The sequence below is a fragment of the Burkholderia sp. Ax-1720 genome (assembly GCF_011753035.1).
GTDB lineage: Bacteria > Pseudomonadota > Gammaproteobacteria > Burkholderiales > Burkholderiaceae > Burkholderia > Burkholderia gladioli.
Genome location: NZ_VWWK01000009.1, coordinates 1 through 56,090 on the forward strand (window position 1 = coordinate 1; position 56,090 = coordinate 56,090).

The 56,090-nt window shown below is 69.7% G+C and carries 50 protein-coding genes and 1 pseudogene; 36 read left to right on the forward strand and 15 right to left on the reverse strand.

Features of this window, described 5'->3' with window-relative positions:
* Positions 1-18: 18 nt before the first annotated feature.
* Positions 19-3,399, forward strand: a pseudogene (locus F3J18_RS04825) (AAA family ATPase); the annotation flags it as partial.
* Positions 3,400-3,648: 249 nt separating this feature from the next.
* Positions 3,649-4,191 (forward strand): ATP-binding protein, encoded by a 543-nt coding sequence (locus tag F3J18_RS38525; protein ID WP_275691829.1) that lies wholly within the window; start codon positions 3,649-3,651, stop codon positions 4,189-4,191.
* A 125-nt stretch (positions 4,192-4,316) separates the two neighbouring features.
* Here the strand turns inward: F3J18_RS38525 and F3J18_RS04830 are convergent, their stop codons facing one another.
* Positions 4,317-4,946, reverse strand: coding sequence for a response regulator (locus tag F3J18_RS04830; protein ID WP_025097171.1), 630 nt, complete (start codon positions 4,944-4,946; stop codon positions 4,317-4,319).
* Between the two features lie 383 nt (positions 4,947-5,329).
* On the opposite strand from F3J18_RS04830, the gene F3J18_RS04835 reads away from it, so the two are divergent.
* The gene (locus tag F3J18_RS04835; RefSeq protein ID WP_025097170.1) at positions 5,330-5,728 is read left to right on the forward strand and encodes a response regulator; all 399 of its coding nucleotides are present in this window, start codon (positions 5,330-5,332) and stop codon (positions 5,726-5,728) included.
* A gap of 491 nt (positions 5,729-6,219) precedes the next feature.
* On the forward strand, positions 6,220-6,483 hold the full coding sequence (locus tag F3J18_RS04840) for a DUF4148 domain-containing protein (protein WP_025097169.1): 264 nt from the start codon (positions 6,220-6,222) through the stop codon (positions 6,481-6,483).
* Positions 6,484-6,550: 67 nt separating this feature from the next.
* On the opposite strand, the gene F3J18_RS04845 is transcribed toward F3J18_RS04840, so the two are convergent.
* Positions 6,551-7,456, reverse strand: coding sequence for a LysR substrate-binding domain-containing protein (locus F3J18_RS04845; protein ID WP_025097168.1), 906 nt, complete (start codon positions 7,454-7,456; stop codon positions 6,551-6,553).
* Between the two features lie 138 nt (positions 7,457-7,594).
* Here F3J18_RS04845 and F3J18_RS04850 point away from each other — a divergent pair, with 138 nt between their 5' ends.
* Positions 7,595-7,978, forward strand: coding sequence for a hypothetical protein (locus tag F3J18_RS04850; protein ID WP_166911689.1), 384 nt, complete (start codon positions 7,595-7,597; stop codon positions 7,976-7,978).
* On the opposite strand, the gene F3J18_RS04855 is transcribed toward F3J18_RS04850, so the two are convergent.
* The 4 genes from F3J18_RS04855 to F3J18_RS04870 form a co-directional block, all read right to left on the reverse strand.
* Positions 7,962-9,482 carry a GMC family oxidoreductase N-terminal domain-containing protein gene (locus tag F3J18_RS04855; protein ID WP_166911691.1) on the reverse strand — a complete coding sequence of 507 codons (1,521 nt, stop codon included), beginning with the start codon at positions 9,480-9,482 and terminating at the stop codon, positions 7,962-7,964. The two genes, F3J18_RS04850 and F3J18_RS04855, sit on opposite strands and share 17 nt — an antisense overlap.
* Positions 9,483-9,528: 46 nt before the next feature.
* Positions 9,529-10,476, reverse strand: a complete 948-nt coding sequence (locus F3J18_RS04860) for an alpha/beta hydrolase (protein ID WP_166911693.1) — start codon at positions 10,474-10,476, stop codon at positions 9,529-9,531.
* A gap of 119 nt (positions 10,477-10,595) precedes the next feature.
* Positions 10,596-11,492 (reverse strand): pirin-like C-terminal cupin domain-containing protein, encoded by an 897-nt coding sequence (locus F3J18_RS04865; RefSeq protein ID WP_166911695.1) that lies wholly within the window; start codon positions 11,490-11,492, stop codon positions 10,596-10,598.
* Positions 11,493-11,635: 143 nt separating this feature from the next.
* Positions 11,636-12,547, reverse strand: a complete 912-nt coding sequence (locus tag F3J18_RS04870) for a LysR substrate-binding domain-containing protein (RefSeq protein ID WP_025097164.1) — start codon at positions 12,545-12,547, stop codon at positions 11,636-11,638.
* Between the two features lie 327 nt (positions 12,548-12,874).
* On the opposite strand from F3J18_RS04870, the gene F3J18_RS04875 reads away from it, so the two are divergent.
* A complete protein-coding gene (locus F3J18_RS04875) occupies positions 12,875-13,495 on the forward strand; it encodes an isochorismatase family protein (protein ID WP_025097163.1) in 621 nt (206 codons plus the stop codon).
* Between the two features lie 82 nt (positions 13,496-13,577).
* On the opposite strand, the gene F3J18_RS04880 is transcribed toward F3J18_RS04875, so the two are convergent.
* Positions 13,578-14,282: a GntR family transcriptional regulator gene (locus F3J18_RS04880; protein WP_046578234.1), complete on the reverse strand. Its 705-nt coding sequence runs from the start codon at positions 14,280-14,282 to the stop codon at positions 13,578-13,580.
* A 201-nt stretch (positions 14,283-14,483) separates the two neighbouring features.
* On the opposite strand from F3J18_RS04880, the gene F3J18_RS04885 reads away from it, so the two are divergent.
* On the forward strand, positions 14,484-15,896 hold the full coding sequence (locus F3J18_RS04885) for an MFS transporter (protein WP_166911697.1): 1,413 nt from the start codon (positions 14,484-14,486) through the stop codon (positions 15,894-15,896).
* A gap of 95 nt (positions 15,897-15,991) precedes the next feature.
* Here F3J18_RS04885 and F3J18_RS04890 read toward each other — a convergent pair whose 3' ends face one another.
* Complete coding sequence (locus tag F3J18_RS04890) at positions 15,992-16,342, reverse strand: DUF4148 domain-containing protein (RefSeq protein ID WP_025097160.1); 351 nt, start codon at positions 16,340-16,342, stop codon at positions 15,992-15,994.
* Between the two features lie 295 nt (positions 16,343-16,637).
* Here F3J18_RS04890 and F3J18_RS04895 point away from each other — a divergent pair, with 295 nt between their 5' ends.
* The 13 genes from F3J18_RS04895 (at position 16,638) to F3J18_RS04955 (ending at position 29,608) form a co-directional block, all read left to right on the forward strand.
* Positions 16,638-17,261 carry a (2Fe-2S)-binding protein gene (locus F3J18_RS04895; protein ID WP_025097159.1) on the forward strand — a complete coding sequence of 208 codons (624 nt, stop codon included), beginning with the start codon at positions 16,638-16,640 and terminating at the stop codon, positions 17,259-17,261.
* Positions 17,261-18,253 (forward strand): xanthine dehydrogenase family protein subunit M, encoded by a 993-nt coding sequence (locus F3J18_RS04900; protein ID WP_166911699.1) that lies wholly within the window; start codon positions 17,261-17,263, stop codon positions 18,251-18,253. The genes F3J18_RS04895 and F3J18_RS04900 overlap by 1 nt, the downstream gene beginning before the upstream one ends.
* Positions 18,250-20,427: a xanthine dehydrogenase family protein molybdopterin-binding subunit gene (locus tag F3J18_RS04905; RefSeq protein WP_166911701.1), complete on the forward strand. Its 2,178-nt coding sequence runs from the start codon at positions 18,250-18,252 to the stop codon at positions 20,425-20,427. Before F3J18_RS04900 ends, F3J18_RS04905 begins: the two co-directional genes overlap by 4 nt.
* Before the next feature lie 157 nt (positions 20,428-20,584).
* The gene (locus F3J18_RS04910; RefSeq protein WP_166911703.1) at positions 20,585-21,493 is read left to right on the forward strand and encodes a LysR family transcriptional regulator; all 909 of its coding nucleotides are present in this window, start codon (positions 20,585-20,587) and stop codon (positions 21,491-21,493) included.
* A 135-nt stretch (positions 21,494-21,628) separates the two neighbouring features.
* Positions 21,629-21,838 carry a tautomerase family protein gene (locus F3J18_RS04915; RefSeq protein WP_166911705.1) on the forward strand — a complete coding sequence of 70 codons (210 nt, stop codon included), beginning with the start codon at positions 21,629-21,631 and terminating at the stop codon, positions 21,836-21,838.
* Complete coding sequence (locus tag F3J18_RS04920; RefSeq protein WP_166911707.1) at positions 21,835-22,641, forward strand: fumarylacetoacetate hydrolase family protein; 807 nt, start codon at positions 21,835-21,837, stop codon at positions 22,639-22,641. Before F3J18_RS04915 ends, F3J18_RS04920 begins: the two co-directional genes overlap by 4 nt.
* Positions 22,638-23,402, forward strand: coding sequence for a fumarylacetoacetate hydrolase family protein (locus F3J18_RS04925; RefSeq protein ID WP_166911709.1), 765 nt, complete (start codon positions 22,638-22,640; stop codon positions 23,400-23,402). Before F3J18_RS04920 ends, F3J18_RS04925 begins: the two co-directional genes overlap by 4 nt.
* A gap of 41 nt (positions 23,403-23,443) precedes the next feature.
* Positions 23,444-24,403, forward strand: a complete 960-nt coding sequence (locus F3J18_RS04930) for an acetaldehyde dehydrogenase (acetylating) (RefSeq protein ID WP_166911711.1) — start codon at positions 23,444-23,446, stop codon at positions 24,401-24,403.
* A complete protein-coding gene (gene dmpG, locus F3J18_RS04935; RefSeq protein ID WP_166911713.1) occupies positions 24,403-25,443 on the forward strand; it encodes a 4-hydroxy-2-oxovalerate aldolase in 1,041 nt (346 codons plus the stop codon). The genes F3J18_RS04930 and dmpG overlap by 1 nt, the downstream gene beginning before the upstream one ends.
* Positions 25,444-25,598: 155 nt before the next feature.
* Entirely contained in the window at positions 25,599-26,861 is a 1,263-nt protein-coding gene (locus F3J18_RS04940; RefSeq protein WP_166911715.1) for an MFS transporter, read from the forward strand.
* Between the two features lie 97 nt (positions 26,862-26,958).
* Positions 26,959-27,405, forward strand: a complete 447-nt coding sequence (locus tag F3J18_RS04945) for a carboxymuconolactone decarboxylase family protein (protein ID WP_166911717.1) — start codon at positions 26,959-26,961, stop codon at positions 27,403-27,405.
* A complete protein-coding gene (locus tag F3J18_RS04950) occupies positions 27,402-28,298 on the forward strand; it encodes an amidohydrolase family protein (RefSeq protein ID WP_166911719.1) in 897 nt (298 codons plus the stop codon). Before F3J18_RS04945 ends, F3J18_RS04950 begins: the two co-directional genes overlap by 4 nt.
* 77 nt (positions 28,299-28,375) lie before the next feature.
* Entirely contained in the window at positions 28,376-29,608 is a 1,233-nt protein-coding gene (locus tag F3J18_RS04955; protein WP_166911721.1) for a porin, read from the forward strand.
* Between the two features lie 67 nt (positions 29,609-29,675).
* Here F3J18_RS04955 and F3J18_RS04960 read toward each other — a convergent pair whose 3' ends face one another.
* Positions 29,676-30,563, reverse strand: coding sequence for a LysR family transcriptional regulator (locus tag F3J18_RS04960; protein WP_166911723.1), 888 nt, complete (start codon positions 30,561-30,563; stop codon positions 29,676-29,678).
* A 289-nt stretch (positions 30,564-30,852) separates the two neighbouring features.
* Between F3J18_RS04960 and F3J18_RS04965 the strand changes: the two genes are divergently transcribed.
* The 4 genes from F3J18_RS04965 (at position 30,853) to F3J18_RS04980 (ending at position 34,282) form a co-directional block, all read left to right on the forward strand.
* On the forward strand, positions 30,853-31,161 hold the full coding sequence (locus tag F3J18_RS04965; protein WP_025097155.1) for a non-heme iron oxygenase ferredoxin subunit: 309 nt from the start codon (positions 30,853-30,855) through the stop codon (positions 31,159-31,161).
* A 48-nt stretch (positions 31,162-31,209) separates the two neighbouring features.
* Positions 31,210-32,427 (forward strand): FAD-dependent oxidoreductase, encoded by a 1,218-nt coding sequence (locus F3J18_RS04970; RefSeq protein WP_166911725.1) that lies wholly within the window; start codon positions 31,210-31,212, stop codon positions 32,425-32,427.
* A 71-nt stretch (positions 32,428-32,498) separates the two neighbouring features.
* Positions 32,499-33,785 (forward strand): aromatic ring-hydroxylating dioxygenase subunit alpha, encoded by a 1,287-nt coding sequence (locus F3J18_RS04975; RefSeq protein WP_166911727.1) that lies wholly within the window; start codon positions 32,499-32,501, stop codon positions 33,783-33,785.
* On the forward strand, positions 33,782-34,282 hold the full coding sequence (locus F3J18_RS04980; protein ID WP_166911729.1) for a nuclear transport factor 2 family protein: 501 nt from the start codon (positions 33,782-33,784) through the stop codon (positions 34,280-34,282). Before F3J18_RS04975 ends, F3J18_RS04980 begins: the two co-directional genes overlap by 4 nt.
* Before the next feature lie 80 nt (positions 34,283-34,362).
* Here the strand turns inward: F3J18_RS04980 and F3J18_RS04985 are convergent, their stop codons facing one another.
* The 5 genes from F3J18_RS04985 to F3J18_RS05005 form a co-directional block, all read right to left on the reverse strand.
* A complete protein-coding gene (locus tag F3J18_RS04985; protein ID WP_025097151.1) occupies positions 34,363-35,451 on the reverse strand; it encodes a porin in 1,089 nt (362 codons plus the stop codon).
* A 111-nt stretch (positions 35,452-35,562) separates the two neighbouring features.
* Positions 35,563-36,606, reverse strand: a complete 1,044-nt coding sequence (locus F3J18_RS04990) for a porin (protein WP_166911731.1) — start codon at positions 36,604-36,606, stop codon at positions 35,563-35,565.
* Positions 36,607-36,822: 216 nt separating this feature from the next.
* The gene (locus F3J18_RS04995) at positions 36,823-38,229 is read right to left on the reverse strand and encodes a solute carrier family 23 protein (RefSeq protein WP_166911733.1); all 1,407 of its coding nucleotides are present in this window, start codon (positions 38,227-38,229) and stop codon (positions 36,823-36,825) included.
* A 40-nt stretch (positions 38,230-38,269) separates the two neighbouring features.
* The gene (locus F3J18_RS05000; RefSeq protein ID WP_166911735.1) at positions 38,270-39,571 is read right to left on the reverse strand and encodes an MFS transporter; all 1,302 of its coding nucleotides are present in this window, start codon (positions 39,569-39,571) and stop codon (positions 38,270-38,272) included.
* A gap of 362 nt (positions 39,572-39,933) precedes the next feature.
* Entirely contained in the window at positions 39,934-40,617 is a 684-nt protein-coding gene (locus tag F3J18_RS05005; RefSeq protein ID WP_025097147.1) for a GntR family transcriptional regulator, read from the reverse strand.
* Between the two features lie 142 nt (positions 40,618-40,759).
* On the opposite strand from F3J18_RS05005, the gene F3J18_RS05010 reads away from it, so the two are divergent.
* The 12 genes from F3J18_RS05010 (at position 40,760) to F3J18_RS05065 (ending at position 54,358) form a co-directional block, all read left to right on the forward strand.
* Positions 40,760-41,164 carry a carboxymuconolactone decarboxylase family protein gene (locus F3J18_RS05010; protein ID WP_025097146.1) on the forward strand — a complete coding sequence of 135 codons (405 nt, stop codon included), beginning with the start codon at positions 40,760-40,762 and terminating at the stop codon, positions 41,162-41,164.
* A 140-nt stretch (positions 41,165-41,304) separates the two neighbouring features.
* Complete coding sequence (locus tag F3J18_RS05015; protein ID WP_166911737.1) at positions 41,305-42,099, forward strand: alpha/beta fold hydrolase; 795 nt, start codon at positions 41,305-41,307, stop codon at positions 42,097-42,099.
* A 108-nt stretch (positions 42,100-42,207) separates the two neighbouring features.
* A complete protein-coding gene (locus tag F3J18_RS05020) occupies positions 42,208-42,885 on the forward strand; it encodes an SRPBCC family protein (protein WP_166911739.1) in 678 nt (225 codons plus the stop codon).
* 64 nt (positions 42,886-42,949) lie between these two features.
* Positions 42,950-43,831, forward strand: a complete 882-nt coding sequence (locus F3J18_RS05025) for an FAD binding domain-containing protein (RefSeq protein ID WP_166911741.1) — start codon at positions 42,950-42,952, stop codon at positions 43,829-43,831.
* A 22-nt stretch (positions 43,832-43,853) separates the two neighbouring features.
* Positions 43,854-44,363, forward strand: coding sequence for a (2Fe-2S)-binding protein (locus F3J18_RS05030; RefSeq protein ID WP_025097142.1), 510 nt, complete (start codon positions 43,854-43,856; stop codon positions 44,361-44,363).
* Between the two features lie 4 nt (positions 44,364-44,367).
* Entirely contained in the window at positions 44,368-46,734 is a 2,367-nt protein-coding gene (locus F3J18_RS05035) for a xanthine dehydrogenase family protein molybdopterin-binding subunit (protein WP_166911743.1), read from the forward strand.
* 73 nt (positions 46,735-46,807) lie between these two features.
* Positions 46,808-47,536, forward strand: coding sequence for an enoyl-CoA hydratase/isomerase family protein (locus F3J18_RS05040; RefSeq protein WP_166911745.1), 729 nt, complete (start codon positions 46,808-46,810; stop codon positions 47,534-47,536).
* Between the two features lie 146 nt (positions 47,537-47,682).
* Complete coding sequence (locus tag F3J18_RS05045) at positions 47,683-49,347, forward strand: UbiD family decarboxylase (RefSeq protein ID WP_166911747.1); 1,665 nt, start codon at positions 47,683-47,685, stop codon at positions 49,345-49,347.
* The gene (locus F3J18_RS05050; protein WP_025097138.1) at positions 49,334-49,936 is read left to right on the forward strand and encodes a UbiX family flavin prenyltransferase; all 603 of its coding nucleotides are present in this window, start codon (positions 49,334-49,336) and stop codon (positions 49,934-49,936) included. The genes F3J18_RS05045 and F3J18_RS05050 overlap by 14 nt, the downstream gene beginning before the upstream one ends.
* A 183-nt stretch (positions 49,937-50,119) precedes the next feature.
* Positions 50,120-51,448, forward strand: coding sequence for a solute carrier family 23 protein (locus F3J18_RS05055; protein ID WP_025097137.1), 1,329 nt, complete (start codon positions 50,120-50,122; stop codon positions 51,446-51,448).
* Between the two features lie 100 nt (positions 51,449-51,548).
* On the forward strand, positions 51,549-53,207 hold the full coding sequence (locus F3J18_RS05060; protein WP_166911749.1) for a UbiD family decarboxylase: 1,659 nt from the start codon (positions 51,549-51,551) through the stop codon (positions 53,205-53,207).
* A gap of 101 nt (positions 53,208-53,308) precedes the next feature.
* Positions 53,309-54,358: an XdhC family protein gene (locus F3J18_RS05065; protein WP_166911751.1), complete on the forward strand. Its 1,050-nt coding sequence runs from the start codon at positions 53,309-53,311 to the stop codon at positions 54,356-54,358.
* 30 nt (positions 54,359-54,388) lie between these two features.
* Here the strand turns inward: F3J18_RS05065 and F3J18_RS05070 are convergent, their stop codons facing one another.
* Positions 54,389-56,023 carry a tannase/feruloyl esterase family alpha/beta hydrolase gene (locus tag F3J18_RS05070; protein WP_166911753.1) on the reverse strand — a complete coding sequence of 545 codons (1,635 nt, stop codon included), beginning with the start codon at positions 56,021-56,023 and terminating at the stop codon, positions 54,389-54,391.
* Positions 56,024-56,090: the final 67 nt, after the last annotated feature.

Sequence of the window (56,090 nt, forward strand, 5' to 3'; positions counted from 1 at the left end):
TGAGGCCGGCCGGGCTGCGCGGTATTCATCGCGGGCGAGGCCGGCGGCGGCAAGACCGCGCTGGTCCAGCACTTCCTCGACCGGCACGCGCATGCCGGCACGCTGCGCGCCGCGAGCAAGGCCTCGGCGACCGAGCCGGGGGTGCCCTTCGGCATGGTGAGCGAGGTGCTCGCGCAACTGCTGACCGCGATCATGGCCGCCCCCGAGGCGGACTTCGCCGAGTGGCGGGCCTTGATCGGCGAGCGGCTGGCCGAGCACCTGCCCTCGTTGTGCCGGATCGTGCCGGAATTCGGCGCCTTCCTCGATCGCGAGCGCGGCGGCGCCCCGCCGGCCCGCGAGCGCGAGCACCAGGCGCTGCTGGCCGCGATCGTCGGCTTCGTGGCGGTGGTGGCCGCGAAGGCGCGGCCGCTGGTGCTGTTCTTCGACGACCTGCAATGGGCCGACGCGCACTCGCAGGAAGTGGTGAGGCTGATGTGCGAGGCGCCGGAAGTGCGCGGCGTGCTGACGATCGGCAGCTTCCGCCAGGCGGCGGCGGACGGCGAGCCGCTGCCGGTGCCGCCGGCCGCCGCCGGCGACGACGACGAACGACGCACCCGCCTCGACCTGCGCCCGCTCGGCCTGGAGGACCTGCGCGCGCTGCTGGCGGCGCGCTACGGACACGCCGGCGTCGAGATCGACAGGATGGCCGGGCTGCTGCATCGCAAGAGCGGCGGCAATCCCTTCTTCGTGCGGCAGTTGCTGCTCGACCTGGAGCGCGATGCGATCATCGCGCCCGCCTCGGCCGACCGGGCCTTCCATTGCGATTTCGAGCGGCTGGTGCAGCGCACCTTCATCGGCGACGTGCTCACGCATCTGCGGCAGCGCATGACGCGCCTGCCGGACCAGACGCGACAGCTGATGCGCGCGATGGCCTGCCTGGGCGACCGGATCGCGCTGGAGGAACTCGGCGCGATCGTCGGGAGCGAGCCGCACGAGGTCCGGGCGCGGCTGCGCCCGGCAATCGATGAGGACTGCGTGAGGATCGACGCGGCCGGCACCTGCGCATTCGTGCACGACCGCTTCCACGAAGCCGTGTATGGCGGGATCGAGGACGGCGAGCGCATCCGGCTGCACCACCGGATCGGGCAGCGCCTGCTCGCGCTGCTCGGCCCGGACAGCCCGGCCGACAAGCTGTTCCAGGCCGCACGCCAGTTGAACGAGGCGGCCGGGCTGGTCGACGACGCGCGCCGGCCGGCCCTGGTGCGGCTCAACCTCGATGCGGCCGAACAGGCGCGGGCCATGACGGCCTACGGCACGGCGCTCGACTACCTGGCGTTCGCGCGCACGCTGAGCCGCGCCGCCGAGCACGAGGAACTGCCGGCGCGCATCGCCCTGCTGACGGCCGAGTGCCGGTTCCTCGACAACGCGGCGCCGGCCGCGCGGGCCGGGCTCGAGGCGCTGCTGGCGCTGGACATCGCGCTGCCCCTGCGCGGCCAGGCCACGCGCCTGCTCACCGCGGTCTACACCTCGCTGAACCTGTCGGCCGACGCCGTGGCCTGCGGGCTGGCCTTCCTCGACTACGCGGGCATCCGAATCCCGGCCCGGCCTCGCGACGCCGACGTCGACGGCGCCTGGCTGGCCCTGCGCGAGGAACTGGCCGGCCGGCACCCGGCCGAGCTCGCCGGGCTGCCCTTCACCGGCGATCCGGCCGCGATCGCCGTGATCGACGTGATGGCCGACCTGATCCCGCCGGCGCTGTTCTCCGACGTCAACCTGCACGACATGGTGGCGCTGAGCATGGCCCGCATGAGCGTGCGCAGCGGCCCCACCGATTCCTCCTGCTACGGCTACGTGTGCCTGATGATCGCGGTGGGCGTGCGCTACGGCGAACTGGCCGCCGCCTACGCGTTCGGCGAGCTCGCCGTGGCCCTGGCCGGCGTCGAGGGCCGCGGCAAGTACCGCGCCCGCACGCTGATGGGCTTCGGCATGTTCGTGCTGCCCTGGCAGCGCCCGGTGCAGGAAGGCGCGCGCTTCATCCGCGCCGCGTTCGAGGTGGCCAAGGCCGATGGCGACCAGACCTTCGCCGTCTATTGCGGGCGCAACCTGGTCAGCAACCTGCTGATCAGCGGCGGCGCGCTCGATGCGATCGTCGAGCAGGCCCAGCGCGCGCTGGCCTTCGCCGAGCTGGCCGGCTTCCACCTGGTGATCGACGCGGTGAAGTCGCAATTGCGCTTCATCGAGTCCGTCACCAGCGAGCAGCCGCTCGAATCCGGGAACGGCCGGCTCCTGCCGCGCGGCGGGATCTTCGCCCCCTACGATTCGGACCCGACGCGCGGCTCGATCGCGGAATTCTGCTTCTGGACGCATCGCATGCAGGCCTGCCTGGTGTTCGGCGACACGCGCGGGGCGCTGGCCGCGCGGGAGCGCGCCGAGCCGATCGCGTGGTCCTCGCGCGCCTTCAACGAGATCGTCGACCTGCATTTCTACGGGGCGCTGGCGACGATCCGCGCGGCCCTGCTCGGCATGGAAGGCAGCCCCGGCGAGCCGCTCGCGCCGATCTGGCGGCGTCACACGCGGCAGCTCGAAAGCTGGGCGGCGCAGTGCCCGGAGAATTTCGCCGGGCGCGTCGCGCTGCTCGACGCGCAGCGCAGGCAGCTCGAAGGCGCGCCGGCCGACGAGGTGATCGACGGCTTCGAACGCGCCATCGAGCATGCGCAGCGCCAGGGTTTCCTGCAGGACGAGGCCCTCTCGCACGAATTGGCGGCCGAGTATTTCGCCGCGAGGGGCAGCCGCTCGCTGGCGCGCCACTACCTCGCCCATGCGCGCGACTGCTACGCGCGCTGGGGCGCGAAGGCCAAGCTGCGGCTGCTCGATGCCGATCCGCTGCTGGCCGGGCGCGCATTCGGCCGAAGCGCCCGGCCGGCAACGGATCCCGACCAGGCGCGGCCGCTCGACGTGCTGGCCGTCGTCAAGGCCTCGAACGCGCTGTCGAGCGAGATCGTGCAGGCCAGGGTGGTCGAGACCATCATGGCCACCGCGCTCGAACTGGGCGGCGCGCAGCGCGCGGTGCTGCTGGGCACCGGCGCGGCCGGCCCGTGCCTGCTCGCCGAGGCGAGCCTGGCCGAGCACGGCATCCAGGTGCAGACGCGCCAGGCGCTGGCGCCCGACACGCTGCCGATGACGATCGTCAACGTGGTGTCGCGCAGCCTCAGGTCGATCACGCTCGACGACGCGGCGCGCGACTTCACCTTCGGCAGGGATCCGTATTTCCGCCATCGCCGCGTCTGCTCGGCCTTCTGCCTGCCGCTGCTCAAGCAGGGCCGGCTGGTCAGCGTCCTCTACCTCGAGAACACGCTGGTGGCGGGCGCCTTCGCGCCCTCGCGCACCGACGTGATCGAGGTGCTGGCGAGCCAGGCGGCCATCGCGCTGGAGAACGCGCGCCTGTACGAGGAACTGCTCAACGAGGGCCGCGAGCGCGCCAGGATGGCCGACCGGCTGCGCATCGTGCAGGCCGACCTCGAACATGCCTCGCGCCTGTCGACCATGGGGGAGCTGGTCGCGTCGATCGTGCACGAGGTGTCCCAGCCGATCAACTCGGTGGGCACCTCGGCGGCCGCCGCGATCCGCTGGATCGACCGGAACCCGCCCGAGATCGCCGAGGCGGTGACCATGCTGCGCCAGATCGGCGCCGACAGCGGCCGCGCCAAGTCCATCATCCAGGGCCTGCGCGCGCTGTCCTCGAAATCCGCGCCCACGCTGTTGCCCTTCGCGCTGCACGAGGCGATCGACGACGTGCTGCCGCTGGTGCGTGCCCGCGCGCGCCAGTGCGGCATCGAGATCGAGCGCGGCTTCGACGCCGCCGTCGCGAACGCCCGCGGCGACCGGGTGCAGATCCAGCAGGTGCTGATCAACCTGCTGACCAATGCGATCGACGCGATGCCGGGCGGCCCGGAGCGGCAGGCGGTGATCACCGTGGCCACCGAGCGGCTGGCCACGGGCTGCCTGCGCGTGAGCGTGATCGATGCGGGCGTGGGCCTGCAGCGGGACGGCGCGCAGCGGATCTTCGAGCCGTTCTACACCACCAAGGCGGAAGGAATGGGGATGGGGCTGGCGATCTGCCGCTCGATCATGGAGGCGCATGGCGGCACGCTGGGCGCCGAGCCGAACCCGGCGGGCGGCACCATCATGCGCTTCACCGTGCCGGCCGCTTAGGTGTTCTGATTTCGGGCGCTGGTTTCAGCGGCCTGCTTCTGTGCCCTGCTTCTGTGCCCTGCTTCGGCGCCCCGCTTCGGCGCCCTGCCTCGGGCCTGACTTCGGCGCCGCGCCGAGGCGGCGCCTCAGTCGGCGACGGGAGGAATCTCCAGCGCCTGCGCCTCGCGCACCAGGTCGGCCACCGAACGCACCGCGAGCTTGCGCATGGCCGCGCCGCGATGGATCTTCACGGTCACCTCGCTGAGGTTCAGGCGATCGGCGATCTGCTTGTTCAGAAAGCCGGCGATCACGTAGGGGACGATCTCCTTCTCGCGCGGCGTGAGGGTCTCGTAGCGATCGCGCAGGCCGCGGCTTCGCTCCTGGCCCTCGAGGCGCCGCGCGTGCAGCGCCAGCGCGTTGTCGACCGAGTCGAGCAGTTCCTGCTCGCGAAACGGCTTGGTGAGGAAATCGACGGCGCCGGCCTTCATCGCGCTGACCGTCATCGGCACGTCGGCATGGCCGGTCACGATCACGATCGGCAGGTCCATGTTCCAGGCTTGCGCGCGACGCTGGAATGCCAGGCCGTTCTCGCCCTTCAGGCGCACATCCAGCACCAGGCAGCTCGGCGCCACCGGGCGCTCGACCCTGAGGAAGGCCTCGGTGCTCTCGAAGGTCTCGACCTTCAGGCCCACCGAGCGCAGCAGGCTGCTGAGCGCGTCTCGTGTCGATGCATCGTCGTCGACGATATAGACCCAGCGTTGGTTCGTCTCTTCCATTTTCTTGCAGCCGCGTTGCAACGATGTGCGCGCTCGCGCGCGCGATTGTCCAGGTATCCCGCCCGACATTATAGGGAGCTTCCCCAGGGCGAGGGATCGATTTTGCTGCTTGTTTCAAGGGGTTTTCCGCATCGGCGCCGCTCGCTTCGCATCGTCCTCGCAGCCGGCTTCCGAAGCCGACTAATACTTTGGTTTAGACGCGAGGCAAGGCCTCCGCGTCGACATCCCCTGCCGTCGCGGCGCACTGCCCGCCGGCCGCTGCGCGCGGCGCATCCGGCTTAATACCGTGGTGTTATTCCACCGCGGCACGCCCTCCGGTACGCTCGGTCGTGCATCGGCTTCCTGGCGCCTTTGCCATGCTCACCCTGGCTTAAGGAGCCCTCATGTGTCCCACGCAACTCGTGCTCATCGTGGACGACGATCCATCGGTGCGAAGCTCGCTTCGCAGCCTGGTGCGCTCGATCGGCTGCGAAGCCCGTACCTTCGAATCGGGCGACAGCCTGCTGCTGAGCGAGGCCGGCGAGATCGCGCCGGCCGACTGCGTGATCTGCGACATCAACATGCCCGGCATCAGCGGCATCGAACTGCAGGCCGCGCTGTGCCGGCGCGGCGTGACGATCGCCTTCATCTTCCTGAGCGCCTACCTCACCGAGCGCGTGCGCGACGCGGCGCTCGCGGGCGGCGCGCTGTGCGTGCTGGAGAAACCGGCCGATCCCGACCTGCTGTGCCGCTGGCTGGCCATCGCGCTCGAACGCAGCCGCTCCGGCTCGACCGCCGCCTGAGCGGGCACGCCACGCGCGTTCCGCGCGCCTGGCCGGGCCGCGCTTCGTAGCGGCTCGCGCCGCGTTTGCGCCTCTCATTCCCCCCTCCTTCCACGCCCCGCGCATCGGCTCGCCTGCGCGCGGCGGCGGCGTCTTCCTTCGCGGTTCGCGACGACCCATGCAGGCCCTCGCAAGCGGCGCGATGCCATCACGCCGCCGCGCCCTCACCTCGGTGTAGCCGGCACACACCTCCGTGTCGCGCGCCGCGCGCGAGATCGGAACACGCGCGACCATCGACCGAACCACGCATACCCAGGTATGGCATCGCCCCTTGAAAACGCGAACGACTCCCATGCCTTCGCACGATGGTCGACGACGGCCCCGACTTTTAATCTGCGTCTGCGGTGATCGGAAACAGGCAGCAGCCAGCGTCCTGGGCACCGCACCCACCCTGCATCGCTTCCGCCGGATCGACCGGCACCACACCGCCTCCGGGCCACCAAGGAACTGCCATGAAAACGATCATCGTCTCCGCTCTCGTCGCCACCCTGTTCGCCGCCCCGGCACTGAGCTTCGCGCAGCAAGCCGGCCAACCGCTCACGCGTGCCCAGGTGCGCGCCGACCTGGTGGCGCTCGAACGCGCGGGTTACCGCCCCTCGCAAGGCGAGGACATCCACTACCCGGCCGACTTCGAGGCCGCCGAGGCGCGCCTGACGCAACAGCGGCCCGCCGCGCTGGCGCGCAGCAGCGCGGGCCAGCTCAGCGCCACGCACTGAGCCCGGTCGGCCCGCCGAGCCGGGCGGGAACGCGATGATCCGGCGTTCCCGCCCGCGCCCCCGACACCTACATGGCCACCGCGCGCGGAATCTCGGCGGCGAGATAGTCGAGCAGGACCCGTATCGAAGGCAACTGGTTCTGCCCATAGGGCAGCAAGGCCGTGATCGCCGCGTCGGCCGCGGTCCATTCGGGCATCACGCGCACCAGGCTGCCCTGCGCGATCTCCTCCTTGCAGATGTAGCCGGGCAGCGCGACGATGCCGAGCCCCGCGATCGCGGCGTCCTTCAGGGTCGGCATGCAGTCGGTCATCAGGATCGGATCGATCAGCATGGTTCGCGTGCCGCCGTTCTCGTGCCGCAGCCGCCATTGCGGCACGCTGCCCTGGCGCGCCATGAACAGCGCCGGGTGGTTGCACAGGTCCTCCGGGCCGTGGATCGGCTCGCGCCCCTTGAGCAGGGAAGGACTGCAGAACAACATCCAGGGCGTCGGCGCCAGGCGACGCTGGATCAGGTTCGAGTCGCGCAGGGGCAGGCTGTGCGAGCGGATCGCCATGTCGTAGCCCTCCTTGACGATATCGACCTCGGTATCCGAGGTGCGCTGCACCACCTTGACCTGCGGGTATTGCCGGCAGAACTCGGTCAGCAGGCCGCGCATCGCGAACTGCGCGGTGGCCACCGCCACCGTGAGCCGCACCAGCCCGCTCGGCGTCGACAGGCGCTGGCGCACCGCGTATTCGGCCGACTGCGCATCGCGGATCATGATCTGCGCGCGACGATAGAACTCCGAACCGATATCGGTAACGGCCAGTTGCCGGGAAGTGCGATTGAACAGGCGCGCGCCCAGGCGCACCTCGAGTTGGTTCATGCGGTAGCTGATGGTGGACTTGGGCAGGGACAGCGCACGAGCCGCGGCGGAAATACTCTTATGGTCGACAACCTGTACGAAGTAGTACATGTCGTTTAGATCCAGCATCAATCCTGTTTCCTAAAAATGACACCTGGAGCGCGACGCTGCCGTCGAGCCCGGGTGCATCGCTGATTTCGGTGGGGACGTTATACGCGACCCGGCGTCTTGTTCATATCCATCAGCTTGGACGTTACGTCCGACTCCATGGACGTCGTGCCCGGCCGTCGCGGTTACCGCGAAACCTTTGCGTTCGCCGTTCAGGGATGCGAAGCGGACGGGACGCCGGCACGGTCGTCCGATCCGCTGCGCTGCGCGAGCGACACGCGGCGCGGCCGCCCGGCGTCAGCCGGCATGTTGAACATCATGATCGAGGCCCGCTACAACCGCGGAAACCCCTGCGGCTTGCGCCTGCCGCGCGCGCGGCCTCGCGATCTCGCCGCGCCACGCGCGAGCGATTCACCAGCGGCACGCGACACGACACACCGCATCGTGCCGCCGATCGACAGCGTCGCCGGCCGTGCCTCGCCCCCTCGAACCAGGCACGGCCGCCATGCGCACGGCCGCGTCGACCTCAGATCCGCCGGCTGATCATCTCGGCCATCATGATGGTGGTGGCATTGGTGGCGATCGAGGGAATCTCCGGCATGATCGAGGCATCCACCACCCGCAGCCCCTGCACGCCGCGCACGCGCCCGCTCGGATCCACCACCGCTTGCGGGTCGCCCTCGCGGCCCATGCGCACCGTCGAAGTGGGATGCGCGTAACCGTCCACCGCGGCCACCACCGCCTTCTTCAGCGCGGCCTCGTCCTCGACCTCGTCGCCGGGCGTCATCTCGAAGGCCAGCGTGTCCTTGAACGGCGCGGTGCGGCCGATCCGGCGCGACAGCTTCACGGCCTCCATCATGCGGCGCAGGTCGCCCGGTGCCTGGAAGAAGTTGTAGCGGATCAGCGGCATGGCGCGCGGATCGCGGCTCGCCAGGCGCACCGTGCCGACCGAATCAGGCAGCGTGACCGCGCAGGCCAGCACGATCGCGCCGCCGGTCGGGCTCTGCGCCGGATCGAAGATATGCGTGCCGGAGATGTGCAGGTCGAGCTCGCCGACTCGGGCCTCGCTCGAACGCGTCCAGATGATCGCGCCGGCCACCGGGTCCATCGAGCGTGCCGCTTCCTTCAGCGCGTAGACGTTGTAGTAGAACGGATGCTCCTTGAGCCCCTCGCCGACCGGCGCGTCCTGCAGCACCGGGATGTCGAGCGACGCCAGGTGCGCGGCCAGGCCGATGCCCGAGCGCATCAGGATCGCGGGGCTGCCGAACGCGCCGCCCGAGAGGATCACCTCGCCGGCCGCGATCCGTTCGCCGCCCACCAGGCGCACGCCGCTCGCGCGGCGGCCCTCGAACAGCACGCGATCGACCTCGGCATGGCCGGCGATGGTCAGGTTCGGCCGGCGGCGCACCGCGTCGTCGAGGTAGGCCATGCCGGTGTTGATGCGCCGCCCGTCCACCACGTTCAGCGGATACGGCGAGACGCCGTGCTGCTCGACGCCGTTGAAGTCGCTCACGCGCGGCAGCCCGAGCGCCTCGGCGGCCAGCACGAAGCCGCGCATCGAGGGCGTGATCTCCTCCATGGTCCGCTGGCGGATCGGGAACGGGCCCGAGCGGCCGTGCCAGGCATCGTCGCCGGTGGGCGTGTTCTCCATCGCGCGAAACACCGGCAGCACCTCGTCGAAGGACCAGCCCTCGATGCCGCGCGCCCGCCAGCGCGCGAAATCGGCCGGCCGCGCGCGCATCGCCACCGCCGCGTTGACCGCCGAGCTGCCGCCCAGCAGCTTGCCGCGCAGCGCCGTCACGTCGTGGCCGAGCCCGGCATGGTCCTGCGTGTGGTAGCCCCAGTCGTGCGCCTGGTCGCCGCCGACGTGGTTCGCGTTGGCGATCACCTCCGGGTAGGCGCCGGCCGCATAGATCGGCCCGGCTTCGAGCAGCAGCACGCTGCGCGCGGGATCCTCGCTCAGTCGATGCGCCAGCACGGCACCCGCCGAGCCGCCCCCCACGATCACGATATCGAACGACTTGGCCGACAGATGGTCGATGCTCACGGTGAATCCTCCATGAAGTTTGACGACGGGCCGCGCCAACGCGGCCTCAGGCGGACCGGAAGGCGCCCAGGATGAATTCGGCCGCGCGCTCGAGCGCGGCCTTGCTGCTGTCGAGATGGGGCAGGTCGAGCTGGAACACGTGGTGCATGCCCTCCCAGATCTCCAGCGACACCGCCACGCCGGCACGCGCGGCGCGCCCGGCATACTGGCGCGCGTCGTCGAGCAGGCGCTCGTCGGTGCCGACCTGGATCAGCAGCGGCGGCAGGCCGGCCAGTTCGCCGTGCAAGGGCGAGGCCAGCGGGTCAGTGGGCGCCGCGCCGCCGAGATAGCCGGCGGCGCAATCGAGCAGGTAGGCGTGGCTGATCAGCGGATCGACCACCGCGGGATCGACCATCGAGGTGCCGGTGAAGGCCAGGTCGGTCCAGGGCGAGAACACCACGCCGGCCACCGCGCGCGGGCTGCCGCCCAGCTTCGTCAATTGCGCGAGCGTGACCAGGCCCAGGCCGCCGCCGGCCGAATCGCCGACCACCGCGATCGTGCCGATGCCCTGCCCGCCCAGCCAGCGGCAGGCGGCCAGCGCCGCATCGGGCGCGGCCGGCAGGCTCGCCTCGGGCGCCAGCGGGTAGTCGATCAGCAGCGCGGGCAGGCCGGTGCGGGCCACCAGCTGGCTGACGAAGCCGCGATAGGCATCGGCCGAGCCGAGCACGTAGCCGCCGCCGTGCAGGTAGAGGATCGCGTGCGCCGTTTCCTCGACGCTGGCCGGGCGCAGCCACCAGCCGCGCACGCCGGGCGCGGCGACGGCCGCCAGGCCGACGCCCTCGGCCAGCGGACAGGCGCCGATGAAGGCGTCGTAGACCGCCCTCGGCTCGCCGGGCGTGTCGCGCCAGAACCGCTCGAAGTGTTCGCGCAGCGCGAGCTCGCGCCGGCGCTCCTCGGGCGAGAGCGTGATGAAGCGGATATCGGGGCTGTCGGGCCGGGCCGTGGTATCGAGCATGTCTCGGGTTCTCCCTTCCACTGAGGCGAGGCTGGCTCGCCGCGCGCCGACGAGACCATAGGTCCCCTTGCCGCGCGAGCCTGCGCGGCCGGGGCAAGGATGCGAAATACCGGGTGGGGCTAGCCGGGAATGCGGCCCAGGCGGCCGTCGGCATAGGCCGCGAGCGTGCTGCGGACATCCTCGACGCTGGACATCACCAGCGGCCCGTGCTTGACGAAGGGCTCGCGGATCGGCTTCGCCGCCATCAGCACGAAGTGGGTCGAGGCGGCGGCGGCTTCCAGCTCGATCGCGATCGCCGGGCCGGCGACGATGGTGGTGGCATGTCCCGCTTCGAGCACGAGCACTTCATTCCCGCAGCGCAGCGCGAGGCGCCCGCTCACGGCATAGATCCAGGCATGACGCCCCTCGGGCAGCCGATGACTGAAGCCGGCGCCCTCGCCCAGGCTGCCGTCGAGCAGGGTCATCTCCTCGGGCGTGCCCTGCGCGCCCGCCAGCTCGCCGCTGCTGCCGAGCACCACGCGCACACGTGTTCCCGGCGCCTCGAAAACCGGCACCTCGGCGGCGCGCACGTGCAGGGTGCGCGGCGAGGCCTTCTTCAAGGCGGCGGGCAGGTTGACGAAGATCTGCAGCGCGTGGATGCGCGCACCGGGCATCGGCAGCTCCTCGTGGACCGCGCCGCCGGCCGCGGCCAGCCAGTAGAGATCGCCGGCGCCGAGCTCGAGGTCGTTGCCGAGCGAGTCGCGATTGTGGAACTGTCCTTCGGCGTCCTCGAACATGGCGGTGACCGCCGAGATGCCGGCATGCAGATGCGGCTCGAAGGTGGGCGCGGTCATCACGAAATGATCGACCATCAGCAGCGGGTCCATGCGCCCGGCGAAGCTGTCCTCGGAGAAGTGGGTGGCGGTGAAGCCGCTGCCGATCCGTTGCGGCACGCCCGCCACGATCTCGCCGAGCCGCGCGGGCGAGCTCCCGGCCGGGTCACCTTGCTCCGTGGAAATCGATGCGGTGCCGCCCATGCCTTGTCCCCTCGGTGTCGAATTGCAAAGAATTGCGAAACCCGACTGTACTTAAGGGCCTATTCACTGAAAAGTCTTCGGCATCTGGATTCAACGTCCAAGAGTTTGGACGCTCGCCGCGCGCGGGGCGCGGCGGCCCCGCCTCACAACAGCACGGCCTTGGGAAATTCGGCGGCCAGGTGCTCGACGAAGGCACGCACCGAGGGCAGCATGCCCTTGCGATGCGGCATCAGCGCGGTGATGGTCGAGGTCGCGCCGATCCAGCCCGGCAGCACCCGCCGCAGCTCGCCCGAGCGCACCGCGGCGCGGCACACGTAGCTGGGCAGCGCGACGATGCCCAGCCCGCGGATCGCCGCCTTCTGTAGCCCCACCATGTCGTCGCCGAGCAGGCGCGGCGCGAGCGGCAGGACCAGCTCCTCGCCGCTGCCGTCGACGCGGCGCAGGCGCCAGGCCGGGGTGACCTCGGCGCGCATCGCGAACAGCGAGGGATGGGCGCGCAGATCCTCGGGAGTCCTGGGCGCCCCGTGCCGTTCGAGATAGGCGGCGCCCGCGAACAAGGGCCAGGGCACCGGCGCCAGCATCTTCTGCACCAGCCCCGAATCGGGCAGCGGCTCGCTGTGGGCACGTACCGCGACGTCGAAGTTCTCGCCGACCAGGTCCACCGGCCGGTCGATCGCGTGCGCCACCACGTCGACCTTCGGATGCTGCAGCAGGAAATCGCAGATCATGTCCGACACCGCGAACTGCATGGTGGCGGCCCCCGCCGTGCAGCGCACCGTACCGATCGGCTCGGTCAGGCGGTTGCGCACCGCGCTCTCGGCCAGCTCGGCCTCGCGCAGCATCGCCACCGCATGCTGATAGAACTCGCGGCCCGCATCGGTCACGCCCAGGTGACGCGGGGTGCGATTGAGCAGGCGCACGCCGAGCTCGCCCTCGAGCTGCTGGATCCGATGGCTGAGGGTGGATTTCGGCACCTGCAGGATCTTGCCGGCCGCGGTGAAGCCGCCGTGGTCCACCACCTGCACGAAGAAGTAGAAGTCATTCAGGTCGAGCATTGCGCCGCCTCCCGTTTCGCCGTCTCCAGGGGCTCGCCCGGCCTGCGCGGCAGGATGGGTGCCCGGTTCGATTGTCCGTTATCGGAGCGGCCCGGATCGCCGCGCCGCCGTCCAACAGCTTAGACGCTAAGTCGCAAAAACGTGGACTTCTGGGCGCCCGGCCCGCTCGATAGAATTTGCCGGCATCGCGTCCGGTGCATGCCGCCGCGCCGCCACGCGCCGCGCGAGCCACCTGCCTCGCCGAGCGTTTCGCTCCCCGTGCCGGGAGCGGGCACGCCTCGCCGCCTCCGTCGCCTCACCCCGACTCGCCAACCCCAGGAGAACACCATGACCCGTCACAGCTATGAAGCGCTCACCGTCGACAATGCCGCCGTGGTGCTGGTCGACCACCAGATCGGCCTGATGACAGGCGTGCGCGACTACTCGACCGGCGAACTCAAGCACAACGTGGTGGCGCTGGCGCGTGCCGCCCGCGCGCTGGAACTGCCGATCGTGGTCACCACCACGGCGCGCGACAGCATGTGGGGCCCGACGTTTCCGGAACTGGTCGAGGCGCTGCCCGGCATCGAGATCATCGACCGCTCGACGGTGAACGCCTACGACGATGCGCGCGTCGCCCAGGCGATCGAGGCCACCGGCCGCAAGAAGCTGATCTTCGCCGGCGTCTCGCTCGAAGTGTGCGCGGCGTTCCCCGCCATGACGGCGGTGGCGCGCGGCTACGACGCCTACGTGGCCGTCGACGCCTCGGGCACCTTCAGCGACACCAAGCGCCAGACCGGTTTGTTGCGCATGCAACAGGCCGGCGTGATCGTCTCGGACCATGCCAGCCTGATGGTCGAGATCCTCAAGGACAACGGCTCGCCGAAGGCCGGCGCCGTGTATGCCGCGCTCGACATGCCCTGGGCCACCCTGGTCGGCCAGATCGCGAGCGCCTACAGCAGCAAGTAAAACCGCGGCGGAGGCGAACGATGCCGGCGTGAAGCCGGCATCGCGTTCGCTCCGCGCGCGCATCGATCCCGTGCCGCGCAGCTCAGGGCGCGTCGCCCTGCCCGCCTTCGTGCGGCTGCCAGGCCGACTCGATCGCGCGCAGCGCGCCCAGCACGATCGAGCGGTTCAGCGCGGCCGCCAGCACGCCGTCGCGCTCGGCATAGGCCTCGCAAAGCCGCTGGTGATCGGCGCACGAGCGCTGCATGCGCCCCGGCAGCGAGGTGCTCAGGTGGCGCAGGCGGTTGGTGCGCATACGCATCGAATCGAGCACCTGCTTCACCACGCCATTGCCGCTGATGCGCAGTTCCTCGTCGCGAAACGCGACGTTGGCCCAGAAGTAGCCATCCACATCGCCCTTCGCCGCCACCTCGGCCAGCCGCTCCGCGGCGCGCCGCAGCGTGGCGATGTCCGCCTCGTCGGCGCGCTCGGCGATCGCCATCGACACCTGCCCGTACAACAGCGCGCGCAGCTCGTAGATCTCGCGGATCTCCTTCAACTGCATGGTCGCCACGCGCGGGCGGCGCCGCGGCGGCCAGTCCACCAGGCCCTCGCGCACCAGCGCGAACAGCGCCTCGCGCACCGGCGTGCGGCTCACGCCGAAGCGCCGGGCCAGGTCCACCGAATTGAGGTCGTGGCCGGGCGCGAGCCGCCCCTCGATGATGCCGCGCGCCACCCAGTCGACGATCTCCGCCACCGGCGTGGTTTCCTTGTCTTCGTCAGGCAGGCTGGTGCCTTCGTCCAGATCCATCGGGCAGTCCTCGAGGGCGCAAAAAAGGTCCGCGATTGTAGCAAACCCGGCTCGGCGGCTTGCGGTTCGGCTCATGCCAATTCCGTTAAGTGTATACACTAATTAGGAATTACTGCGAATTCTTTCAGTTAACTGGCATCATCTCCGAAAAAATGTCGACACTCAATCGAATCGTCGGCATCACCTCATTCAGGAGACGCCATGTACATGGAACAGGAGATCGCCGGCTCCGCGCGCCAGCGCGAGGCAAGCGTCTCGGCGCGGCTGGACCGCCTGCCGCCGACCCGCTACTTCCGCGGGCTGGTCGCGCGCATCGCGATCGGCGGCTGGTTCGAGTTCTACGAGATGTTCATGGCCGCCTACATCTCGCTCGGGCTGATCAAGGGCGGCATGTACCACGCCACCACCGAGGGCATCTTCGACGTCAACGGCTTCGCCAGCTTCCTCGGCTCCTTCTTCGCCGGCATGTTCGTCGGCACGGTCGCGCTGGGCGGCTTCACCGATCGCTTCGGGCGCCGCGCCGTGTTCACCGGCGCGATGCTGCTCTACTCGGTCGCCACCTTCGCGGCCGCGTTCCAGGTCTCGCCCGAGGCGATGGATGCCTGGCGCTTCGTGGCGGGCCTGGGCATCGGCGTGCAGCTGATCACGGTCGACACCTATATCTCCGAGCTCACGCCGAACCACGCGCGCGGCAAGTACATGGCCTTCAGCATCCTGGTGATCCTGACCTCGGTGCCGACGGTCGCCCTGCTGTCCTACGTGCTGGTGCCGCATACGATCCTCGGGCTGGACGGCTGGCGCTGGGTGATGATCATCGGCTCGGCGGGCGCGCTGCTGATCTGGCTGATCCGTCGCGACCTGCCGGAATCGCCGCGCTGGCTCGAGTCCAGGCAGCGCGTGGCCGAGGCGCGCGCGATCGTCGACCGGATCGAGAGCCGGGTGGTGGCGGAAACCGGCCAGCCGCTCGCGGCGCCGAAGCTGGACGCCGCCGCGCCCGAGGAAGGCCAGGGATCCTGGTCGGAGATCTGGCAAAGGCCCTACCTGGGCCGCACCCTGATGCTGTCGCTGTTCAACTTCTGCCAGACCTTCGGCGTGTACGGCTTCGGCGCCTGGGTGCCGGTGCTGCTGTATTCGAAGGGCATCACCATCACGCATTCGCTGCTCTACACGATGGTGATCGCGATCACCACGCCGCTGGGCGCGATCGGGGCGATGGCCTGCGCGGAGCGCATCGAGCGCAAGTGGCAGCTGGCGGCCTGCGCGGCGGTGGTGGCGGTGGCCGGCGTGATGTTCGGGATGGTGCGCGAACCGGCGCTGATACTGCTGTTCGGCAGCGCGGTGACGATCGCCAACAACTGGCTGATCGGCATCTTCCACACCTACCAGGCCGAGCTGTACCCGACCCGCATCCGCGCGCGGGCGGTGGGCTTCGTGTTCAGCTGGAGCCGGCTCAGCTCGATCTTCGTCGGCTTCTGGGTGGCGGCGCTGCTCAAGCACTATGGCGTGCCGGCCGTGTTCGTGCTGATTTCCTCGGCCATGCTGGTGATCGTGGTGGCGGTCGGCGCATTCGGCCCGCGCAGCAACGGGATTCGGCTGGAGGAGCTGTCGCGCTGAGCGAGGTGGCCTGTCTTGCCAGCTACTCGATCGACCGTGGCCAGGGTCGCCGCGCCGGACGAGCAGCGGCGGCGAACCCGGGTCAGCCGGCATGCTCACTGGCCGAAGTAGACGGGCTTCATGCCGTCGTTGTCCAGCGTGACGTGACGATGCGCGCGGCCCGACGCGGTGCTGCCGTCGGGGCTGCCGCCGTAACCCTGGGCGGCGCCGGCCTGGGCCGCCGCGAGCTGCTGCCCCGCCACGCGCTGCTCGGCCGCGATCAGCGCCGACGGGTAGCTCACGTCCTCGCCGCGCGCCGCGTCGTAGCCGGCGGCATGCAGTTGCGCGAGTTCGGCCTGCACCTGGTCGCGCGTCACCTGATCGGCCTGGGCTTGCGTGCTGGCGGTCGCGAAGGCAAAAGCGGCTGCGGAGGCGGCGGCGATACGGACGACGAGAAGCTTGTTCATGATGGACTCCAGTGGATCAGTTGGTTGAGTCCGCAACGTTCCTGGCGATGGCTGCCTCGCTGCGGTTTCGCGATCGCCTTGTCGATCGCGTGTATGCACTGTAGGGCCGCGGCGCATCGGCTTGAATGTCCGGGCCGCTCAAGAACATGCCCGTTCGTCTCAAGCCCGTTTCCCGCTACCGCGCCCCATTCTTGAGCCACCTTGAATTGACTATCCAATCAGGACCGCTTATCGCCGCCTAGCCTGCTTGCTAGACTGCCCCGCATCGTGCACGCGCGTTCCAGGAGACAGCAGAATGGCCGATAGCGATCGCCCCAGCCCCCGCCTTTCCCGCCGCGATTTCATGGGGGCGACAGCCGCCACCGCCACCCTCGCCGCCGTGCCGATGCAGGCCCGCTCGGACGACACGCCAACCGTCATGGATGCGCGAGCCGCCGAGCCCGGGCAATGCGTGAGCATCGAGCCCATCGTCAACGGCCGGCCCGTCAAGGTCGAGCTCGACATCCGCGCCTCCCTGCTCGACCTGTTGCGCGAACGCCTGCACCTGAGCGGCGCGAAGAAGGGTTGCGATCACGGACAATGCGGTGCCTGCACGGTGCACGTCGAGGGCCGGCGCGTGGCCGCCTGCCTGAGCATGGCGGTCAGGATGGACGGCCGCCGCGTGACCACCATCGAGGGCCTGTCGGACGGCGAGACGCTGCACCCGATGCAGCAGGCCTTCATCGACCACGACGCCCTGCAATGCGGCTACTGCACGCCGGGACAGATCATGGCCGCGGTGGCCTGCGTGCGCGAAGGCCACGCGCTGTCGCGCGAAAGCATCCGCGAATACATGAGCGGCAACCTCTGCCGCTGCGGCGCCTACGTGGGCATCGTCGCCGCCATCGAGGCGGTGGTCGCCCAGGGAGGGACGGTCTGATGCGTACCTTCGGCTATACGCGGCCCGACAGCGTGCCCGCCGCGATCCAGGCCTTCGCCGCGGCGGGGCCCGGCGCCCGCTACCTCGGCGGCGGCACCACGCTCTACGACCTGATGAAGCTCGACGTCGAGCATCCCCGGCACCTGATCGACATCACCGCGATTGCCGGCATCGACGCGGTGGAAGCCGGCGGGCAAGGCCTGCGGATCGGCGCGCTGGCCACCATGAGCGAGGTGGCCGCGCATCCCGTCGTGCTGCGCGACTATCCCGTGCTGGCCGAATCGCTGGACCGTGCCGCCTCGCAGCAGTTGCGCAACATGGCGACGGTGGGCGGCAACCTGCTGCAGCGCACGCGCTGCCCGTATTTCCGCAACGGCGCGCTCTACCCCTGCAACAAGCGCGTGCCCGGCAGCGGCTGCGCGGCGATCGGCGGCCTCGATCGCAGCCACGCCGTGCTCGGCACCAGCGAGTCCTGCATCGCCGTCTATCCTGGCGATTGGGCGGTCGCGCTGGCCGCGCTCGATGCGAGCATCGAGGTGGCGGGCGCGGCCCGGGCTCGCCGCATTCCACTGCTCGCGCTGCATCGCCTGCCGGGAAGCACGCCGCATCTCGAGCATGTGCTGGAGCTGGGCGAGATGATCGTGGCGATCCACGTGCCCGCCACGCCGGCCGCGCGCGCCTCGACGTATCACAAGATCCGCGATCGCGAGAGCTACGCCTTCGCGCTGGTTTCCGCGGCGGTCGCGCTGGAACTGCGCGACGGCGTGGTGCGCGAGGCGCGGATCGCGCTGGGCGGCGTCGCCACCAAGCCATGGCGCGCCGGCCGCGCCGAGCGCTCGCTGCTGGGCCGCCCGCTCGATGCCGGCAGCGCGCTCGCGGCGGGCCGCCTGGCCTTCGCCGAGGCGCGCCCGGGCACGCACAACGGCTTCAAGATCGAGCTCGGCGCACGAGCCGTCGCCGACGCGCTCGAGATCGCCGGGAGCCGCGCATGAGCCTGCCTCCGCTTCCCGATCGCGCGCGCGTCGATGCCCGCGACAAGGTGCTGGGCCGCACGCGCTACGCGGCCGACGTGCCGATCCCCGGCCTGCTGCATGCCATGACGGTGCCCTCGACGATCGCGCGCGGCAGCCTGCTCGGCCTCGACATCGAGGCGGCCATGCGGGTGCCGGGCGTGCTGCGCGTGCTGACGTCGGCCGACTTCGCGAACGTGCCGCCGCTGGCGCCGAGCATCTCGCAAGGCGGCTACGGCTTCCAGAGCGTGCAGCCGATGGCGGGCGAGCGGATCGCCTATCGCGGCCAGGCCGTGGCGCTGGTGGTGGCGCAAACGCTGGAGGCGGCGATCGAGGCCGCCCAACTGGTCGAGCCGCGCTACGCGGCCGAGCCCTTCGCCGCGACGCTCGACCAGCCGGGCGCCACGCCCGAGCCGCTGGCCAGCCGCGGCGTGAGCGCCGGCGATGCGCAGGCGGCGCTCGCGCGGGCCGCGCATCGCGTCGAGGTCGAGTACCGCTTGCCGGCCCAGCACCACAATCCGATCGAGATGATCTCCACCACGGCCAGCTTCGAGGACAGCCGCCTGGTGATCCACGAGGGATCGCAGAACACCGCGGCCATCAAGTTCGGCCTGGCCGCCGCCCTGCAGCTCGACCCGGAGCGCATCCATGTCGCCAGCCCCTACACGGGTGGTGGTTTCGGGCAGAAGAACTCGCTGCAGAGCCAGACGGTGCTGGTGGCGCGCGCCGCGATCCTGCTGGGCCGACCGGTCAAGCTGGTGATGCCGCGCGCGCAACTGTTCCATACCGCCAGCTTCCGTCCCGAGAGCCGCCATCACGTCACGCTCGGCGCGGGCGCGGACGGCACGCTGCGCGCCGCTCGATACGAGGTGGCCTCGCAGGCCTCGCGCGCCGACAGCTACACCGGCGGCCATCACGAGATGCCCTCGCGGCTCTACGAGATGGCCTACCTGGGCACGGAGAGCGTGATCCACGTCGACACGCAGTCACCCGGCGCGATGCGCGCGCCGACCGAACATCCGGCCTCGGTGGCCTTCGAATGCGCGGTCGACGAGATGGCCTACCAGTTGGGCCAGGATCCGCTCGCGTTCCGCCTGGCCAACCAGGCCAGGCACGATCCCGTGTCGGGCCAGCCGTTTTCCTCGCGCTTCCTGGAACAGTGCCTGCGCGAAGGTGCCGAGCGCTTCGGCTGGGAGCGACGCAGCGCGGCGCCGCGTTCGATGCGCGCGGACGACGGCACGCAGATCGGCTGGGGCGTGGCCTGCGGCGCCTACAAGGCCGCCACCACGCCGACCCTGGCGAAGCTGCGCATCAGCGCGAGCGGCGCCACGCGCTTCGCCGTCGCCGGCCACGAGCTGGGCCAGGGCATGCGCAGCGCGATCACGGCGGCCCTGGTGGCGGAGCTCGATTGCGATCCGGCCAGGGTCGAGGTGCTGATCGGCGATACCGACCAGGCGCGCCAGCATCTCACCGCCGGCTCCTGGGGCACCGCCAGCGTGATCCCCGCGGTCCGGCACGCGGTCGAGCAGATGCGGGCCAGGGTCGACGAACTGCTGGCCGGCCGCCGCGTCGACGGCAACCTGCATCGACGCATCGCCGCCGTGCGGCGGCCCTTTCTCGAAGTCGAGGTGCAGGGCCTCGGGCCCGGGCAGACGGCGGCCGCCTACACCCGCTTCCTGGAGGGGCGCGTCGCGGCCACCGGCCCGGTCTATCCCGGCTTCACCAGCTTCAGCTGGATCGCCCACTTCGTCGAGGTTCGCGTCGAGCCGCGCACGCGCCGCGTGCGCGTGCCGCGCGTGGTCAGCGTGGCCGATTGCGGCCGCGTGATGAGCCCGCGCACGGCGGCCAGCCAGGTGCGCGGCGGCGTGGTCTGGGCGATCGGCGCCTCGCTGCGCGAGATCGGCGAAGTGGACGTGCGCTTCGGCGGCGCGCTCAACAACGACCTGGCCGAGTACCTGGTGCCGGTCAATGCCGATATCGGCTCGATCGAGGTGTCCTTCATCGACCAGCCCGACCCGCTGCTCAACGATGCCGGCGTGAAGGGGCTCGGCGAGGTGGCGATGGTGGGCGCCGCGGCGGCCATCAACAATGCCGTCTATCACGCCACCGGCACGCGCGTGCGCCGCATGCCGATCCGCGTCGAGGATCTGCTGTAGGCGTGGCCGGCGCGCGATTGCCCGCGCGCCGGCCGAGCGTCGCGCCCCGCCTTCCTCCTTCCATTCTCATCGAACCGCCGCGCGAGCCGCCTGCCCCATCGAGTCGACCCGTGCCTCTGCTAGAGTGTGCCGATCGAAACGCCGTGGCGGAGACCGGGTGGATATCAAGCAAATGAGACATTTCCTGGCGCTCGCCCAGGAACTCAACTTCGGTCGCGCCGCGGCGCGCCTGAACATGGCGCAACCGCCGTTGACGCGCCACATCCACGCGCTCGAGGCGCAACTGGGCGTGGCATTGTTCATACGAACGCCCAAGGGCGTGATCCTGACCGAAGCGGGCCGCACCCTGCTCGACCACATTCCCAACGTGCTGTTGCTGGCCGAGCGCGCCGAGCAGGAAACCCGCCTCACCGGCGAGGGCTACCTCGGCCGGCTCGACGTCGGCATCTTCAGCTCAGGCATCCTGAACGTCATCCCGCGCCTGCTGGCGGACTTCCACAAGGCCCGGCCGGCGGTGAAGATCAGCGTGCAGAACATGTCCAAGGCCGAGCAGATCGCGGCCCTGCGCGAGCGGCGCATCACCATCGGCTTCAATCGCCTGGTTCCCGAGGACGAGGGCCTGTGCGTGGAATCCGTGATGAAGGAGCGCTTCCTGCTGGCCCTCTACGAGGGCCATCCCTTGTGCCGGAAGAAGTCGATATCGCTGCGCGATCTCGACGACGAGCCGATGATCCTCTATCCGAACGCGCCGGTGCACGGGCTCGCGCAGGAGGTGGCGCTGGCTTTCCGCATGGAGGGCCTGCGCCTGCGCGTCGAGCAGGAAGTCGAGGACGTGGTGACCTGCATCGCCCTGGTGGCGAGCGGCTTCGGGGTGGCCATCACCACCGAGTCGGCCGCCAACCTGCGGCTGCCCTACGTGGTCTACCGCCCCCTGAGCAGCAAGCACCTGCGTGCCATCGAGCTGAGCTGCCTGTACCGCCGCGACAACGATTCGCCGACCCTGCAGTTCTTCCTGGAGGTGATCCGGCAGTTCGCCGCCAGGCGCCGCGCGCGCCTGGAAATCTGAACGCCGGCGGCCCTTCGACTCGATACCGATCCGGTATCGGGATCTGAGAATTCAGTATTGGACGGCATGGCCCGTGGTTTGACAACATGAGGTTCGACGACGCAGCGGATGCGTCATCCACTTCACAGGAAAGCCATGCCCATCGTTCATATCTCGCTGCTGGAGGGACGCGACCCGTCGCTCGTCAAGCAGTGCATCAAGGAAGTCGCCCGCTCGATCCACGACACGCTCGGCGCGCCGCTGGAGACGATCCGCGTGATCGCCACCATCGTGCCCGCGCAATACTGGGCGGTGGGCGACCAGACCAAGGACGAACCGCCCGCCGCCGGGGACGACGCGCGATGACGCCGGCCATGCTCGAAGCCGCCGCGGCCGCCCTTCGCGAGGCGGAGCGCAGCCGCGAATACATCGCGCCCCTGCGCGATACCTTTCCGGGCCTCGATATCGAGGATGCCTACGCGATCCAGCTCATCAACACGCGGCAGCGCCTCCAGCAGGGGCGGCGCGTGGTGGGCTGCAAGATCGGCCTGACCTCGCTGGCGGTGCAGAAGCAGCTCGGCGTGGATCGCCCCGATTTCGGCATGCTGTTCGACGACATGAGCTACGGCGACGGCGAACCGATCCCGGCCTCGATCCTGCACCAGCCGAAGATCGAGGCGGAGGTCGCCTTCATGATCGGCCGCGACCTCACCCAGCCGGTGCCCGGCCATGCGGACCTCGTCAACGCGATCGACTACGCCCTGCCGGCGCTGGAGATCGTCGGCAGTCGCATTGCCGGCTGGAACATCCGCATCGCCGACACCATCGCGGACAACGCCTCCTCGTCGGCCTTCGTGCTCGGCGGCAGCCCGCGCAAGCTGTCCGAATTCGACCTGCGCCTGTGCGGCATGGTGCTCGAGAGGCGCGGCGAACCGGTGTCGGTGGGCGCCGGCGCGGCCTGCCTCGGCAATCCGCTCAATGCGGTGGTGTGGCTGGCCCGCACCATGGCGACGCTGGGCACGCCGCTGAAGGCCGGCGACCTGGTGCTGTCGGGCGCGCTCGGGCCGATGGCGGCGGTCACGCCGGGCGACGTGTTCGAGGCACGTATCAACGGGCTCGGCGCGTTGCGTGCCGTTTTCGACCATGAACCGGCCGAGGTGCGGCAATGAACATGATCAACGAAGTCGCGCGAACCCTGGACCGGGCCGCGCACGAGGCGCGCGCCACCGCGCAGTTCGACGACGGCACGCTGTCGCTCGAGGATGCCTACGCGATCCAGCAGGCCTCGATCCAGCTGCGCGTGGCGCGCGGCGAGCAGCGGGTCGGCGTGAAGATGGGTTTCACCAGCCGCGCCAAGATGCTCCAGATGGGCTTGTCGGACGTGATCTGGGGGCGCCTGAGCTCGGCGATGCAGATCGAGGAAGGCTCGGCGATCGAGGCTTCGCGCTTCGTGCATCCGCGCGTGGAGCCGGAAATCGCCTTCGTGCTGAAACGCCCGCTGGCCGGCGATGTTTCGGCACCCGAAGCACTCGCGGCGGTCGAGGCGATCGCGCCGGCGCTCGAGATCATCGATTCACGCTACCGGGACTTCAAGTTCACCCTGCCCGAGGTGATCGCCGACAACGCCTCGTCGAGCGGCTTCGTGGTCGGCCCCTGGTGCAGCCCGCGTCTCGATTTCGGCAATCTCGGCCTGAGCCTGGCGATCGACGGGCGCATCGTGCAGGTCGGTTCGACCGCGGCCCTGCTCGGCCATCCGCTGCGCTCGCTGGTGGCCGCCGCGCGCCTCTCGGCGCAGGCCGGCGAGCCGCTGCAGGCCGGCTGGATCGTGATGGCCGGCGGCGCGACGCCGGCGGAGTGGATCAAACCGGGGCAGCACGTCAGCGTGGAAATGGAACGGCTCGGCAGCGCCGGCTTCCATCTGAAGCCCTGAGGCAGGCAAGGCGCCGGCCAGGTCCGGCAACAGGAAAACTCATGAACCGCAAAGCAAAAGTGGCGATCATCGGCCCGGGCAATATCGGCACCGACCTGATGATCAAGGTGATGCGCAACGCCAGGCACCTCGAAATGGGGGCGATGGTGGGCGTGGATCCGAATTCCGACGGCCTGGCACGGGCCGCGCGGCTCGGCGTGGCCACCACGGCGGCCGGCATCGACGGGCTGCTCGGCCTCGACATCTTCGGCGAGATCGACATCGTGTTCGACGCGACCTCGGCCGGCGCGCATCGCCGCCACGACGAGCTGCTCCGGCAACACGGCGTGCAGGTGATCGACCTGACGCCCGCCGCGATCGGCCCCTACGTGATCCCCGCGATCAACCTGGAGGCCGAAAACGCCACCAACATGAACATGGTGACCTGCGGCGGGCAGGCGACGATCCCGATCGTCGCGGCGGTGTCACGCGTGGCGCAGGTGCATTACGCGGAAATCGTCGCCTCGATCGCGAGCAAGTCGGCCGGGCCCGGCACGCGCGCGAACATCGACGAATTCACCGAAACCACCCGCAGCGCGATCGAGAAGCTCGGCGGCGCGACGCGCGGCAAGGCGATCATCGTGCTCAATCCGGCCGAGCCGCCGCTGATCATGCGCGATACGGTATTCGTGCTGTCCGAGCCGGCCGACCAGGACGCCGTGCGCGAGAGCATCGCCGCGATGGTGGCCAGCGTGCAGGCCTATGTGCCGGGTTATCGCCTGAAGCAGCAGGTGCAGTTCGAATTGATCGACGCCTCCGCGCCGCTGAACATTCCCGGCGTGGGCCCGATGCACGGCCTGAAGACCTCGGTATTCCTCGAGGTGGAAGGCGCGGCGCACTACCTGCCCGCGTATGCCGGCAATCTCGACATCATGACCTCCGCGGCACTGGCCTGCGGCGAGCTGATGGCGCAACGCAGGATGGCGGCCGGCATCGCGCGCGGCAAGCAGGAGACCATGTGATGAAGACCGGCAAGCAGCTCTATATCTCGGACGTCACGCTGCGCGACGGCAGCCACGCGATCCGCCACCAGTACAGCGTGGCGCAGGTGCGGGCCATCGCCGCGGCGCTCGACGAGGCCGGCGTGGACAGCATCGAGGTGGCGCACGGCGACGGCCTGCAGGGCTCGAGCTTCAACTACGGCTTCGGCGCGCACAGCGACGTGGAATGGATCGCCGCCGCCGCGCAGAGCGTGAAGACGGCGAAGATCGCCACCCTGTTGCTGCCCGGCATCGGCAGCACCCACGACCTGCGCAACGCCTACGACGCAGGCGCGCGCATCGTGCGGGTGGCGACCCACTGCACCGAGGCGGACATCTCGCGGCAGCATCTCGAGTACGCGCGCGAACTCGGCATGGACGCGGTCGGCTTCCTGATGATGAGCCACATGACCACGCCCGGGAAACTCGCCGGGCAGGCCAGGCTGATGGAGAGCTACGGCGCCTCCTGCGTCTACGTGGTGGATTCCGGCGGCGCGCTGGGCATGAACGACATCCGCGAGCGCTTCCGTGCCTTCAAGGACGTGCTGCGCCCCGAAACCGAAACCGGCATGCACGCGCATCACAATCTCAGCCTCGGCGTGGCGAACTCGCTGGTGGCGGTGGAGGAAGGTTGCGATCGCATCGATGCCAGCCTGGCCGGCATGGGCGCGGGCGCCGGCAACGCGCCGCTCGAGGTGTTCGTCGCGGCGGCCGAGCGCCAGGGCTGGCGGCACGGCTGCGATCTCCACAAGCTGATGGACGCGGCCGACGACCTGGTGCGCCCCCTGCAGGACCGTCCGGTTCGCGTCGATCGCGAGACGCTGGCGCTCGGTTATGCCGGAGTCTATTCGAGCTTCCTGCGGCATGCGGAGATCGCCGCGGCGCGATACCAACTCAAGACCGTGGACATCCTGGTCGAGCTGGGCAGGCGCAAGATGGTAGGCGGCCAGGAAGACATGATCGTCGACGTGGCCCTGGACCTGCGCGAGCGGGCAGCCCGGGCGCGGGACCAGGCCGCCTGAGGGCCGTCCCGCGAACCGATCCGGCGGGCGCTGGTCCAGGCCCGTCGCAACCAACCTGAGCGGCGTCGCGCGGCGACGCCGACTGGCCCGGCCGGCAAGGAGCGCCCGAGAGCGTCCTGCCCCGGAGCCGGTGGATATCAAAGGAGACAGTGTCGATGACACAAGACAAACTCGCCCAACTGGAAAACCGGGTGCTCGGCGTGACCTTCGCCGGCTGGGCCCTGGACGCCATGGACTTCATGTGCTTCGCACTCCTCACGCCGGTACTGATCCGGGTGCTGGGCGTGACGCATGGCCAGGCCGGCGCGATCACCTCGGCCGCGCTGTTCACCTCGGCGCTCGGCGGCTGGATCGCCGGCATGCTGGCCGACCGCTTCGGCCGGGTGCGGGTGCTGCAATGGGTGGTGCTGTGGTTCGCGGTGTTCTCCGCGCTGTGCGGTTTCGCCGAAGGCGCCCACCAGTTGCTGGTGCTGCGCGCCCTGCAGGGTTTCGGCTTCGGCGGCGAATGGGCGGTCGGTGCCGCCCTGATCAGCGAAATGGTGCGGCCGGAGAATCGCGGCAGGACCATGGGCATCGTGCAGAGCGGCTGGTCGGTGGGCTGGGGCTGCGCGATCGTGCTGGTCGGCGGCGTGTTCGTGCTGTTCCCCGAGGCCCTGGGCTGGCGCGTGGTGATGTGGTTCGGTGCGATCCCCGCGCTGCTGGTGGTCTACATGCGCCACAAGCTGCCCGAATCGCCGGCCTTCCTGGCGGCCCGGCAGGCCGCCGTGCGGCCGCCCTCGCCCGGCGCGATCTTCGCGCGCGGCTTGCGGCGCAACACCCTGCTCGGCTGCCTGATGACCTTCGGCCTGCAAGGGGGCTACTTCGCCGTGCAGGGCTGGCTGCCGACCTACCTGGCCACGGTGCGCGGCTTCTCGATGGGCCACACCGCGCTGGACATGTGCGTGGTGATCGTCGGCTCCTTCAGCGGCAACCTCTCGCATGGCTACCTGAGCGACCGGATCGGCCGGCGCATCACCTTCATCGGCTTCGCCCTGTGCGCGGCGCTGGCGGTGGTGCTCTACATGCTGATCCCGCTCGGGCATCTCGGCCTGACGCTGATGGCGCTGCCGCTCGGCTTCTTCACCTCGGGCGTGTACGGCGGGGTCGGCGCGATCCTCGCCGAGCTGTTCCCGACCCTGATGCGCGGCGCCGGCCAGGGTTTCACCTACAGCTTCGGCCGCGGCATGGGTGCCATCTTCCCGGCGATCGTCGGCGCGATCAGCGCGCATCTCTCGCTGGGCATGGCGATCGCCGTGTTCGCCTCCGCCGCCTATGCGCTGGCGGCCGTGGCGGTGTCCCTGATGGGCGCGCCGCGCCGCGACGAGGTGGCCGGCACCGCGGCCAGCCGGGGCCAGGGCCCGAGCGGGAAAACCGCCTGAGACCCGGGGCGCGATGGTCCCGGAAGCGTTCCGGAAATTCGCGCCCCTCACCGCTTCCTATCCGATCATCCAATCCATTCATCTCGAGGAATACGCCATGGCCGACATCAAACCCGATCCCGCCGTGCTGAAAAACGCCTTCGGCGACGCCAGCCAAATCGACCCCGAGGCCGCGCGGCGCGCCCGGACCTATCTGGACATGGCCGGCTTCGTGCCGCCGCGCGTGCAGACGCGCCTGGCCGTGACCGGCGCCCTGGACCCGACCATGCTGTCGCTGCAGGAAGCCGCGCGCGACCACGCGCTCGCCCCCGCCTGCTTCGATGAAAAGACCACCCAGCTGATGGTGTTCGGCATCATGCTCGGCCAGCTGAACGACGCCGCGCAGATGCACGGCATCGCCGCGCGCCGCGCCGGCGCGAGCTGGGAGGAACTGCAGGCCGTGATCAATCTCTGCTACCTGTTCCGGGGCGTGCCGGCCGCCAATCGCGGCGCGGACATGCTGGCGGCGATCGCCATGCGCGAGGCGGAGGCCAGCGGACAATGAGCGCCAGCCACCGCGCCGGGCAACCGGGGCACGCCTGTCCCGGGCCGGATCGCGATACCAGGGAGCCGGCCTTCCGGCTGCCCGCCGGCAGTTGCGACTGCCACGTACATGTGTTCGGGCCGCAGGCCAGCTACCCGTTCAGCGAGGCGCGCAGCTACACGCCCGAGGATTGCACGGCGGACGACCTCGACCTGCTGCATCGCAGGCTCGGCATCGATCGCGCAGTGATCGTGCATGGCGGCGCCCACGGCCTCGACAACCGGGTAACGCTGGACGCCCTGGACCGGGCGCCGGAGCGCCTGCGGGGCGTGGCCGTGATCCGCCCCGGCCTGCCGCGCGCGACGCTCGACGACATGCACCGGCGCGGCATGCGCGGCTGCCGGATGTCGACCGTGGTGAGCGGCGGCGCGGGCTTCGAGCACCTGCCCGAGCTGGCCCGCGAAACGGCGCCGCTCGGCTGGCACCTGGTGCTGCACTTCAACCGGTCGAGCGAGCTGGTGGACGTCGAGGCCCGCTTGCTGCGAACCGGAAGCGATTTCGTGCTCGACCACATGGCGCGCATCACGGCCGCCGAGGGCATCGCCTCGCCGGCTTTCGACACCATGATGCGGCTGCTCGACAGCGGCCGGTGCTGGGTCAAGCTGGCCAGCCTCTATCGCCTGTCGTCCCGGGCGTATCCGCACGCGGACCTGTTGCCGATGATCGAGCGCGTGGTGGCGCACCGCCCGGATCGCCTGCTGTGGGGCAGCAACTGGCCGCATCCGATCTGCCCGGTGCCGATGCCGAACGACGGCGACCTGGTCGACCTGCTGCCCGCATGGCTGCCGACCGAAGCGCTGCAACGACAGGTGCTGGTGGACAACCCCGCCCGTCTTTACGGATTCGACGCGTAGCACACTGCCCCGAGCCACGGATCGCTCGGGGCGGAACGAGAAAAATAATCGGTATAACTAATCAGGTGGAGGAGACGATGAAAAAGTATGTGTATTTGTCGGCGGGCTTGTTGTCCGTCTCGGGGCTGGCCCATTCGCAAAGCAGCGTGATGCTCTACGGCATCATCGACGAGGCCGTGGTGGTGCAGAGCAACCAGCGCGGCACGACGCCCAACGCGGCCTCCGGCAGCCGCCGCTACTACCTGGATTCCCTGTCGGGCATCAACGGCAGCCGCTGGGGCCTGCGCGGCGAGGAAGCGCTCGGCGGCGGCCTGAAGGCCATCTTCACGCTGGAAAGCGGCATCAACATCAATAGCGGCGCGCTGGCGCAAGGCGGGCTGCTGTTCGGTCGCCAGGCCTTCGTGGGCCTGGCCAGCGACCGATACGGCAGCCTCACGCTCGGCCGCCAGTACGACGAGGTGGTCGACTTCATCGGCCCCCTGATCTTCGCCGGCAAGATGGGCTCGATCTTCGATGCGCTGCCCGGCGACATGAACAATGCCGACAGCGGCCAGCGCATCAACAACGCGGTGAAGTACAGCAGCCGGAGTTATGGCGGGCTGCGCTTCGCCGCGATGTACAGCCTGGGCGGCGTGGCGGGCGCCACGGGGCGCGACCAGGTCTATTCGGCCGGCCTCGAATATCGGCGCGGCCCGCTGGGCCTGGCTGCCGCCTACCTGAAGGCGAATCAGCCCAACGTGTCGATCTTCAGCAACAGCGCGGCCGGCGCCGGCACGCTCGGCACCGCCAGCACCAGCGTCACCACGCCGGTGTACAGCGGCTACCTGAGCGCCAATTCCTACCAGGTGGCATCGGCCGGCGGCACCTACGCATTCGGTCCGCTCAGCCTGAGCGCCATCTACTCGAACGTGCAGTTCCAGCACCTGGGCAGCAGCCTGTCCGCGATCGGCGCGAACCACGTGCCGGCGGGCAGCGCGCAAGGCACCGCGATCTTCAACGCGATCGAGCTCAATGCCGCCTGGCGCATCACGCCGGCCTGGCAGGTCGGCGGCTCGTACGCGCATACCGCGGGCAGCCACGTGACCAACGCGGCGGGCGCGGCCTTCGGCGGCGCGCGCTACGATCAGTTCGCGCTGGCCACCGATTACGCGCTGTCCAAGCGCACCGACGTCTATCTCGCGGGAGTCGTCCAGCTCGCCGGCGGCACGGATTCGACCGGCGAACGCGCGGTGGCCAACCTGAACACGGCCACCGCCTCGTCGAATAGCCGCCAGGCGATCCTGAGGCTGGGGATCCGGCAGAAATTCTGATGGGCGCCCCATGAGTGAATCCCGGCCCGGGCCCTCGTGCCGCGACGGCCCCCGGTTCGCCTCGCGCTCAGCCCGGCGGCACCAGCGCGTCGAGCAGCTTGCGCACCGGCGCGGCCAGCGTGTCGGGCGCGCGCGAGACCAGCTTCAGCGCGCGCCGCGACCATTGCTCGTCGAGCTCGACCACCGAGAACGGCAGCACGTCGCGCAGCCGGCGCGTGGTCGATTCGGGCACGATCGACACGCCGACGCCGGCCGCCACCATATGGCAGATCGCCTCGAAGCTCTCCACCTGGGTGCGCAGCCGCAGGTTCTGGCCCAGCAGCAGCGCCGTCTTCGAGACGTACTGCTGGTGCGAGGAGCGCTCGTTCAGGCCGATGAAGTTCCATTCCAGCACCTGGTGGAAGCGGATCGCGTGCTGGCCGGCGAGCGCGTGGCGATGCGGCACGATGACGACGAAGCGATCGTCGCGAAACGGCGCCACCTCGAGCCGGCGCGTATTGACCAGCCCGACGATGATGCCGAGGTCGGCACCGCCCTCGTCGACCGCGCGCACCGTCTCCGGGCTCGTGTGTTCCTGCACGTCGACGTTGATGCCGGGATGCTCGGCGAGGAATCGCGCCAGCAGCGCCGGCAAGAATTCGTGGATGGCGTTGGTGTTGGCGAACAACCGGATGTTGCCGCGCATGCCTTCGCCGAACTGCGAGAGGTCGTGACGCAGCCGGGTGGTTTCCCGCAGCATCGCGATGGTGTGCTGCAGGAACACCTCGCCGGCCGGCGTCAGCTCGACGCCGCGGCTATGGCGCGACAACAGCGTGGCGGCGACCGATTCCTCCAGCGCGCGGATCCGCGAACTCGCCGCCGCCACCGCGATCGGCAGGCTTTCCGCCGCCTTCGTAATGTTCCCGCAAGCCGCCACGGCCGCGAACAATCTCAGATCGGTCAAATCGAAACGCATCCTGTCTCCATCGCATTGCGCGCGGCATGGCGGCCTCGATATCGGCCGGGCCCGCTCCGTGATGGCGGCGACCTTAGCACAGCATGCCGCTTCGCGAAGGCCCGCGGCCTCGTCCCGGCGTTCGCGATTCGCGAACGCTAGCCCAAGGAAATAGCGACACGGGCCGCCGCCAGCCCGCGCAGAATGTTTCGGGTCGACGGGCGATGCGGCCGACACCGAATCGGCGCATCCCCGCAGCAAGCCACGCCGGCACGACCGGCCCCGCCCCACCCTGGAGGAGACTGATCCCATGTCATGGAAACCGCTGGCCCGCGTCGCCGAGGTGCCGTCCGGCACCGTCAAGGCCTGTCGCGTCGAGGCCACCCCGATCGCGCTGTACAACCTCGACGGCGAATTCTTCGCCACCCACGATATCTGCACGCATGCGCATGCCTGCCTGTCCGACGGCTACCTGGAGGACGGCAGGATCGAATGCCCGCTGCACCAGGGCCTGTTCGACGTGAGGACCGGCAAGGCCGTGTCGGGGCCGGTGGACGTGGACCTGCGGACCTACGCGGTGCGCATCGAAGGCGACGAGGTGCTGGTCGATGTCGAATGAAGCCATCCAGCACCGCCGCGCGCGGGCAGGTTCCCGGCGGGTGAGGCCATGAGCCGGCGCACCGTCGTCGTCGGCGCGGGGCAGGCCGGCGCGAGAACCGCCACGGCCCTGCGCCGGCTGGACGAGTCCGTCGAGATCGTGCTGCTCGGCGAGGAACGCGAGCTGCCCTACGAGCGCCCGCCGCTGTCGAAGGAAGTGCTGAACGGCAGCCTCGCGTCGAAGACCACGCTGTTTCCGCTCGGCTGGTACGAGGAGCAGCGCATCGCGCTGCGCACCGGCGTGCGCGTCGAGGGTTTCGACTGGCGCGCACGGCAGGTCAGGCTCGCGCACGGCGAAACGCTCGGCTACGACGACCTGGTGCTGGCCACCGGCGTGCGCGCACGGCCGCTCGGGGTGCCGGGCGCCGCGCTCGACGGCGTGCTGACGCTGCGCACGCTCGACGACAGCGCGACGCTCTCGGCAAGGCTCAAGCCGGGCACGCGGCTGGTGGTGATCGGCGGCGGCTTTCTCGGGCTCGAGATCGCCGCGACGGCCAGCGCGCGCCATTGCGCCGTGACCGTGCTCGAAAGCGGCAACGGCCTGCTGCCGCGGATCTTCGGCGGCTTCCTGGGCGACTACCTGGCGGCGCTGCATCGCGCGCATCGCGTCGAGGTCCGCACCGGCGCGACGGTCGACGCGATCGAAGGCGGGACGGCCGTCGAGGCGGTCAGGCTCGGCGACGGCAGCCGGCTCGCGGCCGACGTGGTGGTGGTGGCGATCGGCGCACTCGCCAACGACGAGCTGGCCCGTGCGGCCGGCGCGGAATGCGCCGACGGCGTGCTGGTCGACGCCGAGACGCGCAGCTCGCTGCCTTCGGTGTACGCGGTCGGCGACGTCGCCCGGCAGCGCCGGCACTGGCTCGGCGAATCGATCCGCCTCGAATCGTGGGAGAACGCCGAGCTGCAGGCACAGGCCGCGGCCCGCTCGATCGCGGGCCTGGAACCGGCCGCGAGCGCCGCGCCCTGGTTCTGGACCGACCAATACGACCGCAACATCCAGATGCTGGGCGACCGCGCGGCCGAGGACCGGGTGCTGGTCCGCGGCGACCTCGAGGCCGCTTCCTGGTGCGCGTTCTTCGTCGCCGATGACGTCATCCGCGGCGCGCTGCTGGTGAACGCGGGCCGCGAGCGACGCATCGTCAAACGGCTGATCGACACGCGGCAGCGCATCGACGCGGCCGGCATCGCCAATCCGGGGCGGCCGCTCGCCGGCCTGGCGCTCGACTGACCCCGCGCGGCCTCCACGCGCTCCGGCGCGGGAGCCACCCGCATCGCATTGCCATTTCACGGAGAGGAAACATGGAGACAGCAATCAAATGGGCCACGCGCGCCACGGCAGCCGACGCGGCCGCCGGCGGCGACACGCCCGACTACGTCTGGCCCGAGGGCGGCTGCTCGCGCATCCCGTTCTGGGTCTACACGGACGACGCCATCTATCGCCGCGAGCAGGAACGGATCTTCCGCGGGCCGAACTGGTCCTATGTGGCGCTCGAATGCGAGATCCCGAACCCGGGCGACTTCAAGCGCAGCTTCGTCGGCGACCTGCCGATCGTGGTGGTGCGCGACACCGACGGCAGCGTCAACGCCTTCAGCAACAGTTGCGCGCATCGCGGCGTGGCCTTCTGCCAGAGCGAGCACGGCAATGCCAAGTCCTTCACCTGCCCCTATCACCACTGGAGCTATGACCTCAAGGGCAAGGTCACGGGCCTGCCGTTCCGCCGCGGCTACAAGGGCAAAGGCGGCATGCCGGCGGATTTCGACCTGGCCGCGCATCGCGCCGAACCGCTGGCGGTGAACGTGCGCAACGGCGCGATCTTCGCCTCCTTCGATGCGAGCGTCGAATCCTTCGAGGACTACCTGGGCCCGCGCATGCTGTCGTATTTCGATCGCGTGTTCGACGGGCGCAAGCTCGAACTGCTCGGCTACATGCGGCAGCGCATCGAGGGCAACTGGAAGTTCATGTTCGAGAACCTGAAGGACCCCTATCACGCCAGCCTGCTGCATGTGTTCTTCGTGACCTTCGGCCTGTTCCGGATGGACACCGAATCGGCCATCGAGATGGACTCGACCGGGCGCCACTGCGCGATGATCAACCGCCGCGGCGGCCAGCTCGACGAGGTGGCCGCGCACGAGATGCGCCAGACGCTGCGCGGCGACATGCAGCTGAAGGACGCGCGCGTGCTCGACCTGATCCGCGAGTATCCAGGCGACGTGACGGCGGTGATGAGCACGATCTGGCCGAACCTGATCATCCAGCAGCAATCGAACACGCTGGCGATGCGCCACCTGGTGCCGCGCGGGCCGGGCAGCCACGACCTGCACTGGACCTTCTTCGGCTACGCCGACGATACGCCCGAGATGCGCGCGCACCGGATCCGCCAGGCCAACCTGATGGGGCCGGCCGGGTTCGTGTCGGTGGACGACAGCGAGGTGATGGTGATGTCCCAGGAGGGCGTGACGCCCTACAAGCATCGCGCCGGCGTGGCGGAGATGGCCGGGCGCACGGTCGAGGATCACGACCACACGATTACCGAGGTGGCCGTGCGCGGCCTCTATCAACACTATCGCAAGGTGATGGGATTATGAGCGGTTCGACTCGTCAAGGCAGGCAGGCGGTTTCGGCCGAGGTGCGCTTCGGCATCATGGATCTGTACGCGGAATACGGCATGGCGCTCGACGAAGGCCGCTACCAGGACTGGGCGGCTTGCTTCGGCGCGCGGGCCGAGTATCGGCTCACGACCAGGGAGAACCACGAACGCGGGCTGCCGATCGCGATCATCTACTGCGACGGCCGGGGCATGATCGACGATCGCGCCTTCACCACCGCCCAGACCACCATCTCGCAGCCGCGCGCGCTGCGCCACATCGTGAGCGGCATCGCGATCGAGGCGGACGGCGACGGCTACCGCGTCGGCGCCGACTTCCTGATCCTGCAGACCATGCTGGACCGCATGACCGAGATCGTGATGTCGGGGCGCTACCACGATCGCGTGGTGCTCGACGGCGAGCGCTGGCTGTTCGACAGGCGCGTCTGCGTGACCGACACGCTGCTTTATCCGACCTCGGTGGTGGCACCGGTCTGAGCGGCGCGCCGACGGGCTTGCCGCGCCGCTTGCCGCGCGCGGCAAGCCCCGGGCCCGGCTCACGCCGGGCCTTTTCCCTTCTAGAACCAGTGGTTCATGCCGAACGACACACCCGTCTGCTTGTCGTGCCCCGACGGATTCAGCGTCGCATTGCTCACGTAGCCGCCCGTGAAATGCGTGTAGTCGATATCGGCATAGAGCTCGGTGCGCTTGGACAGCAGGTAGTTGATGCCGAGGATGGCGACGTCCTTGCGGCCGTCCACGCTGCTGGTGGTGTTCTTGTTGTCATAGTAGGCGCCCGTCACGTTGAAGACCGGCGTGGCGTGATAGCGGAAACCGCCCCACATGTACTGGTTGCGCGTGCGGCCGCTCATGGTGGAAGGCACCGCCTGCAGGTTGAGCGAATAGCCGCCCATCACCTCCACCGGGCCCAGCGCCACCGCGCCGCCGGCGGTGTATTGGTCGCTGCCGAAATACGCGCTCGAGGTGCTGGGCACCGGGCTGGAGCGCCGCGTATAACCGGCGCCGAACTTGAAGGCCGTGGTGTGGTAATTCACGCCGGCCGCCAGCATGGTGCCGCTCGCGAGGCTGCCCGGGATGCCGCCCGGCGCGTAGGCGGCGCGCGCCGTCCAGGGGCCGAAGTCGCCGTGATAGTGGATCGCGTTGTCGTCGCGGCCGCTGGTGCCGCCCGAGACCGCCGCGGCCTCGGTCACGCCCAGGTAGTGCAGGCTAAACGGCTCGAAGTCGCGGATCAAGCGGTGCTGCAGCGTGAACTGGTGCCCGATGTCGATCTGCCCGAAGGGCCCGCCGATCCCCACCGTCGAATTGCGCTGGAACAGCTGGTTGGTACTGCTGCTGTTGGCGCCGGTCGAGAGGATGTAGCCGGCCTCCAGGTCGAAGCGCGCGTAGTAGCCGCCGCCCAGTTGCTCGATTCCGAGGATGCCCCAGCGGTTCGACTTGTAGACGCCGTTCGAGGCCATCGACAGCGCCGCGCCGCCGGCCTTGGTGCCGTTCACCACGTTGCGCAGGCCGCCGTCCAGCGAGCCGTAAAGCGTGACGCTGCTTTGCGCGTGCGCGGCGCCGCTCGACAGGCCCAGCATGGTCAGCGTGGCCAGCGAACGTCGCATGCCGAAGCGGCGCGCGCCGCCTGGTACTCCAGTTTCAGACATATCTCCTCCATTGACTTCGTTCTATCGATGCGTCGGGAGCCGCGTTGCAAGGCGCCTCCCCTGTCTTTCCCGCCCGGCGTTCCCGGCTCGATGCGCCGCGCCGGCGCGGCCTCAGAACTGCACGCGCGTGCCGCCGCCGATGGTGGTGCCGGTCGCCAGGCGGCTGGCGCGATCGGACAGCACGGCCGCATAGAGATCGGTTCGCCTGGACAGCGGGTAGTCGTAGGCCAGCGACCAGGTATTGCGGTAGACCGAGCTGTTGCCGGAACTCTTCGAATAGGCATCCGAACCGAGGATCCGGCCGACGCCCACCGGAATCGAGAAACCGAGCTGGCCGGTATCGATGCCGACCCGGCCGCTGGAGATCGCATCCCAGACGTGCTGGTACTGGCCGTAGAGCTTCACGAAGCCCAGGTCCCAGGAGGCGCCGAGGTTGAGCACCGACTGGGTGGTGAGCCCGGGCAGCACGGTGCCGAGGTCGCCGGCATTGAGGCTGTACTTGATGCGCTGGTACACCAGCGAGGTGGCGAAGCCGCCGTTGTTGTAGGCGAGCTGGCCGCTCCACTTGTTCTGCCCGAGATGGCCCGGCGCATTGCCGAAGCTGTACATCGCCCGGCCGACGAAGCCGCCGATGGCGGGCGAGGCGTAGTACGCGGCGTTCCACCACTCGCCCGCATTGCCGAACACGCCCTGCCCGTTCACGCCCACATAGCTGTGCAGCACGATCGGCGAGAACACGAACGAGTTCCAGAACGGGTTGAAGGTGATCGTCGAGTACCACAGCAGCGGCGGGATCAGGCCGACGGTCGCCGTGCCGTAGCGGCCGCTCAGCCCGACATAGGCGTTGCGCGAGAACAGCCCGTCGTTGGGGAAACCGGTGCGGCCCATCGCGCCGGTCTGGATGTTGAAATAGCCTTCCAGGTCGAAGATCGCCCGGGTGCCGCCGCCGAGGTCCTCGCTGCCGCGCAGGCCGAAATACGGCGCGGTCATGCCGCCGTTGCCGGCCACCACGCTCGACGGGCCGCTCATCGGCTTCTTGTAGGCGACGAACGCGTCGAGCATCCCGTAGAGCTGCACGCTCGATTGCGCGTGCGCCGCCCCGGCGCACAGGGCCGCGCCCAGCGCGAGCGCCGTCGCCTTCCATTTCGTTTTCATCGATGCCTCCTCCTGTTCCAAACCCGGGATCCGGATCCGCGAAGCGGGCAGCCTCCAGCACATCGGAAGCCGTCGAATCGCACGCCGAAGTCTTGTTTCTTATTTCTTATTGATAGGTACTGCGAAATGACTGACCTGCATGGCGAGGCTGGATTTCCAGCCCGCGCCGGAGTCAGGCATTGCCGGGAGGCGGCTGGCTGGCCGCCCCGCCCCGGCTCAGGCCCGCTTGCGCGCGGCCGCCGGCACCGCTTGCGGCTGCGTCGAGCACAGCAGCGAATGCAGCACCACCAGCGTGAGGCCGCCCGAGATCACCGGCTGCTGCAGCACCAGTTGCAGCATCAGCGGCATCGCGTGGATCACCTCGGGCGGGATGAACAGGCCGCCGAGGCCGACCAGGAAGGCCAGGCCCGAGGCGATCAGGCGGCGATCGTCCCATTGGACCTGCTCCAGGATGTGCACGCCGTGCATGAAGACGATGCCGAACAGCAGCGTGGCAGCGGCCGAGATCACCGAGATCGGCACCACCACCAGCAGCATGTCGAATTTCACGCAGGCGCCGAGCACGATCAGGAACACGCCGGCGGTGAAGGTCACGTAGCGCGAGCCGACGCGCGTGGCGCGCAGGATGCCGATATTGTCGGGATAGGCGATGGTGCTGAAGCCGCCCCACATCGCCGCGATCACCGAGCCGAGCGCGACGCCGAACAGGCCCTCGGACATGCGGCCCGGGCTCAGCGATTCCTCGCCCCATTCGGCCACCGTCTGGTAGAGCGCCATCGAGCCCATGCCGGCGGGGATCAGCACCAGCAGGAACACCGCCACCAGGTCGGGGCGCACGCCGAAGCCGAACGGGAAGATCCGCGGCGTCACCACCAGCGGCGCGGCCGCCACCGCCGCGAAGGAAATCGGCTGGAACAGCGTGTAGGCCAGCGTGCCGAGCGCGAGGCCGAACAGGATCGCGATGCGGCGCAGCCGGCGGCCGCCCCACAGCATCGCGAACACGATGCCGGCCACCGCCACCGCGCCCGAGAGCAGGTTCACCACCGGGAAGCCGGGGCTGCGGGTGCTGCCGATCCAGGTGGGCAGCGCCACGCTCGCGATCTGCACCACGATCAGCATCACCACCATCCCGGAGATGATGGGCACGCGCAGGTGCCGTGCGAACAGGCCCGCCACGCTGCGTCCGCGGATCGGCACCGTGAGCAGGCACCAGACCAGCGAGGCGGCGAAGAAGGAACCGAAGGCGGTGCCCAGGCCGCCCGACTGCAGGTGGCCGACGCTCAGCAGCGCGCCGAAGCTGCCCGCGTAGGGGCCCTGCGCGATCGGCAGGCGCAGCAGCAGCACCGATTGCAGGATCGTGACGATCCCGCAGGCCATGAAGGTCATGCCGTAGAGGTAGGCGATCTGCGCGTCGGGCAGGTGGAAGGCGCGGCCGAGCAGCCCCGGGAACACGAACATGCCGGTCATGCCGAACACGTTCTGCAGCGCCAGCACGGCCAGTTGCGGCAGCGGCAGCCGCTCGTTGATGCCCACCTCGAAGGCGCGCGCGGGCGGCGCTTCGGTGGCCTCGCGAGCGGTCGCGGCGCGGGCGTTCGGCGTGTCTGTACTCAAGGTATGTTCCATGGGAGCTGGATGAAATCCTGCCGGGGCCGGCCTCGCGGGCTCAGTTGTCGAGCGGCACGTTGCGCGTCTCGGGGCCGAACCAGATCGACACCATGCCGACGATGAACAGCAGCGACACCGCCGCCGAGGCGGCCGGAAACGAGCCGAACCGCGCCACCACCGCATTGCCGGCGATCGGGCCGATACTGGTCAGGGCGCGCGCCATGTTCCAGCAGAAGCCCTGCCCGGTGGCGCGCACGCGGGTGGGGAACAGCTCGGGCAGATAGGAGGCGAAGGTGCCGAACGCGCCGATCACGAAGTAGCCGTAGACGGGCATCAGCCACAGCACCTGGTCGATCCGGTGCACGGTCATGAACAGCACCAGGGACACCGCCAGCGAGCCGACCGAGAAGATGAAATAGGACAGGCGCCGGCCGAGCGCGTCGAGCATCCAGATCAGCGTCAGGTAGCCGAGCGTCGCGCCGATCATCATGAAGATGAAGGCGTAGCTGACCGTGCCGCCGACGTCGCGATGGTCGGCCGCCGCCGCCGACAACTGGTGGATCCAGCTCGGCAGGAAGGTCAGGCCGCCCCAGCAGCCGAGCATTGCGGCCGAGGAGACGATCACGCCGACGATGGTCTTGCGGCGCAGGCCCGGCGCGAAGATCGCGGTGAAGGTCTGCAGCGCCGATTCGGCCTGGACGCTGTCGCGCACCTGCACCCAGCGCTGCGGCTCGGGCACGAAGCGGCGCACCAGGATGGTCACCAGCGCGGGCGCGGCGCCCACGCCGAGCACCACGCGCCAACCGTAGCGGCCGAGCAGCAGGTTGTCGAGCGCGGCCGCCAGGAAGCCGAAGGCGAAGGCCATCTGCATGATCTGCATGGCCCGCGCGCGCTGCTTGCCGGGCCAGGATTCGGCCACCAGCGCGGCGCCCGCGGCCCATTCGCCGCCGATGCCGAAGCCGGCCAGCGCCTGCGCCACCGCCAGTTGCGGCCAGGATCGCGCGAACGCGCTCAGCAGCGTGAAGGCGGCATAGACCAGGATGGTCCAGCCCATCACGCGCGAGCGGCCGAAGCGGTCGGCGGCCACCCCGAACAGCACGCCGCCGATGCCCCAGGTGAGCAGCTTGCCCGCGATGATGTAGCTGCCGATCTTGCTGATCTCGGTGGCGTCGGTGCTGTGCAGCAGCTGGCTCACGCTCGGCACCAGCACCAGCGTGAACAGGTTCAGGTCCATCGAATCGAACATCCAGCCGAGGAAGGCCGAAACCAGCGCCAGCCACTGGTAGCGCGACAGCCTGAACCGCTGCGGCTCCACCGCGGCCTCCGACGAGGACGTCTCGAAGCCCTGCGAAGTGCCCATTGCTTGTGTCTCCTGATTTTTTTGTCGCTCCGGCGAGCGGCACGCTCCGGGCAGGCCTTGGTGCCGGCCGGCCAGGTCGTTCGGCGCAGTATAACGTAATGCAATTAGATTGCAATACAGATTATTGTATTACGACATGAAGTCCATCGAGGGAGATCGCCGCGGTGCGGCGCAGGCAGGCAGAGCGGAAACGGGCCGGGCGCGCGGGCCGTTCCGAGGCGGGTGAAGCGGGCCGGGCAGCCGGCGTGAAGCGGCCGCGGCAAGGGAAAAAAGCGTCGCGGATTGCCGCTCGCGACGCGAACTTCCACCGCCGGCACGGCGGTGGAAAGGACGTTACGGCGAAGGCTGGCGTGGCCCCCGCTTCACGCGGTCGCCACCGCGAGCACCTCGACCGCCAGCTTCTCGGCCTGCTCGACATGCCGCTTGCAGGCCGCGGCGGCCGCGTCGGCATCGTTCTTCAGCACCGCGTCGACGATCGCCGAGATTTCCTCGTAGCTCTGCGGCAGACGCCCCGCCTGCGAGAGCGTGGTTGCGCGCAGCATCATCACGCGCGCGTGCACCAGGCGCAGCATCTCGGTGAGCACCGGGTTGCCGGCGCCCTCGAGCATCACGTCGTAGAAGCGCGCTTTCTGCTTCAGGAACGACAGGATGCCTTCCTGGCCCTGCTGGCTGCGCAGCGCGGCCAGCTCCTTGAGCGCCTGCTTGAGCGCGAGCCGCTGCTCCTTGCTCGCGCGCTCGGTGAACTGGCGGCCCGCCAGCGCCTCGAGCACCGCGCGCACCTCGTACAGGCCCTTGGCCTCCTCCCCCGTCATCACTGCAACGATCGGCCCCTTGTGCGGAATGATCTGCACCAGCCCCTCGGCCACCAGCTGGCTCAGCGCCTCGCGAACCAGGGTGCGGCTCACGCCCAGCATTTCACACAGCTCACGCTCGATCAGGCGGTCGCCCGGCTTGAAGGTCAGGTCGCTGATGCACGAGCGTAACCCGTCGATCACCTGCTGGCGAAGCGTCGCCACCGGCCGCACTACTTGTCTGTTGGTATTCATTCGGTCCTTTTTTTCACCTGAATTTAAGGAAGCCTCACCCTAGCTTCGTCATACAATCATATTGACATTCGAAATCGAAGTGTCGATACTGGGTCCGATTATACAATCGTACAACAGCTGTTCGACCCCTCAGAGGATACTCATGAAAGACATCACGCTATCCGAACGTCGTGCCGTCGGCGCGCAGATCCGCAAGGAGGTGCTCGGCACCAGCCACACGCAGGGCAATCCCAATCCCCATCTGTTCGACACCGTGTTCCTCGAGTACACGGAGGATGTCTGCTGGGGCAACGTGTGGAACCGCGTGGGCCTCACGCGCCCGATGCGCAGCATGCTGAACCTCGCGATGCTGGCTTCGCTCGGCCGCTGGCACGAGTTCGAGGTGCACACGCGCGGCGCGGTCAACAACGGCGTGACCGAGGAGGAGATCGCCGAGGTGGTGCTGCAGGCCGGCGTCTATGCGGGCATCCCGGTGGCGGCCGAGGGCCTGCGCCGCGCCAAGGCGGTGGTGCTCGAACTGAAGGCGAAGACGGCCGCCGCCACCTGAGCGCGCGGCGCGCTTCGCCTCTTCGTCCCGGGCACGACTGCCCGGGGATCCCGGGGCCGGCAGGCACCGGCGCGCTTGCCGCCGAAGCGGCGCATCGCGGCACGCCTGCCTCGCTCCACCCAGCCTGAGCCGTCCATTCCATGTCCGATCCAACTTTCTGCGAAGTCCCGTCCGGCCGACTCGCCTATTCCCGCCGCGGCACGGGCCGGCCGCTGGTCCTGCTGCATCCGATCGGCGTCGACCGGAGCTGGTGGGACGACTACCTCGAGCACTGGGCCGCGTCCCACGACGTGATCGCCATCGACCTGCGCGGCCACGGCGATTCCACCCTGCTCACCGCCCCCGTCACGCTCGCCGACCATGCCGAGGACGTCGCCGCCGTGCTGCGCCAGGAACGCCTGGCAGGCGCCACCCTGCTCGGCGTGTCGATGGGCGGCATGGTCGCGCAGCGCGTGGCGATCCAGTTCCCCGAGCTGGTGGGCGCGCTGGTGCTCTGCGCCACCGCCGGCGGTTTCCCCGACGAGGTGCGCCCGCGCATCCTCGCGCGCGGCGACATGGAGCGGCGCGGTTCGATGTCCGAAGTGATCGACGACACCATCACGCGCTGGTTCGCCGCCGACACGCCGCGTCCCGAGCTGGTCGAGCGCTGCCGCGCGCGCCTGGCGGCCGACCACTGGTACAGCTGGAGCGCGAACTGGCAGGCGATCTCGCGGCTCGACAACCTCGGCGAGCTGCCGGCGGTGACGGCCCCGGCCCTGGTGGTGGCGGGCGATGCCGATGCCAGCATCCCGCCGGCCGTCTCGCAGAAGATCGCCGATGCGCTGCCGAACGCCGATTTCGTGGTGGTGCCGGGCGCGGCGCACTTCGGCGCGTTCGAGATGCGCGAGGTGTTTAGCGCGGTGTTCGACGAATTCCTGTCGAGCCTCGCCCGCTGAAATGAAGGCGGCCTCGCGCCCGCCGGCCAGCGCCGGCGCCGCGAGGCCACGCAGTAACCGAACACGTGGAGCGCCGGCCGCCATGACCGACCGCTCCGAGGAGACAGCATGGCCATCACCATCCGTTCATCTTTCGACGTCGACGCGCCGCCCTCGGCCGTCTGGACGACCATGATCGACATCGAGCGTTCCGCCCCGTGCTTCCCGGGCGCGGAACTCAAGGAACAGCAGCCCGACGGCAGCTACAAGGGCGGCTTCACCGTCAAGCTCGGCCCGCTCACGCTGAAGTTCGCGGGCAAGTTCAAGATCGCCGAGCAGGACGACGCGCAGCGCAGCGTGGTGGTCGCGGCCAGCGGCACCGACACCAAGGGCCGCGGCGGCGCCGACGCGCAGATCAAGGCCGCGGTGAGCGACGCCGGCGGCGGCCGGACCCGCGTCGAGGTGATCTCGGACGTCAATCTGTCCGGCACGGTCGCGCAATACGGACGCGGCGCCGGGATGATCGAGGCGCTCTCGCAGCAGTTGCTGAACCAGTTCGCCAAGAACCTCACCGCGCTGATCGAGGCGGACGCGCCGCCGGCGGGTGCCTCGCCGGCCCAGGCCCAGGCCGAGGGCGGCGAGAACGCGCCGGCGGGCGAACCCGGTGCCCCCGAGCGGCCGGCCCAGGCGCGCCGCCCGGCGCCCGCCCCCGCGCCGCTCGACGCGGGCGCGCTGATGCGCAAGGCGATGTGGCAATCGATCCGCAATTTCTTCGCGCGGCTGTTCGGCCTCAAGCAACAGCACTGAGGCAGCGGTACCGGGGCCGCCGCGGCGGCCCGATCGGAGCCCTTCGCCGCATTTCGGAGCACCCATGAAACCCAGTGAATTCCAGTACCACGCGCCGACCACCGTCGAGCAGGCCGCGCAGTTGCTCGGCACGCTAGAGGACGCGCGGCTGCTCGCCGGCGGCCAGTCGCTGATGCCGATGATGAACTTCCGGTACCTGATGACGAGCCACCTGATCGACCTGAACGGCGTCGAGGCGCTCACCCGCATCGAGGAGCGCGACGGCCGCCTGCACATCGGCGCGATGGCGCGCCAGCGCGACATCGAGCTGTCGCCGCTCGTCATGCGCCGCGCGCCGCTGATCCACGAGGCCTACCAACTGGTCAGCCACAAGCAGATCCGCAATCGCGGCACGCTCGGCGGCAGCCTCTGCCAGCTCGATCCGTCCTCCGAGCAGCCCTGCTTCACCGCCGCGCTCGACGGCGTGCTGACCATCGCGCGCCATGAGGACGGCGCGCTCGCCACGCGCGAGCTGCCGATCTCCGAATGGGCCTGGATGTACATGACGCCCGCGTTGGAGGAAGGCGAACTGCTGGCCGGCATCTCGCTGGAAATCTGGCCCGAGGGCCATGGCTACGCCTTCGAGGAATTCGCGCGCCGCCACGGCGACTACGCCATCGTCGGCGTGGCCGCGCTCTGCACCGCCGACCCGCAAGGACGCCTGGCGCGGCTGTCGCTGACGATCTGCGGCGTCGCGCTGGGCCCGGTGCGGATGCACGAGGTCGAGGCCGCGCTGCGCGGCCGCGCGATGGACGAGGCGGCGCTGCGCCTGGCCGGCGACGCCGCGCGCGAGCTGGAGGTGATGACCGACGCGCACGTCAGCACCGACTACCGCCAGCACCTCGCCGGCGTGCTCACCGAACGGGCCCTGAAGCGGGCCTTCGAGCGCGTCGCGCGCCCCGCCTGAGACAACACTGAAGGAGATGGACATGGAGACTCGCACCATCAGCGTGGTGGTCAACGGCACCACCTACCAGCGCGAGGTCGAACCGCGCCGCATGCTCGGCGACTTCCTGCGTCACGACCTCGAACTCACCGGCACGCACTACGGCTGCGAACACGGCGTATGCGGCGCCTGCACGGTGCTGATCGAGGGCCGCACCGCGCGCGCCTGCCTGACGCTGGCGGTGCAGGCCGACGGCCGCTCGCTGAGCACCGTCGAGGGCCTGGCCCACGCCGACGGCACGCTCAACGAGCTGCAGAAGGCCTTCGCCGAATCGCATGCGCTGCAATGCGGCTTCTGCACGCCCGGCATGCTGATGACGCTGACCGAGCTGCTCGCCGAAACGGACTCGCCCAGCGAGGCCGAGATCCGCGAGGCGATCACCGGCAACCTGTGCCGCTGCACCGGCTACCAGCCGATCGTCGCCGCGGCCCTGCTGGCCGCGCAACGCCTGCGCGAGCAACGCGCCGCCGCCCCGGCCCACGCCACGGAGTGACACGATGGATATTTCCGACCTCAACGGCGTGCCCACCGACCAGCGCTTCATCGGCAAGCGCGTCGCGCGCACCGAGGACAAGAAGCTGCTGCAGGGCCAGGGCTCCTACGTGGACGACCTGCACCTGCCGAACATGCTGCAGGCCGCCGTGCTGCGCAGCCCGCACGCGCATGCCAGGATCGTCTCGATCGACTGCAGCGCCGCGCGCGAGCTGAAGGGCGTGCATGCCGTCTACACGCATGCCGACCTGCCGGGCCGCGCAAGCGGGCGCGTGCCCTCGATGCTGCCCAACCCGGCGATCAGCTTCGAGCGGACCCAGGAGCTGCTGGCCTCCACCGAGGTCACCTTCGCCGGCGAGGCGGTGGCCTTCGTGGTGGCGGACAGCCGCTACATCGCCGAGGACGCCTGCGGCCTGATCGAGATCGAGTACGACACGCTGCCGGCCGTCGCCGACTGCCGCGACGGGCTGCGCCCCGATTCGCCGCTCTGCCATACCGAGGCGAAGGACAACGTGGTGGCCCATATCGACATGGGCTTCGGCGACATCGAGGCGGCCTTCCAGGACGCGCCGCACGTGGTGGAGGAAACCTACTGGCAGAACCGCGGCTCCGCGCATCCGATGGAAACGCGCGGCTACGTGGCCGAGCATCATCCGAGCACCGGCGAGCTGACCGTCTGGTCCTCGGGACAGGCGCCGCACCACGAGAAGAAGAACCTGGTCGAGCTGCTCGAATGGGATGCCGAGAAGCTGCGCGTGCTGATGAACGACGTGGGCGGCGGCTTCGGCCCGAAACTGCCCTTCTATCCCGAGGAAGGACTGGTGGCGATCGCGGCGATCGCGCTCAAGCGCCCCGTCAAGTGGATCGAGGACCGGCGCGAGCACTTCCTGGCGGTCACCCAGGAGCGCGACCAGTGGTGGACCGTGAAGATGGCGCTCGACGGCGACGGCAAGATCCGCGGCGTGAAGCTGGAGATGGTGCACGACAACGGCGCCTTCCTGCCCTGGGGCATCATCACCCCCTACATCTCGATCACCACCACGCCCGGCCCCTATGTGATCCCGGCGATGGCCGCCAGGCTCGACGTGGTCTACACCAACAAGTGCGCGACTTCGCCGGTGCGCGGCGCGGGCCGCCCGCAGGCGGTGTTCGCGATGGAGCGGATCCTCGACAAGGCCGCGCGCGCGCTCGGCATGGACCGCGCGGAACTGCGCTGGCGCAACCTGATCCAGCCGGAGCAGATGCCCTACGACGCCGGCTTCATCTATCGCGACGGCAGCCCGCTGCGCTACGACAGCGGCGACTACCCGGCCTGCCAGCAGGCGGCGCTCGAACGCGCCGACTACGCCGGCTTCGCCGCGCGCAAGGCCGAGGCGCGCCGCCAGGGGCGCTTCGTCGGCATCGGCATGGCCAGCTTCGTCGAGGGCACCGGGATGGGCCCCTTCGAGGGCGCCACGGTGCGCGTGCAGGCCAACGGCCGGATCACGGTGATCACCGGCGCCTCGCCGCAGGGCCAGGGCCACAAGACCACCTTCGCGCAGATCTGCGCCGAGCAGCTGAACGTGCCGCTCGAGATGGTGGACGTGGTCACCGGCGACACCGCCGGCATCTCGATGGGCGTGGGCACCTTCGCGAGCCGCGCCACCGTCAATGCCGGCAACTCGGTCTACATCGCCGCCCAGGCCGTGCGCGACAAGATGTTTACGCTGGCCGCGCATCTGTGGAAGTGCGAGCCCGAGGAGCTGGTGCTGCTCGGCGGCCGGGTGGCGCGCCGCTCGGGTGTCGAGCAGGCCATGGGCTACGGCCAGCTCGCCAAGATCTCGCAGGGCATGCCGGGCTTCACGATGCCCAAGGGCCTCACCGCCGGCCTGGAGGAGACCCGTTATTTCTCGCCGGCCCAGTCGACCTACTGCAACGGCACCGCCGTGGTGGAGCTCGAGGTCGATCGCGACACCGGCCACATCCAGATCCTCAACTACGTGATGGCGCACGACTCGGGCAAGCTGATCAACCCGTTGCTGGTGGACGGGCAGGTAATCGGCTCGGTCGCGCACGGCATCGGCAACGCCACGCTCGAGTGGATGCAGTACGACGAGAACGCCCAGCCGACCACCACCAACTTCGGCGAATACCTGCTGCCGATGGCCACCGACGTGCCGAATATCGACATCGTCCACCTCGAGACGCCCTCGCCGCTCAATCCGCTCGGCGTCAAGGGCGCGGGCGAGGGCGGCACGATCCCGGCCGCGGCGGCGATCGTCTCGGCGATCGAGGACGCGCTCTCGGAATACGGCGTCGAATTCACCGAAGCACCGCTGGTGCCGCAACGCGTGTTCCTGAAGCTCAAGGAGGCCGGCGCCTACGCGCGCTGACCGGCACGGGCGCGCGGCGGGTTCCGCCGTCGCGCGCCCTTCCCCCGTTTTCCCAAACCGACCCTGTTCTCCCATGACGACAGAATTCACCACGGCGCTCCACGACGCCGAATACCGGATCACCCTCGCCCAGCCCGAGCTCGGCAACACCCTCACGCTCGAGGCGATGCGCGCGCTGGCCGCCGAGATCCGCCAGGCCGGCCGCGATGGCGACGTCAAGCTGATCCGCATCCGCGCCTCGGGCCCGGCCTTCTGCCGCGGCCGCGCGCTCAGTGCGCCGCCGGCCACGCCGCCGAGCGCGGCGCAGTTCCGCCGCAACGTGGCCGACCCGATCCTCGACGTCTATCGCGCCATGCACGAGAGCGAGGTGCCGCTGCTCGCCGAGGTGCAGGGCGACGCCGAAGGCTTCGGCTGCGCGCTGGTCACCGCCTGCGACCTGGCGATCGCCGCCGACAGCGCGCGCTTCAGCCTGCCCGAATTGCAGAAGAACCTGCCGCCGACGCTGGTGCTGTCGGTGCTGCGCCACAAGGTGCCGCCCAAGGCGTCCGCGCACCTGGTGTACCTGACCGAGACCATCGACGCGGCCAACGCGCGCGAATGGGGCATGGTCGCCGAGGTGGTGCCGGGCGCGAGCCTGGCCGAGCGCGCCGACGCGATGGTCGCCACGATCTGCTCGCGCGACCGGATCGCCATCGCCACGCTGAAGACCTACTTCCGCGAGATCACGATTCCCGACTTCTCGCTGGCCAGCGAGGTGGCGGGCGCGGCGCTGGCCAACGCGATGACCTCGATGCGCCGCTAAGGCAATGCTGAGGCAACGCCGAGGCAACGCTGAAGCGGCGCCCGAGCGGATTCGAATCGCGACACCCTGCCCGTCAAGGGCAGCGCACCTAGCAACGAGGGCGCCCCGTTCCCGGCGCCCGACGAGACTTCATGGGATTTCCAGTCATGGCTGATCAAGACCACGCCTCCCCCGCCGCGAGCCCGGCCTACGCGGACCTGCACGAACACATCGCGCGCCTCGACGCGGCCGGCCTGCTGTACCGCATCGACGAGCCGGTCAACAAGGACACCGAAATGCACCCGCTGGTGCGCTGGCAGTTCCGCGGCGGCATCCCGGAAGCCGAGCGCCGCGCCTTCCTGTTCACCAACATCGTCGACAGCAAGGGCCGCAAGTACGACATCCCGGTGATCGTCGGCGGCATCGCCGCGAATCCGGAGATCTACCGGATCGGCATGAACGTGGACTCGCTCGAGCAGATCGGCGATGCCTGGAACCGCGCGATCGACCAGCCGGTGCCGCCGGTGCTGGTGGAAAGCGGCCCGGTGCACGACATCGTGATCGAGGGCAAGGACCTGGAAGGCCCGGGCAACGGCCTGGAATCCCTGCCGCTGCCGATCTCCACGCCGGGCTTCGACGCCGCGCCCTACATGACCATGACCGGCGTGATCTCGCGCGATCCGGAAACCGGCGTGCAGAACATGGGCACCTACCGCGGCCACCTGAAGTCGCCCACGCGGCTGGGCATGATGATGCTGGTCAACCTGCGCGCGGGCGGCCTGGACCACTGGCGCAAGTACGCCGCGAAGGGCGAGAGGATGCCGGTGGCGATCGTGCTCGGCGCGCCGCCGGTGGTGGCCTTCCAGGGCCCGCAGAAGCTGCGCCCCAACGTCGACGAGCTGAGCGTGGCCGGCGGCCTGGCCGGCGCGCCGATCCGCGTCGTCAAGGGCCGCACGGTCGACCTGCTGGTGCCGGCCGAGGCCGAGGTGGTGGTGGAGGGCTATGTCGATCCGCGCTACCTCGAGCCGGAAGGCCCGTTCGGCGAAAGCCACGGCTACGTCGCGCTGGAGGACTACAACCTGGCGATCGAGGTGACGGCGATCACGCGCCGCAAGGACGCGGTGCTGACCTCGATCATCTCGCAGGTCACGCCCTCCGAATCGAGCGTGATCAAGCGCCTCGCCTACGAGCCGATGTTCCTGCGCCACCTGCGCGACCACCTCGGCATCCGCGGCATCCGCAAGGTCTCGCTGCACGAGCCGCTGACCAACCTGCGCCGCTTCGTGTTCCTGCAGTTCGAGCGCGGCGCGAAACGCACCGAGGTCTGGCGCGCGCTGTACGGCACCATGTCCCTGCAGGCCGCGATCGGCAAGTTCGTGATCGCGATCGACGACGACATCGACCCGGACAACGCCGACGCGGTGTTCTGGGCGATGGGCTATCGCTGCAATCCGGTCGAGGACGTGAAGCTGATCCCCTATCGCGAGCCCGGCCACGGCCCGCGCTCGGACCACGATACCGGCCTCGACTCGGCGATGCTGATCGACGCCACCATGAAGGCGCCGATGCCGCCGCTGGCGCTGCCCAAGAAGGAATACATGGAGAACGCCAAGGCGCTGTGGGAACGGCTCGGCCTGCCGGCGCTGAAGCCGGAATCGCCCTGGTACGGCTATTCGCTGGGCGACTGGACCGAGGAGTGGGACCGCAATGCCGAGCAGGCCACGCGCGGCGAGTGGATGCAGCGCGACGCGTCCTACCAGGCGCGCCGCCGCGAGGGCGTCGAACCCAATTCGCCGGTGCGCGGCTACGAGGGCAATCATGGCGAGCAATAAACCCGCGCCGGAACGGATCATCGTCGGCATCACCGGCGCCTCGGGCGTGATCTACGGGATTCGCGCGCTCGAACTGCTCGCCGAGGCGGGCGTCGAGACCCACCTGGTGATCAGCAAGGCGGCCGAGCTGACCATGACCTACGAGACCGAGGTGCGCGCCGCCGACCTGCGCGCGCGCGCCTCGCACTGGTACGCGCCGGGCGACATCGGCGCGGCGATCTCCTCGGGCTCGTTCCGGACCAAGGGCATGCTGATCGTGCCCTGCTCGGTGCGCTCGATGAGCGAGATCGCCACCGGCATCACCAGCTCGCTGGTCAGCCGCGCGGCCGACGTGGTGCTCAAGGAGCGCCGCCGCCTGGTGCTCGGCGTGCGCGAGACGCCGCTGCATGGCGGCCATCTGCGCACCCTGGTGCAGCTCTCCGACATGGGCGCGGTGATCGCGCCGATCGTGCCGGCCTTCTATTCGAAGCCGAAGACGATCGACGACATCGTCGACCACACGATCGGCCGGATGCTCGACCTGTTCGATATCGAAACGGGCGTGGTCAGGCGCTGGAAGGAGTCGACGCAGCCGGAGCACGACGAGTAAGGGCCGCTCGCGGCCCGCGCCGATATCGCGTTGACAGCCAAAACTCTGTCATGCAATCATACAAACTTATCGATCCAGGAGACGGATCGGACAGGAGACGGAATGCCCTCATCGCCTCAGGCCGGCGGTCGCGAAGACACCGTTAGCACTGCTTCGGAACACTCGCCGCGCCAAGCCAACGCCATGTTCGACGTGCTGCCGGCGGGCCGCGTCCCCGTCAAGGATTCGGTCCTGATGGGCCTCCAGAACATCTTCGTGATGACCGGCATCTTCGTGTTCCCGGGCATCATGGGGAAGTCCTTCAACCTGCCGGTCGCGATGGTGGCGAACCTCTACAGCGCCACCTTCATCGGTTGCGGCCTGACCACCATCCTGATCGCCGGCCTGTTCGGGCGCGCGCCGCTGGTGGCGGGCCCCTACGCCGGCGTGTTCGCGGCCCTGATGTCCTTCGGCCACCTGTCGGGCGGCAGCCTCGGCGCCGGCTTCGGCTCGCTGTGCGTGGCCTCGCTGATCTGGTGCGCGCTGTCGATCCCGGTGCGCGGCAGGAGCGCGATCACCCTGCTGGCCGGCATCGTGCGCGACCCGAAGATCGCCGGCGTGATCGTGCTGCTGGTGATGATGCAGATGGCCGAGCTGGCCTTCCCGCATTGGCTCGGCAAGTCCAAGGATCCGACCTTCCCGCTGATCAACCTCGGCGCCGGGCTGGTGACGGCCCTGGTGCTGATGGTGCTGACCGTCTCGAAGGTCCGCATCCTGCGGCGGCTGGCGCTGCTGATCGCGCTGGTGGCCGGCGCGATCACCTTCGAGTGCTTCCACGCGATCGACTTCTCGACGGTGGCCGAGGCGCCCTGGCTGGTGCTGCCGCCGCTGTTCGCCTTCGGTTTCTCGGTCAATCCCGAATACGTGCTGGTGTTCTTCCTGGTGATCGTCGCGATCAACATCCAGACCATGGCGCTGATGAGCGTGGTGGGCGAATGGACCGGCGACGTGCCGCATACCGCGCGGCTGTCCTGGGGCGTGTTCGCGATGATGCTGGGCTCGGCCTTCGCCAGCTGCATCGGCGCCTTCAGCAACCTGCCCTACCCGGCCAACGTGGCGCTGCTGCGCTCGACGCGGGTCGCCTCGCGGCAGGTGACGCTGGCCACCGGCATCCTGCTGGTGGCGATGGGCTTCATCAACAAGCTCGACCACCTGTTCGTGGTGCTGCCGGTGCCGATCCTGGCGGCGGCCGCCACCGTGCTGTTCGGCATGGTGTTCGTGCACGGCATCGAGATGCTCAGCGAGGTGGAATGGGGCGAGCGGCAGCTCGCGATCGCCGGCTTCTCGCTGATGCTCGGCTTCGGCAGCCTGTTCATCGAGCCCGAGGTGTTCAAGTCGCTGCCGCTGGTTGCCGGGCTGCTGCTGCGCCAGCCGGTGATCGTCGGCGTCAGCTCGCTGCTGATCCTGTCGGCGCTCCTGCCGCGCAGGCAGCGCGCGCTCGCCGCGCCGCTCGCGCCCGCCTGCGAGAACTGAAGCCGGCACCCACCCGCGCCAGGGCGCCCGCGCCCACCCGCTACCGATTGCTATCCGTTTCCAATACATCATCGGCCGACGTCCGGCCCAGGAGAACCTGATGGACCACCTCTCGCGCAACGCCACCGCCGACGCGTCGCCCGGCGCCCCGCGCGACCTGCAGGAGCACATCGCCCGGCTGGAAGCCAAGGGCCTGCTGACCCGCATCGACCGCCCGATCAACAAGGACACCGAACTGCATCCGCTGGCGCGCTGGCAGTTCCAGGGCGGTCTCGACGAGGACCAGCGCCGCGCCTTCCTGTTCACCAACGTGGTGGACGGCGCAGGCCATCGCTACGACATCCCGGTGCTGATCGGCGGCCTGGCCGCCTCGCCCGAGATCTATGCCACCGGCCTGGGCCTGCCGGTCGACCAGATCGGCAGGATCTGGATGGAAGCGATCGCCGAGCCGGTCGCGCCGGTGATGGCCGAGCAGGCGCCCTGCCAGGAAGTGGTGATCAGCGGCGACGAGCTCAGGCAGCGCGGGCTGTCGCGCCTGCCGGTGCCGGTCTCCACGCCCGGCTTCGACGCGGCGCCCTACCTCACCGCGACGCTGTGCGTGACCAAGGACCCGGAAAGCGGCGTGCAGAACATGGGCACCTACCGCGCCGCGCTGAAATCGGAGGACCGCCTCGGCGTGCGCATGGCCAGCCGCCTGTCGGGCGCCGGCGGCTACCTCCATTGGGAGAAGTACCGCGCCCGGGGCCAGCAGATGCCCTGCGCGATCGTGCTGGGCTGCGCGCCGGCGGTGCTGTTCACCGGGCCGCAGAAGCTGCAGATCGACCAGGACGAGATGGCCGTGGCCGGCGGCCTGATGCGCGCGCCGGTGGGCGTGGTGCCCTGCAAGACCATCGACCTGGTGGTGCCCGCCGATGCCGAGATCGTGATCGAAGGCCTGATCGATACCGACGCGCTGGAGCCCGAGGGCCCGTTCGGCGAGAGCCACGGCCATATCGCGCTCGAGGACTACAACATGTCCATGCACGTCACCGCGATCACCATGAAGAAGAAGCCGGTGTTCGTCTCGATCATCAGCCAGGTGACGCCCAGCGAAAGCTCGGTGCTGAAGAAGGTGGCCTACGAGCCGCTGTTCCTCGAGCACCTGCAGAAGGTGATGGGCGTGCGCGGCGTCAAGCGCGTGGTGATGCACGAGCCGCTGACCAACCTGCGCAAGGTGATCTTCGTGCAGTTCGCGCGCGGCACGCCGCAGCCCGAGATCTGGCGCGGCATGCAGGGCGCGGCCACGCTGCAGGCGCAATGCGGCAAGCTGGTGATCGCCGTCTCCGAGGATATCGACCCGGAGAACGCCGACGCGGTGTTCTGGTCGCTGGCCTATCGCTCGGACTTCACGCACGACGTGCATGTCACGCCCTATCGCGCCAGCGGGCACGGGCCGAAGTCGGGCCGCGCGCCGCTCGAAAGCACCCTGCTGATCGACGCCACGCTCAAGCACGACATGCCGCCCCTGGCGCTGCCGGCCGAAAGGTACATGAGCGCGGCGCGCGAGATCTGGGAAGAGCTGAAGCTGCCGCATCTCACGCCGCGGCCGCCCTGGCACGGCTATCACCTCGGCGACTGGGACCAGCGCTGGGACGAGTATGCCGACGCGGCCGTGTCCGGCGGCTGGCGCGAAACCGGCGAACGCACCTGGGCCAACCGACGCGGCGGCGTGAAGCCCGAAACGCCGGTGCGCGACGCCTCCTCGTCCGGCCATGACTGAGATCGCGATGGCGGCTCGCGCGGCGGCATCGTCGGCGTCGCGCGCCTCGCGTCTCGCGGCGCCGGAGGCGGGCGCCGCGAACCCGACGAGGTACTCCGCGCATGGATAGCGTCAATCTCGAGGTGCTGAAGGCCTGCGTGGACTGGATCGAGCGCGGCCGCCGCGTGCTGCTCGTCACCGTGGTGCGCACCTGGGGGTCCTCGCCGCGCCCCGAAGGCGCGATGCTCGCGATCTGCGAGGACGGCGCCGTGGTGGGCTCGGTCTCGGGCGGCTGCATCGAGGACGACCTGATCGAGCGCGTGCGCCGGCTCGGCATCGCGCAGACGCTGCCGGAAGCCCTCAGCTACGGCGTCTCGGCCGACGAGGCGCATCGCTTCGGCCTGCCCTGCGGCGGCACCATCGAGCTGGTGCTGGAACCGCTGACGCCGGCCAGCGGCATCGCCCAGCTGTGTCGCCGCGTGGCGGCCGGCGAGCTGGTGGCGCGCTCGCTCGACATGCGCAGCGGCGCGGCGAAGCTGTTGCCGGCCTACTCGACCGGCGGCGCGACCGACGGCCTGGCCTTCGACGGAAGAACGCTGCTCACTATCCACGGGCCGCGCTACCGAATGCTGGTGATCGGCGCGGGCCAGTTGTCGAGCTATCTCTGCCAGATCGCGCTCGGGCTCGATTACCAGGTGACCGTCTGCGATCCGCGCGAGGAATACACGGACGGCTGGCAGGTGCCGGGCACCACCCTGGTGCGCGGCATGCCCGACGATACCGTGCTCGAGATGAAGCTCGACGAGCGCTGCGCCGTGATCGCGCTGACGCACGATCCCAAGCTCGACGACCTTGCCCTGCTGGAAGCGCTGCGCACGCCCGCGTTCTATGTGGGCGCGCTGGGTTCGCGGCGCAACAACGCGGCGCGGCGCGAGCGCTTCGCCACCTACTTCGACCTCGGCAAGGAAGCACTCGGCCGGCTGCGCGGCCCGGTCGGCATCTATATCGGCAGCCGCACGCCGCCCGAGATCGCCGTGTCGATCCTCGCCGAGGTGACGGCCGTGAAGAACGGCGTGGCCCTGCTGGATGAATCGCGGATCGAGGAAGCCAAGGCGGCGCTCGATATCGCGGGCGACGAGCGCACGACCTGCTTCACGGGAAAGCATCATTGATGTTGCCTGCGGCAGCGCCTCGAACGACGTTCACTGCAGGCGCGGCCCCGCCACGCACTGGTAGCTGGCCGCCGCGTTGCGATCCCCCGTGCCGCGATACCGCGGATAAGCCGGATAAACGCACACGGGCCGTTCGAACGCGACGCCCGCGGCCGGATCGTCGTTGACATACTTGGTCGCGACAAAGCCGTCCGGCGCGACGCCGCCCTCCACCCACGCGCGCAAGCCGGCCACCACGTCGCGGCTCGCATCGCCGCGCAGCGGCGGCACCGCCCCGCCGATCGTGTTGGCGCCGGGGCCGCCGCCGCAATGATCCATGCCCGGCACCATCACCACGCGGAAGAACGGCGTGGTCGCGTCGATCCCGCCCTGCCTTGACGCGACCTGCTCGAAATACTCGATCGGCAAGGTCTGTGCATTGAGCGAATCGACCCAGCCCTGGGTCATGATCAGCTTGCCGCCGCGCGCGGCGAACGCGGACAGGTCCGGGTTCGTCGAATTGATTTTCGGCGTGAGCATCGCGTCCACCCGCGCCGCGTCCTGGCCGAAATCGAAGCGGGTCCAGTCCCAGTTCGGATCGCCGAACACGGTATTGGCCAGCAGCGGCTGCGCGTAAGCGCCGATCAGCGCGCCCTGGATCGACGCCCAGCGCCGTTCGCTGCCGAACGCGAAGCCGGGGTAGATCTCGCTGCCGTCGACGGTATTGCGCACCGGCGAGTAGAGGCGTTGCGCCTGCCGGACCTGCGCGGCGCTCAGGCAGCTCGCCGGATCCTGGCCGGCCGTGCATTGCAGGCGCGTGACGTCGAAGCTGCAACTCAGCGGATTGGCGAGGAAGCCATCGGTGGCAGCCTGGCTGCCGCCGCATTGGTTCAGCACGGCATCGTTCAGCACGGCCATCGCGGCCGGCGTCAGCGTCGCCTCGGGCTGCGTGCTCGGCAGCAGCCCGCCCCACAGGAAACTCTCCATCAGGTGGCTGTAGCCCATGCCGGGCGAGCCCGCATGAATGCCGTCGTAGTCGTCGGGATAGAACTCGGCCTCGGCCATCGCCTCGTTGCCGCCGGTCGAGCAGCCTTCGAAATAGGCGTGCTGCGCGCCCTGCCCATAGAAGGCGTGGACGATCGCCTTGGCCGAGACCGTCATCAGGTGCACCGAGGTCCGTCCCCAGTCGCGCAGTTGCACGGGATCGACCGCCCAGCCGAGCACCTGCCCGATCGCGCCCGAGGCGCCGCCGAGATGGCCCGTGTCGGTATTCGCCGCCGCGTAACCGTTCGCGATCGCGGACATCAGGCCGCCATGGACGATCGCGCCGCCGAATCCGCCCGAGCCCGTGCCGAGCAGGCGCCCGTTCCAGTTCGAGGCCGGCAGCCAGACCTCGATGCCGACATGCTCGCCCGGCTCGCTGCCGACGGTGGCGACGACGCGGCAGAACGCGGCGGCGGCCTTGCCCGCGCTGCCGGTGATCGGCTGCAGGTCGGCGCCCGCCGCGACGAACTGCGTTTGCTGCACGGTGGTGTCGGTGAAACGCGTGGCGGCCAGATTCGCGCAGCCTTGCGCGTCTGGGGACGTGGCGACTTCGTCGCTCGAACAGCCGCCCGCAGCCAGGACCATCGCGGCGAGCACCGACGCGAGCCGGATCGTTCGCGATGCGAAATATTGGAATGTCATCCCTCGTCTCCAGATTGGACTTGTGATCTGTCAGGCGAGCATCACGGGGACGACGCGGCGCCGGCCG

Coding starts and splice junctions, on each gene's coding strand:
- F3J18_RS04865 (WP_166911695.1), bottom strand. CDS start 11,492: ATGGGCGGCACCGCATCGATTTCCACGGAGCAAGGTGACCCGGCCGGG.
- F3J18_RS04950 (WP_166911719.1), top strand. CDS start 27,402: ATGAGCGCCAGCCACCGCGCCGGGCAACCGGGGCACGCCTGTCCCGGG.
- F3J18_RS05065 (WP_166911751.1), top strand. CDS start 53,309: ATGGATAGCGTCAATCTCGAGGTGCTGAAGGCCTGCGTGGACTGGATC.
- F3J18_RS05055 (WP_025097137.1), top strand. CDS start 50,120: ATGTTCGACGTGCTGCCGGCGGGCCGCGTCCCCGTCAAGGATTCGGTC.
- F3J18_RS04880 (WP_046578234.1), bottom strand. CDS start 14,282: ATGGATCTGGACGAAGGCACCAGCCTGCCTGACGAAGACAAGGAAACC.
- F3J18_RS05000 (WP_166911735.1), bottom strand. CDS start 39,571: ATGGGCACTTCGCAGGGCTTCGAGACGTCCTCGTCGGAGGCCGCGGTG.
- F3J18_RS05060 (WP_166911749.1), top strand. CDS start 51,549: ATGGACCACCTCTCGCGCAACGCCACCGCCGACGCGTCGCCCGGCGCC.
- F3J18_RS04920 (WP_166911707.1), top strand. CDS start 21,835: ATGACGCCGGCCATGCTCGAAGCCGCCGCGGCCGCCCTTCGCGAGGCG.
- F3J18_RS04915 (WP_166911705.1), top strand. CDS start 21,629: ATGCCCATCGTTCATATCTCGCTGCTGGAGGGACGCGACCCGTCGCTC.
- F3J18_RS05005 (WP_025097147.1), bottom strand. CDS start 40,617: ATGAATACCAACAGACAAGTAGTGCGGCCGGTGGCGACGCTTCGCCAG.
- F3J18_RS05040 (WP_166911745.1), top strand. CDS start 46,808: ATGACGACAGAATTCACCACGGCGCTCCACGACGCCGAATACCGGATC.
- F3J18_RS04975 (WP_166911727.1), top strand. CDS start 32,499: ATGGAGACAGCAATCAAATGGGCCACGCGCGCCACGGCAGCCGACGCG.
- F3J18_RS04835 (WP_025097170.1), top strand. CDS start 5,330: ATGTGTCCCACGCAACTCGTGCTCATCGTGGACGACGATCCATCGGTG.
- F3J18_RS04945 (WP_166911717.1), top strand. CDS start 26,959: ATGGCCGACATCAAACCCGATCCCGCCGTGCTGAAAAACGCCTTCGGC.
- F3J18_RS04905 (WP_166911701.1), top strand. CDS start 18,250: ATGAGCCTGCCTCCGCTTCCCGATCGCGCGCGCGTCGATGCCCGCGAC.
- F3J18_RS05050 (WP_025097138.1), top strand. CDS start 49,334: ATGGCGAGCAATAAACCCGCGCCGGAACGGATCATCGTCGGCATCACC.
- F3J18_RS04895 (WP_025097159.1), top strand. CDS start 16,638: ATGGCCGATAGCGATCGCCCCAGCCCCCGCCTTTCCCGCCGCGATTTC.
- F3J18_RS04890 (WP_025097160.1), bottom strand. CDS start 16,342: ATGAACAAGCTTCTCGTCGTCCGTATCGCCGCCGCCTCCGCAGCCGCT.
- F3J18_RS05030 (WP_025097142.1), top strand. CDS start 43,854: ATGGAGACTCGCACCATCAGCGTGGTGGTCAACGGCACCACCTACCAG.
- F3J18_RS04845 (WP_025097168.1), bottom strand. CDS start 7,456: ATGCTGGATCTAAACGACATGTACTACTTCGTACAGGTTGTCGACCAT.
- F3J18_RS04850 (WP_166911689.1), top strand. CDS start 7,595: ATGGACGTCGTGCCCGGCCGTCGCGGTTACCGCGAAACCTTTGCGTTC.
- F3J18_RS04955 (WP_166911721.1), top strand. CDS start 28,376: ATGAAAAAGTATGTGTATTTGTCGGCGGGCTTGTTGTCCGTCTCGGGG.
- F3J18_RS04885 (WP_166911697.1), top strand. CDS start 14,484: ATGTACATGGAACAGGAGATCGCCGGCTCCGCGCGCCAGCGCGAGGCA.
- F3J18_RS38525 (WP_275691829.1), top strand. CDS start 3,649: ATGCTGCGCCAGATCGGCGCCGACAGCGGCCGCGCCAAGTCCATCATC.
- F3J18_RS05045 (WP_166911747.1), top strand. CDS start 47,683: ATGGCTGATCAAGACCACGCCTCCCCCGCCGCGAGCCCGGCCTACGCG.
- F3J18_RS04960 (WP_166911723.1), bottom strand. CDS start 30,563: ATGCGTTTCGATTTGACCGATCTGAGATTGTTCGCGGCCGTGGCGGCT.
- F3J18_RS04875 (WP_025097163.1), top strand. CDS start 12,875: ATGACCCGTCACAGCTATGAAGCGCTCACCGTCGACAATGCCGCCGTG.
- F3J18_RS05015 (WP_166911737.1), top strand. CDS start 41,305: ATGTCCGATCCAACTTTCTGCGAAGTCCCGTCCGGCCGACTCGCCTAT.
- dmpG (WP_166911713.1), top strand. CDS start 24,403: ATGAAGACCGGCAAGCAGCTCTATATCTCGGACGTCACGCTGCGCGAC.
- F3J18_RS04930 (WP_166911711.1), top strand. CDS start 23,444: ATGAACCGCAAAGCAAAAGTGGCGATCATCGGCCCGGGCAATATCGGC.
- F3J18_RS04900 (WP_166911699.1), top strand. CDS start 17,261: ATGCGTACCTTCGGCTATACGCGGCCCGACAGCGTGCCCGCCGCGATC.
- F3J18_RS05010 (WP_025097146.1), top strand. CDS start 40,760: ATGAAAGACATCACGCTATCCGAACGTCGTGCCGTCGGCGCGCAGATC.
- F3J18_RS04985 (WP_025097151.1), bottom strand. CDS start 35,451: ATGTCTGAAACTGGAGTACCAGGCGGCGCGCGCCGCTTCGGCATGCGA.
- F3J18_RS04995 (WP_166911733.1), bottom strand. CDS start 38,229: ATGGAACATACCTTGAGTACAGACACGCCGAACGCCCGCGCCGCGACC.
- F3J18_RS04830 (WP_025097171.1), bottom strand. CDS start 4,946: ATGGAAGAGACGAACCAACGCTGGGTCTATATCGTCGACGACGATGCA.
- F3J18_RS04970 (WP_166911725.1), top strand. CDS start 31,210: ATGAGCCGGCGCACCGTCGTCGTCGGCGCGGGGCAGGCCGGCGCGAGA.
- F3J18_RS05020 (WP_166911739.1), top strand. CDS start 42,208: ATGGCCATCACCATCCGTTCATCTTTCGACGTCGACGCGCCGCCCTCG.
- F3J18_RS04990 (WP_166911731.1), bottom strand. CDS start 36,606: ATGAAAACGAAATGGAAGGCGACGGCGCTCGCGCTGGGCGCGGCCCTG.
- F3J18_RS04860 (WP_166911693.1), bottom strand. CDS start 10,476: ATGCTCGATACCACGGCCCGGCCCGACAGCCCCGATATCCGCTTCATC.
- F3J18_RS04965 (WP_025097155.1), top strand. CDS start 30,853: ATGTCATGGAAACCGCTGGCCCGCGTCGCCGAGGTGCCGTCCGGCACC.
- F3J18_RS04840 (WP_025097169.1), top strand. CDS start 6,220: ATGAAAACGATCATCGTCTCCGCTCTCGTCGCCACCCTGTTCGCCGCC.
- F3J18_RS04980 (WP_166911729.1), top strand. CDS start 33,782: ATGAGCGGTTCGACTCGTCAAGGCAGGCAGGCGGTTTCGGCCGAGGTG.
- F3J18_RS05025 (WP_166911741.1), top strand. CDS start 42,950: ATGAAACCCAGTGAATTCCAGTACCACGCGCCGACCACCGTCGAGCAG.
- F3J18_RS04940 (WP_166911715.1), top strand. CDS start 25,599: ATGACACAAGACAAACTCGCCCAACTGGAAAACCGGGTGCTCGGCGTG.
- F3J18_RS05035 (WP_166911743.1), top strand. CDS start 44,368: ATGGATATTTCCGACCTCAACGGCGTGCCCACCGACCAGCGCTTCATC.
- F3J18_RS05070 (WP_166911753.1), bottom strand. CDS start 56,023: ATGACATTCCAATATTTCGCATCGCGAACGATCCGGCTCGCGTCGGTG.
- F3J18_RS04870 (WP_025097164.1), bottom strand. CDS start 12,547: ATGCTCGACCTGAATGACTTCTACTTCTTCGTGCAGGTGGTGGACCAC.
- F3J18_RS04925 (WP_166911709.1), top strand. CDS start 22,638: ATGAACATGATCAACGAAGTCGCGCGAACCCTGGACCGGGCCGCGCAC.